At 70.3% G+C, this 57,671-nt stretch carries 43 protein-coding genes and 1 pseudogene (2 of these 44 cut by a window edge); 10 read left to right on the plus strand and 34 right to left on the minus strand.

Annotation, left to right across the window (positions count from 1 at the left end; all coding sequences use genetic code 11):
• The 3 genes from AB0F77_RS24075 to AB0F77_RS24085 all read right to left on the minus strand — a co-directional run.
• Nucleotides 1–1,482, minus strand: partial view of an ATP-binding cassette domain-containing protein gene (locus AB0F77_RS24075; protein ID WP_361952225.1) — the 5' portion only. 663 nt of this gene lie to the left of the window's left edge; only the first 1,482 of its 2,145 coding nucleotides appear in the window; the start codon lies at nucleotides 1,480–1,482; the stop codon falls past the left edge of the window.
• A gap of 146 nt (nucleotides 1,483–1,628) precedes the next feature.
• On the minus strand, nucleotides 1,629–2,387 hold the full coding sequence (locus AB0F77_RS24080) for an NUDIX hydrolase (RefSeq protein WP_361952228.1): 759 nt from the start codon (nucleotides 2,385–2,387) through the stop codon (nucleotides 1,629–1,631).
• A gap of 210 nt (nucleotides 2,388–2,597) precedes the next feature.
• Nucleotides 2,598–4,208, minus strand: coding sequence for a DUF4192 domain-containing protein (locus AB0F77_RS24085; RefSeq protein ID WP_361952231.1), 1,611 nt, complete (start codon nucleotides 4,206–4,208; stop codon nucleotides 2,598–2,600).
• Nucleotides 4,209–4,349: 141 nt separating this feature from the next.
• Between AB0F77_RS24085 and AB0F77_RS24090 the strand changes: the two genes are divergently transcribed.
• Together AB0F77_RS24090 and AB0F77_RS24095 are read left to right on the plus strand one after the other, a co-directional pair.
• Nucleotides 4,350–6,515 (plus strand): RecQ family ATP-dependent DNA helicase, encoded by a 2,166-nt coding sequence (locus AB0F77_RS24090; protein ID WP_361952234.1) that lies wholly within the window; start codon nucleotides 4,350–4,352, stop codon nucleotides 6,513–6,515.
• Between the two features lie 284 nt (nucleotides 6,516–6,799).
• Nucleotides 6,800–7,420, plus strand: coding sequence for a hypothetical protein (locus tag AB0F77_RS24095; RefSeq protein WP_361952237.1), 621 nt, complete (start codon nucleotides 6,800–6,802; stop codon nucleotides 7,418–7,420).
• A 273-nt stretch (nucleotides 7,421–7,693) separates the two neighbouring features.
• On the opposite strand, the gene AB0F77_RS24100 is transcribed toward AB0F77_RS24095, so the two are convergent.
• The 3 genes from AB0F77_RS24100 to AB0F77_RS24110 form a co-directional block, all read right to left on the minus strand.
• Nucleotides 7,694–8,326 carry a hypothetical protein gene (locus AB0F77_RS24100; protein WP_361952240.1) on the minus strand — a complete coding sequence of 211 codons (633 nt, stop codon included), beginning with the start codon at nucleotides 8,324–8,326 and terminating at the stop codon, nucleotides 7,694–7,696.
• Nucleotides 8,327–8,394: 68 nt separating this feature from the next.
• Nucleotides 8,395–9,096 carry a ribonuclease HII gene (locus tag AB0F77_RS24105; RefSeq protein WP_361952243.1) on the minus strand — a complete coding sequence of 234 codons (702 nt, stop codon included), beginning with the start codon at nucleotides 9,094–9,096 and terminating at the stop codon, nucleotides 8,395–8,397.
• Nucleotides 9,097–9,178: 82 nt separating this feature from the next.
• Nucleotides 9,179–9,802 (minus strand): TetR/AcrR family transcriptional regulator, encoded by a 624-nt coding sequence (locus AB0F77_RS24110; protein ID WP_361952246.1) that lies wholly within the window; start codon nucleotides 9,800–9,802, stop codon nucleotides 9,179–9,181.
• A gap of 186 nt (nucleotides 9,803–9,988) precedes the next feature.
• Between AB0F77_RS24110 and AB0F77_RS24115 the strand changes: the two genes are divergently transcribed.
• Nucleotides 9,989–11,536, plus strand: a complete 1,548-nt coding sequence (locus AB0F77_RS24115) for an MFS transporter (RefSeq protein ID WP_361952249.1) — start codon at nucleotides 9,989–9,991, stop codon at nucleotides 11,534–11,536.
• Nucleotides 11,537–11,868: 332 nt separating this feature from the next.
• On the opposite strand, the gene AB0F77_RS24120 is transcribed toward AB0F77_RS24115, so the two are convergent.
• From AB0F77_RS24120 to AB0F77_RS24130, 3 genes are all read right to left on the minus strand, one after another.
• Entirely contained in the window at nucleotides 11,869–12,774 is a 906-nt protein-coding gene (locus AB0F77_RS24120; protein ID WP_361952252.1) for an ADP-ribosylglycohydrolase family protein, read from the minus strand.
• A gap of 32 nt (nucleotides 12,775–12,806) precedes the next feature.
• Nucleotides 12,807–13,466, minus strand: coding sequence for a histidine phosphatase family protein (locus tag AB0F77_RS24125; protein ID WP_361952255.1), 660 nt, complete (start codon nucleotides 13,464–13,466; stop codon nucleotides 12,807–12,809).
• Nucleotides 13,467–13,605: 139 nt separating this feature from the next.
• A complete protein-coding gene (locus AB0F77_RS24130) occupies nucleotides 13,606–14,211 on the minus strand; it encodes a YdbC family protein (RefSeq protein ID WP_361952258.1) in 606 nt (201 codons plus the stop codon).
• 152 nt (nucleotides 14,212–14,363) lie between these two features.
• Here AB0F77_RS24130 and AB0F77_RS24135 point away from each other — a divergent pair, with 152 nt between their 5' ends.
• On the plus strand, nucleotides 14,364–14,897 hold the full coding sequence (locus AB0F77_RS24135) for a TerD family protein (RefSeq protein ID WP_361952424.1): 534 nt from the start codon (nucleotides 14,364–14,366) through the stop codon (nucleotides 14,895–14,897).
• Between the two features lie 117 nt (nucleotides 14,898–15,014).
• On the opposite strand, the gene AB0F77_RS24140 is transcribed toward AB0F77_RS24135, so the two are convergent.
• The 8 genes and pseudogenes from AB0F77_RS24140 to nrdR form a co-directional block, all read right to left on the minus strand.
• Nucleotides 15,015–15,695: a DUF6215 domain-containing protein gene (locus AB0F77_RS24140; RefSeq protein WP_361952261.1), complete on the minus strand. Its 681-nt coding sequence runs from the start codon at nucleotides 15,693–15,695 to the stop codon at nucleotides 15,015–15,017.
• 556 nt (nucleotides 15,696–16,251) lie between these two features.
• Nucleotides 16,252–18,069: a pentapeptide repeat-containing protein gene (locus AB0F77_RS24145; RefSeq protein WP_361952263.1), complete on the minus strand. Its 1,818-nt coding sequence runs from the start codon at nucleotides 18,067–18,069 to the stop codon at nucleotides 16,252–16,254.
• Nucleotides 18,070–20,964: 2,895 nt separating this feature from the next.
• Nucleotides 20,965–21,288 carry a helix-turn-helix transcriptional regulator gene (locus AB0F77_RS24150; protein WP_361952266.1) on the minus strand — a complete coding sequence of 108 codons (324 nt, stop codon included), beginning with the start codon at nucleotides 21,286–21,288 and terminating at the stop codon, nucleotides 20,965–20,967.
• A pseudogene (locus AB0F77_RS24155) lies at nucleotides 21,285–22,409 on the minus strand (tyrosine-type recombinase/integrase). Before AB0F77_RS24155 ends, AB0F77_RS24150 begins: the two are co-directional and overlap by 4 nt.
• A gap of 103 nt (nucleotides 22,410–22,512) precedes the next feature.
• Entirely contained in the window at nucleotides 22,513–22,650 is a 138-nt protein-coding gene (locus AB0F77_RS24160) for a hypothetical protein (RefSeq protein WP_329268144.1), read from the minus strand.
• A gap of 176 nt (nucleotides 22,651–22,826) precedes the next feature.
• On the minus strand, nucleotides 22,827–23,624 hold the full coding sequence (locus tag AB0F77_RS24165) for a DUF1883 domain-containing protein (protein WP_361952269.1): 798 nt from the start codon (nucleotides 23,622–23,624) through the stop codon (nucleotides 22,827–22,829).
• A 209-nt stretch (nucleotides 23,625–23,833) separates the two neighbouring features.
• Nucleotides 23,834–26,728 carry a vitamin B12-dependent ribonucleotide reductase gene (locus AB0F77_RS24170; protein WP_361952272.1) on the minus strand — a complete coding sequence of 965 codons (2,895 nt, stop codon included), beginning with the start codon at nucleotides 26,726–26,728 and terminating at the stop codon, nucleotides 23,834–23,836.
• Between the two features lie 162 nt (nucleotides 26,729–26,890).
• A complete protein-coding gene (gene nrdR / locus AB0F77_RS24175) occupies nucleotides 26,891–27,442 on the minus strand; it encodes a transcriptional regulator NrdR (protein WP_361952275.1) in 552 nt (183 codons plus the stop codon).
• Between the two features lie 585 nt (nucleotides 27,443–28,027).
• On the opposite strand from nrdR, the gene lexA reads away from it, so the two are divergent.
• On the plus strand, nucleotides 28,028–28,807 hold the full coding sequence (gene lexA / locus AB0F77_RS24180) for a transcriptional repressor LexA (RefSeq protein WP_361952278.1): 780 nt from the start codon (nucleotides 28,028–28,030) through the stop codon (nucleotides 28,805–28,807).
• A gap of 180 nt (nucleotides 28,808–28,987) precedes the next feature.
• Here lexA and AB0F77_RS24185 read toward each other — a convergent pair whose 3' ends face one another.
• The 4 genes from AB0F77_RS24185 to AB0F77_RS24200 all read right to left on the minus strand — a co-directional run bounded on the left by AB0F77_RS24185 (nucleotide 28,988) and on the right by AB0F77_RS24200 (nucleotide 35,700).
• Nucleotides 28,988–30,964, minus strand: a complete 1,977-nt coding sequence (locus AB0F77_RS24185; RefSeq protein WP_361952281.1) for an ATP-dependent DNA helicase — start codon at nucleotides 30,962–30,964, stop codon at nucleotides 28,988–28,990.
• A gap of 293 nt (nucleotides 30,965–31,257) precedes the next feature.
• Nucleotides 31,258–32,004, minus strand: coding sequence for a GNAT family N-acetyltransferase (locus tag AB0F77_RS24190; protein ID WP_361952284.1), 747 nt, complete (start codon nucleotides 32,002–32,004; stop codon nucleotides 31,258–31,260).
• A 69-nt stretch (nucleotides 32,005–32,073) separates the two neighbouring features.
• Nucleotides 32,074–33,846, minus strand: coding sequence for an IucA/IucC family protein (locus tag AB0F77_RS24195; RefSeq protein ID WP_361952427.1), 1,773 nt, complete (start codon nucleotides 33,844–33,846; stop codon nucleotides 32,074–32,076).
• 291 nt (nucleotides 33,847–34,137) lie between these two features.
• Nucleotides 34,138–35,700 carry an aminotransferase class III-fold pyridoxal phosphate-dependent enzyme gene (locus AB0F77_RS24200; protein WP_361952430.1) on the minus strand — a complete coding sequence of 521 codons (1,563 nt, stop codon included), beginning with the start codon at nucleotides 35,698–35,700 and terminating at the stop codon, nucleotides 34,138–34,140.
• Nucleotides 35,701–36,003: 303 nt separating this feature from the next.
• Here AB0F77_RS24200 and AB0F77_RS24205 point away from each other — a divergent pair, with 303 nt between their 5' ends.
• Nucleotides 36,004–37,242, plus strand: coding sequence for a hypothetical protein (locus AB0F77_RS24205; protein WP_361952287.1), 1,239 nt, complete (start codon nucleotides 36,004–36,006; stop codon nucleotides 37,240–37,242).
• 199 nt (nucleotides 37,243–37,441) lie between these two features.
• Here AB0F77_RS24205 and hflX read toward each other — a convergent pair whose 3' ends face one another.
• The 6 genes from hflX to miaA all read right to left on the minus strand — a co-directional run bounded on the left by hflX (nucleotide 37,442) and on the right by miaA (nucleotide 45,580).
• Entirely contained in the window at nucleotides 37,442–38,932 is a 1,491-nt protein-coding gene (gene hflX, locus AB0F77_RS24210; RefSeq protein ID WP_361952290.1) for a GTPase HflX, read from the minus strand.
• A 134-nt stretch (nucleotides 38,933–39,066) separates the two neighbouring features.
• Entirely contained in the window at nucleotides 39,067–40,590 is a 1,524-nt protein-coding gene (locus tag AB0F77_RS24215) for a M1 family metallopeptidase (RefSeq protein WP_361952293.1), read from the minus strand.
• Nucleotides 40,591–40,674: 84 nt separating this feature from the next.
• Complete coding sequence (locus AB0F77_RS24220) at nucleotides 40,675–42,813, minus strand: HD domain-containing protein (RefSeq protein ID WP_361952296.1); 2,139 nt, start codon at nucleotides 42,811–42,813, stop codon at nucleotides 40,675–40,677.
• A gap of 282 nt (nucleotides 42,814–43,095) precedes the next feature.
• Nucleotides 43,096–43,965 (minus strand): diaminopimelate epimerase, encoded by an 870-nt coding sequence (dapF, locus tag AB0F77_RS24225; protein WP_361952299.1) that lies wholly within the window; start codon nucleotides 43,963–43,965, stop codon nucleotides 43,096–43,098.
• 43 nt (nucleotides 43,966–44,008) lie between these two features.
• Nucleotides 44,009–44,533, minus strand: coding sequence for a hypothetical protein (locus tag AB0F77_RS24230; RefSeq protein WP_361952433.1), 525 nt, complete (start codon nucleotides 44,531–44,533; stop codon nucleotides 44,009–44,011).
• Between the two features lie 108 nt (nucleotides 44,534–44,641).
• Nucleotides 44,642–45,580 carry a tRNA (adenosine(37)-N6)-dimethylallyltransferase MiaA gene (miaA, locus tag AB0F77_RS24235; RefSeq protein WP_361952302.1) on the minus strand — a complete coding sequence of 313 codons (939 nt, stop codon included), beginning with the start codon at nucleotides 45,578–45,580 and terminating at the stop codon, nucleotides 44,642–44,644.
• Nucleotides 45,581–45,760: 180 nt separating this feature from the next.
• On the opposite strand from miaA, the gene AB0F77_RS24240 reads away from it, so the two are divergent.
• Nucleotides 45,761–46,261, plus strand: coding sequence for a hypothetical protein (locus AB0F77_RS24240; RefSeq protein WP_361952305.1), 501 nt, complete (start codon nucleotides 45,761–45,763; stop codon nucleotides 46,259–46,261).
• 25 nt (nucleotides 46,262–46,286) lie between these two features.
• Nucleotides 46,287–46,574 carry an antitoxin gene (locus AB0F77_RS24245; RefSeq protein WP_361952308.1) on the plus strand — a complete coding sequence of 96 codons (288 nt, stop codon included), beginning with the start codon at nucleotides 46,287–46,289 and terminating at the stop codon, nucleotides 46,572–46,574.
• A 156-nt stretch (nucleotides 46,575–46,730) separates the two neighbouring features.
• Here the strand turns inward: AB0F77_RS24245 and AB0F77_RS24250 are convergent, their stop codons facing one another.
• The 4 genes from AB0F77_RS24250 to AB0F77_RS24265 form a co-directional block, all read right to left on the minus strand.
• Nucleotides 46,731–47,441 (minus strand): class III extradiol dioxygenase subunit B-like domain-containing protein, encoded by a 711-nt coding sequence (locus AB0F77_RS24250; protein WP_361952311.1) that lies wholly within the window; start codon nucleotides 47,439–47,441, stop codon nucleotides 46,731–46,733.
• A gap of 191 nt (nucleotides 47,442–47,632) precedes the next feature.
• Complete coding sequence (miaB, locus tag AB0F77_RS24255) at nucleotides 47,633–49,162, minus strand: tRNA (N6-isopentenyl adenosine(37)-C2)-methylthiotransferase MiaB (RefSeq protein ID WP_361952314.1); 1,530 nt, start codon at nucleotides 49,160–49,162, stop codon at nucleotides 47,633–47,635.
• A 51-nt stretch (nucleotides 49,163–49,213) separates the two neighbouring features.
• Nucleotides 49,214–50,032, minus strand: coding sequence for a hypothetical protein (locus AB0F77_RS24260; RefSeq protein WP_361952317.1), 819 nt, complete (start codon nucleotides 50,030–50,032; stop codon nucleotides 49,214–49,216).
• Between the two features lie 137 nt (nucleotides 50,033–50,169).
• The gene (locus AB0F77_RS24265; RefSeq protein ID WP_361952320.1) at nucleotides 50,170–52,890 is read right to left on the minus strand and encodes a CHAT domain-containing protein; all 2,721 of its coding nucleotides are present in this window, start codon (nucleotides 52,888–52,890) and stop codon (nucleotides 50,170–50,172) included.
• Nucleotides 52,891–53,097: 207 nt separating this feature from the next.
• Here AB0F77_RS24265 and AB0F77_RS24270 point away from each other — a divergent pair, with 207 nt between their 5' ends.
• Complete coding sequence (locus AB0F77_RS24270) at nucleotides 53,098–54,351, plus strand: helix-turn-helix transcriptional regulator (RefSeq protein WP_361952323.1); 1,254 nt, start codon at nucleotides 53,098–53,100, stop codon at nucleotides 54,349–54,351.
• A 28-nt stretch (nucleotides 54,352–54,379) separates the two neighbouring features.
• Here AB0F77_RS24270 and AB0F77_RS24275 read toward each other — a convergent pair whose 3' ends face one another.
• Nucleotides 54,380–54,784 carry a MazG nucleotide pyrophosphohydrolase domain-containing protein gene (locus AB0F77_RS24275; protein WP_361952326.1) on the minus strand — a complete coding sequence of 135 codons (405 nt, stop codon included), beginning with the start codon at nucleotides 54,782–54,784 and terminating at the stop codon, nucleotides 54,380–54,382.
• 139 nt (nucleotides 54,785–54,923) lie between these two features.
• On the opposite strand from AB0F77_RS24275, the gene AB0F77_RS24280 reads away from it, so the two are divergent.
• Nucleotides 54,924–55,922 carry a TAXI family TRAP transporter solute-binding subunit gene (locus AB0F77_RS24280; RefSeq protein WP_361952329.1) on the plus strand — a complete coding sequence of 333 codons (999 nt, stop codon included), beginning with the start codon at nucleotides 54,924–54,926 and terminating at the stop codon, nucleotides 55,920–55,922.
• Nucleotides 55,923–55,964: 42 nt separating this feature from the next.
• Here AB0F77_RS24280 and AB0F77_RS24285 read toward each other — a convergent pair whose 3' ends face one another.
• Entirely contained in the window at nucleotides 55,965–57,365 is a 1,401-nt protein-coding gene (locus AB0F77_RS24285) for a HAMP domain-containing sensor histidine kinase (RefSeq protein WP_361952332.1), read from the minus strand.
• 9 nt (nucleotides 57,366–57,374) lie between these two features.
• Nucleotides 57,375–57,671, minus strand: partial view of a response regulator transcription factor gene (locus AB0F77_RS24290; RefSeq protein ID WP_361952436.1) — the 3' end only. The gene runs 390 nt beyond the window's last position; the window shows 297 of its 687 coding nt (coding positions 391–687); its start codon lies off the right edge, out of view — the gene reads right to left on this strand; it ends in the stop codon at nucleotides 57,375–57,377.

A 57,671-nucleotide genomic window follows, 5' to 3' on the forward strand; every position in this document is an offset into this window, starting at 1 on the left:
GGCGATGATCGCGGAAAGCACGATCGAGGCGCCGCAGATGAGGAACCCGGAGCCGATGCCGGTGGACCGGCGGATCTCGTAGCGGAGGGGGCGGAGAGGGCTGGGGGCGGGGCGGACGGAGATGGCGGGCGGGAGGGGGGAGGGGGCCCCGGAACCGAGAACGCTCCCCGCTCGCGCGTCGGCGGTGTGCCACAGGCGGACGACCCGCGCGCCGCGCGCCGGTGAGGAGGGTGTGGACGTGGTCGAGGCGGGCGCGGTGCCGTCCTCCGTCTCGGTGGCCCGGGCCGTGGTGGGTGAAGGCTCGGTCGCCGGTGCGGTGTTGGCGGCCTCGGGACCGTCACCGGCCGCCTGCGCACCGCCGGTCAGGACGGTGGAGCGCGATCGTGCCCCCTGGGCGGGGAACGTGCCGGTGAACTGCGACCCGTCCGTCCCCGACGCGCCGTCCACGAGTCGGTCGTGTGTGGACCGCGGGTGTTCCTCCGAGGACGGCTCCTGATCGGTCTGCGACTGGTCCTGTTCGGACACATCGGTGGTGACCGATCGGTGCTGCGTTACCTCCGACCGGTCGGAGGAGTGCGGCTCCCCCGTGGGCATGACTCCCGCGCCGGGCCCCATGTCACCGATCTCGTCGGCGAGTTGGTGGACGAGGATGCTGTGCCGGTAGGCGGTCTCGCCGATGTCGGCGGTGGAACTCCCGTACACCGAGAGCCGGTTGCCGTCCTCCCGCACCACTTCGATGGAGCGCCGCTCGGTACGCGCCTCCTTGGTCAGGACCGCGGCGAGGCGGGTGGCATAGGGGCTGCGCACGGCCACGCGCGGGCGCAGCCGGGTGCGGGCGAACTCCTTGACCTCCTGGTCGGCGACGAGCCTGCCCCGGTCCAGCGTGACGACCTGATCGGCGGCGCGTGCGGCCTCCTTGGGGTCGGCCGTGGCGAACAGCACGGTGCCGCCCTGGGCCGCGTGCGCGCGCATCATGCCGTGCAGCCAGCGGCCTTCACCACCGGACAGCCCTCGCGCGGGGTCATCGAGCACAAGCGTGTGCGGGTCGGGCAACAGGGCACAGGCAAGTCCCAGCCGACGGTCCATGCCGCGCGACAGCGTGCCGAGCCGTTCCTCACGGAGGCTCACGAGGCCGACCGCTTCGAGCACTTCGTCGGCGCGCCGCACCGGGACCCCGGCGGCGGCGCAGAGCATGCCGAGATGGCTGCGGACGGTGCGGGCCGGATGCCCGGGCACGTCGCCCAGGAGCACGCCGACCTCACGTGACGGATGGGACACACGGTGCAGGGGACGGCCTCTGAAGTAGGCGATGCCCCGGCCCTGTTGGAGTTCGAGCATCAGTCTCAGCGCCGTGGTCTTGCCCGCGCCGGATGCTCCCAGGAGCACGGTGACACAACCGGCGCGTGCCTCGAAGGAGACGTCGTCGAGGGCGGGCCGGTGCGACTTACGGGGGGTGCTGGTCAGTCCGAGGGCCTGGATCACCTGAAGCAAGATAGCGCTCGGCGTCCCTTTTTTCGGGTATCAGCCCGTCTGGTCCGCAAGAGTGCGCCTTGGTCGGACTTCTGTTCGCCGCTCGGGAGTTCAGAACGTCGCCCGCTCGCCCGGCCGGGACCTCCGCCGACCCGGCGTCACACCTCGGGACGCAGCATCGGCGGATTGAGCAGAGTGGCACCGCCGGCGCGGAAGAGCTGTGCCGGACGGCCGCCCTGCCGCGTGGTCGTCCCACCGGTCGGCACAAGGAATCCGGGCGTGCCGGTCACCTTGCGGTGGAAGTTGCGCGGGTCGAGCGCGACACCCCACACCGCTTCGTAGACACGGCGCAGCTCGCCCACGGTGAACTCGGCCGGGCAGAACGCGGTGGCCAGCGACGAGTACTCGATCTTGGAGCGCGCCCGCTCCACCCCGTCGGCCAGGATCTGCGCGTGGTCGAAGGCGAGCGGTGCCACCGGTTCACCGGCCCGCCCGTGACCACCCTGCTGGAGCAGTTCCTCGACCGGTGCCCAGCGGGCGTTGCTCGCGTCGCCGCCCGCCCGGGGTGCCGGCAGGTCGGGGGCGAGCGCGAGGTGCGCCACACTGACCACACGCATCCGAGGGTCGCGTTTGGGATCACCGTAGGTCGCGAGCTGTTCGAGGTGCGCGCCGTTGTCCTGGGCAAGGGCCGCGGGGTCGTGGGCACGCAGCCCGGTCTCCTCGGCGAGTTCACGTGCCGCCGCCTGCGCCAGGTCCTCGTCGGCCCGCACGAATCCCCCGGGCAGTGCCCAGCACCCCTGGAACGGGGGCTCGCCCCTGCGTACCGCCAGCGCGCAGAGCGCATGGCGACGCACGGTCAGCACGACCAGGTCAACGGTGACGGCGAACGGCGGAAATGCTGACGGGTCGTAGGGCATGCCGCGATCATAGTCGTCTGCCTGACGATAAACACTCCCTTCGATGGCTGATCCACTGACGTCCGGTATGCCCTCCGTGATCACCGCCCGTTCACGGTCCTTGTCGCGTCGTACGAGGTCACGTGCGTGGTCACCGCCCCTTGGGCACCTGTTCGATCATCTGCGATTCGAGCCGCCCGGCCGCTCGCCGAGGGGTGTCGCCGACGCCGGTCACACCTCCCCTTCCGCTGCGCCGCTTCCCGATTGCGTGCCTTCCGCGGCCGTGGTCTCACGCCGTGTGTCGCCCCGTCGTGTCGTCCGAGCGCGGGGGTCGCCCGGCTTGGGGGTGCTGGGCCGCGTACGGCCGGGGTCCGTGGCCCCCGCGCGGGAGGCGTCGGGACGTGATCGCCGGCCCTCCGCCCGAACGGAACGAGGGTGGGTGTCCGGGCCGTCGCCGGAACGTGTACGGCGGCGCCGCCGTGGGCCGGACTGGCTGGATCCGTCGAGGGGTGCCATGTCAGGCTCGCCCTCGCCCGCATCCGCCGCCACTTCCTCCTCCTGCTTCTCTTCCTCCTCCTGGGATTCGTCCCGCTCCTCGGCTTCGGTCCGCTCCTGGCTTTCGGTTCGCGCCCCGGCTCCGCCTTCCGTGCGCAGGCAGCGGCGGATGGCCTCCGGGTCCAGGCCCTCGTTGCACGCCTGGTGCAGCAGACGTGCGAACAGGTAGTCCTGGTCCGCGCCGAGCGCCATGGCGAGGGCTTCCCGGGCCTCCAGGTCGTCGCCGCTCGACCAGGCCACCCAGCCGGCGAGGGTGAGCGGAGCGGCAGCGTGTTCGCCGTACGGTCCCACGCAGCGGCGGGCGAGTGCTCGCCACAGGCGCAGTGCGGGTCCGGCGTCGTCGCCCTCCATCCAGGCCGCGGCCCGGTCGCGCGTCGTACGGTCCTGGAGACCGAGGATCAGGACGGCCGCTTCCTCGTGCGTGAGCAGTTCGTCGTCGCGCAGGTCGGCCGGGAGGGTGCCGGACACGGGCGGGGTCTCGGCGAACCGGCCGAGGACGTGTTCGGCCAGGTCGAGCGTCTCCCGGGCCACCTCGGCGCGGCTCACCTCGTCGAGGATGCGGGGCACGAGGCTCATGCCCATGGCGTCGAGGGCGATCTCCTGTTCCAGAGCCGCCGAGGTCTCCCAGGGGAGGAGCCGGGCACGCAGTTCGCGCAGGGTTCCGCGGACCTGGATTCCGGCGTAGGTCGCCGCGGCGGCGAGGACGGAGGTGCCGGGCAGGCCCATGGGCGATCCGTTGTCGGGGCAGCAGTCCTCGCTGGGGCAGCAGTAGGACCAGAAGCGGCCGTCGGAGATGCACAGGGCCTCGATGACAGGTACGTCGAGGCGGCCGCACTCCGTCCTGAGCAGTTGGGCGAGCGGCCGCAGGCGTGTCATCACGTCACGGCCGGACTCGCCCTTGGCCGGTTCCTGGCAGACGTACGCGACCATCTGCTCGGGCCGGACTCCCCTGCGTTCGCTCCCGGCGACCAGGCCCTGGGCCAGCTGGCGCGCGGCCGATTCCCAGTCGTCCTTGCCGGTGGGAATGCCCAGTCGGGCCCGGCCGCCGAACCGGCCTCGTCCGTCCCGGTCGTTGAGGGCCACCAGGACGATGCTGTCCTCGGGGCGGTATCCGAGCAGATACGGCAGGGCGTCCGCGAGTTCGGCGGGGGTGCGCAGGGTGACCTGGTTGTCGTGGGCGGTGCGCACGCCGGGCAGGTTCCCGCCCGCGACTCCGTCGTTCGAGATGCCGTCCTTCGCGATGCCGTCGTTTTCGGAGGGTCCGGTCGTTTCGCTATGATTCGTCATGCGCAGACGATCTCGCGGATCTCATGATTCCGCTTGGGCCTGTGGACAAGTCCGGGCAGGGACACGACATGCGGGTCCCCGCGAACCCCGCTTCGTCCACAGGCGGCCGCCGATGTCGCCGCCGTCCTGTTGTATGGACGCATGGAGCACACGAGCAACGCGGATCTCCGGGCGCAGGCCGACACCGTCCTGGCCCGTCTCGTCGGGGACACCACGGGCACGGCCCGGCTGCGCGAGGACCAGTGGCGCGCGATCGAGGCACTGGTCGCCGACGGCCGCAGAGCCCTGGTGGTGCAGCGGACGGGGTGGGGCAAGTCCGCCGTGTACTTCGTGGCGACCTCGCTGCTGCGGGCCCGGGGCAGCGGCCCAACCGTGATCGTCTCCCCGCTCCTCGCCCTCATGCGCAACCAGGTGGACGCCGCGGCGCGGGCCGGCATCCACGCCCGCACGATCAATTCGGCGAACACGGAGGAGTGGGACGCCGTCCAGGACGAGATCGCGTCGGGTGAGGTCGACGTCCTGCTCGTGAGTCCGGAGCGTCTCAACAACCCCGACTTCCGCGACCAGGTACTGCCCAAGCTGTCCGCCGCGACCGGGCTGCTCGTGGTGGACGAGGCGCACTGCATCTCCGACTGGGGCCACGACTTCCGGCCCGACTACCGGCGGCTGCGCACCATGCTCGCCGACCTCCCGCCCGGCGTGCCCGTCCTGGCCACCACCGCCACGGCCAACGCCCGCGTGACCGCCGACGTCGCGGAACAGCTCGGCACCGGGGGCGGGTCCGACGCCCTGGTGCTGCGCGGCCCCCTCGACCGGGAGAGCCTGACGCTCGGTGTGCTTCGCCTGCCGGACGCGGCGCACCGGATGGCCTGGCTGGCCGATCACCTCGACGACCTGCCGGGCTCGGGCATCATCTACACACTCACCGTGGCCACCGCCGAGGAGGTGACCGCCTTCCTCCGCCAGCGCGGCCACGCCGTCGCCTCGTACACGGGGAAGACGGAGAACACCGAGCGTCAGCAGGCGGAGGACGATCTCCTCGCCAACCGGGTCAAGGCGCTGGTGGCCACGTCCGCGCTCGGGATGGGCTTCGACAAGCCGGACCTGGGCTTCGTGGTCCACCTCGGCTCGCCGTCCTCCCCCATCGCCTACTACCAGCAGGTCGGCCGCGCGGGCCGCGGTGTCGAGCACGCCGAGGTGCTGCTGCTGCCGGGCAAGGAGGACGAGGCGATCTGGGAGTACTTCGCGTCGCTGGCCTTCCCGTCCGAGGAACTGGTGCGCCGCACGCTGGACGTCCTCGCCGGTGCGGACCGCCCCCTGTCGCTGCCGGCCCTTGAGCCCCTGGTCGAACTGCGCCGCTCCCGGCTGGAAACGATGCTGAAGGTCCTCGACGTGGACGGGGCGGTCAAGAGGGTCAAGGGCGGCTGGATCGCCACGGGCCGCCCGTGGACCTATGACGCCGAACGCTACGACTGGGTGGCGCGACAGCGGAAGGCCGAGCAGCAGGCCATGCGCGAGTACGCGTCCACCACGGGCTGCCGGATGGAATATCTGCAACGGCAGCTGGACGACGAGGGCGCCAAGCCCTGCGGCCGCTGCGACAACTGCGCGGGCGCCCGCTTCACCGCGGACACCTCGGGGGCCGCGCTGGACGCCGCGCGTGTCGATCTGGGGCGCGCGGGCGTGGAGGTGGAGCCGCGGCGCATGTGGCCGACAGGGCTGCCTGCCATCGGCATCGACCTCAAGGGACGCATCTCCCCCTCCGAACAAGCGGCCCCCGGGCGCGCGTTGGGGCGGCTGTCGGACATCGGCTGGGGCAACCGCCTGCGGCCGATGCTCGCACCACAGGCGCACGACGGGGCCGTGCCCGACGACGTGGCGAAGGCCGTGGTCGGTGTGCTGGCCGACTGGGCGAAGGGGCCGGGGGGCTGGGCGCCCGGCGCTCCCGACGGACAGCCCCGCCCGGTGGGTGTAGTGACCCTGCCCTCCCGGACCCGGCCGGACCTGATCCGGTCCCTCGGCGCGCGTATCGCGGAGATCGGCCGCCTGCCCCTGCTGGGCTCCCTGGAATACGCCGGGGACGAGGTACGGGTCCCCCGCAGCAACAGCGCCCAGCGGCTCAAGGCCCTCGACGGCGCCCTGGCCGTACCGCCGCCCCTCGCCGACGCCCTCGTCCAAGCACAGGGACCCGTACTGCTCGTGGACGACAGCACCGAGACCGGCTGGACGCTGGCGGTCGCGGCGAGGCTGCTCAGAAAAGCGGGCGCGCAGGGGGTGCTGCCGTTGGTGCTGGCGGTTCAGGGCTGAGCCTCCGGTTCGCCGGGGCCTTACCTCGTGCGTGACGTGTGAATGTGTGGTGCCGGAACACCCCAGCGGTCACCGGGCGCCCTCCGGAGCAGGGATATAAGCCGCGCACCACCAGATAGCAGGCGGTGACTTCAATTGCTCGTTGCCGCATCCAAGTTCGACAGGAAGAATTGAAGTCCGCTCCCCGCACGGCTCGTCCGTGATCCGGTTGGGCTTTGCTGCGGTGTGCGCTCCCCCGAATCCGACCCCGCCCGCAGTGTGGGCGCGTAGCCGAAGGGAGGAACGTGACCTTCGGATTCGCTCCGTCCTCGGCGGCATCGTTGTCCACGTCCGCGTCCACCGCTTCCGCCAGTCGCCTGCTCGAACCGGCGGAGTGGGCAGCCGCCGGAATACCGCTGCTGCGCAATCCGCGTGAGGTCGTCAGCGGGTTGCACACCCGGCACCGCCCGAGACCGTCGACCGCGGTCGTGGCCGTCCTCGACCCGGAGGAACGGCTGCTGGCGAGTGCCTCGTTCACGCGCCGCCAGACGTCGGCCGACGGCTGGCAGTCCCGCAACGCGCTCCTGGCGCATCTGCGCCGGGTCATCCCGCACGACCTGCGCCGCCGCACCCCGGTGCGTACCGCGGTGTTGCTCTACTGCCGTGAGGGGGACGCGCGTTGGACGGAGGAGGACGGTGCCTGGATGTGGGGGCTGCGTGACGCCTGTACCTTGCACGGGCTGCGCTGCGGGGCGTACATCACCCTGACCCGCGACGGCTGGCAGGTGCTCGGCGAGGGGCGCGGCGGCCGCCGTCCGCACTCGACCTCGACGCCGGAGCCCTTCGCCACCTCGGAGGTCCCGCCCCCTGTGCCCCTGACGGGCGGCGTCGCCTCCGAGGTGCTGCGCCGGGCGGCGGCTCGCTGAGACGGCCGGTTCGGCGTCGTGCCGACGGCCGTGTGCGTCATGTCCGTGTGCCGGCTGCCGTGATCGAGTGGGTCCTGACCACTGGAACATGGCAGCCCGCCGGCCGCACCGGAAACGGCGACTGCCGCAACCGCTCATCTCCCCGAGCCGCTCGTCCGCCACGCGGAAACGGTGAGCACCACTGGTCCGGGCATGCCAAAAGCACCGCTGTGCCGTGTGCGGCGACAGCGGCGCCCTCGTCACGCCCGGTGCCCCGGACGTGCCGGGCGCGGTTCAGACGCCCGTGCCCAGCACCGAGTTGATCTGCTGCGGGTCGCCGCAGACGATCAGCAGGGCACCGGCCCTGGCATGGGCCAGCGGAAGAACGGTGGCAGCAGCGGTGGCGGGACCACCGTTGACGGCGACCACGACCACGGGACGGGACGCGGCACGGGAGGCCACGGTGGCGTCCGTGTAGAAGACGTCGTCGCCGGCGTCGTGCTGCGCCCAGTAGGAGGCTTCGCCGAAGGACATCTCGTGCTCGGCCCACGGGTGTGTCGTACCGGTGGTGAGCACCAGTACGTCACCGGGGGCGCGGCCCGACTCCAGGAGCATGTCCACCGCCTCGTCGGCGGCGTCGAGGGCGCCCTCGGCCGAAGCGGGGATCAGCTGGATCTGGGGGGACGCCGCAGGAGCGGCGGGAGCGGCCGGACCCTGGGGGCCCGGCTTGGCGGCGGCCGTGTCACGCGGTGTGCGTTGCACCGGCGACGCGGGCCGGAGAGGCCCGGGACGACCGGGACGCGACGGAGCCGCGGGGCGGGGGCCGGGTACGGGACGGGGGGTCGGCGCGGTGCGGCCACTGGCCGGCGTGGCGCGGGGACCCTGGGCACTCTCGTGAATCTGAGGCTCCTCGGGAATGAGAGGCATGAGCTGATATTTATCAAACATTGGTGCGGCCGGCGGAGCCGGGGGGCACATCAGTGCGAACAGAACCGTCAGAAGTCGAAGCCGAGCTGGCCCTCGATCTCCGGAACGTTTCCATCCGCCCAGCTGCGGGCCTTCTTGAGGTGCCGCCACTGGGGCAGCGCATCAAGATACGCCCACGACAATCGGTGGTACGGGGTGGGGCCCTGCAACTCCAGCGCGGCCTTGTGCACGGGTGACGGATACCCGGCATTGTCCGCAAAACCGAAGTCTGCATGGTCGATACCCAGTTCGGCCATCATTTTGTCGCGCTGAACCTTGGCGATCACGGACGCCGCCGCCACGGCGACGCAGGAGCGGTCTCCCTTGATCACCGTACGGACCTGCCAGGGTGTTCCGAGGTAGTCGTGCTTCCCGTCGAGGATCACGGCTTCGGGACGGACGGGCAGCGCCTCCAGAGCGCGGCTCGCCGCGAGTCGGAGCGCCGCCGTCATCCCCAGGCCGTCGATCTCCTCGGGGGAGGCATGCCCGAGGGCGTAGGCCGTCACCCACGTCCGCAGGATTCCGGCGAGTTCGGTACGCCGCTTGATGGTGAGGAGTTTGGAGTCGGTGAGGCCCTCGGGCGGCCGGCGGAGGCCGGTGACCGCCGCGCAGACGGTGACGGGTCCGGCCCAGGCGCCGCGCCCCACCTCGTCGACACCGGCAATGACCTTCGCTCCGGTCGTGGCTCTGAGGGAGCGCTCGACAGTGTGAGTAGGTGGTTCGTACAGCATGGCGCCCTTAGCGTACGCCGCCCGGATCCCCGAGCGACACCCCGCCCATCGCTTCCGACCTCGGGATCTCCCGGCCCCGGAATCAGGCCGCGCCGAACCGCAGCAGCGGGACCATCAACTGGTCAATCATCTGCTCCAGGTCCTGGTCGTCCCATTCGCTGGCGCACACCTTGGAGCGGTACATCATCATCGCCGGAATCGCGTCGAAGACATAGCCGTTGGCGGCGTCGGGACGCACCTCACCCCGCTCTATTCCACGGGTGATGATGACGCGGAGCAGCTCGATCACCGGCTCGATGACACTGCCGAAGATCAGGTTATGGAAGCGCTCGACCTGGAACGGGTCGCATTCGTGAATGATGGAGCGGAGGGCGGATCCCGGGCGCGAGTACATGGCCTCCCGCGCCTGGCGGCACAATTCCAGGAGGTCGTCCCGCACGTTCCCGAGGTCGGGCACCTCTTCCATCTGCGGCAGCCCCGCCTGCAGGGCGTCGGCGACAAGCGCCTCCTTCGAGGGCCAGCGGCGATAGACGGCGGCCTTGCCGGTCTGTGCGCCGGCGGCGACACCCTCCATGGTCAGGGCGTTCCAGCCGACCGTACTGAGCTGATCCAGCGCGGCGTCCAGGATCGCGCGTTCGAGCACCGCGCCGCGCCGGCGGGGAGCGGCCGTCTGAGCGGGGGCGGCCGTCCAGCGCGAGGTAACCATCGAGTCTCTCCAGCGAGCAGTGGAATCGGGGATTCCGGTACAGGGCAATTCGGCAAGCGGAATCGGTGGGGAATCCGACACACAGCCAGGACTTAAGTGAACGCTTGCGTTCTCTGTCGGGGACTCACTACGGTGGGCGTGACAGTGAACGCGAGCGTTCACTAACGCCTTTGTGGGGGACCCATAGTGACAACCTCTCAGCTGATCAAAGACGACATACCAGGAGCGGCACGCCGACAGGGCCATCCCGGCATCGCGCTCGCCGTCATCGCGGCCTGCCAACTCATGGTGGTACTCGACGCGACGATTGTGAACATCGCGCTCCCGCACATTCAAGAAGCGCTCCGGTTCAGCACGACGGACCTCACCTGGGTGGTCAGCGCCTACACGCTCACCTTCGGCGGTCTGCTCCTGCTCGGCGCGCGGGCCGGTGACATCCTCGGCCGACGCCGGGTGTTCATGGCCGGCATCCTGCTGTTCTCGGTCGCCTCGCTGCTCGGCGGTCTCGCCCAGGAGCCCTGGCAACTGCTCGCCGCGCGCGCCCTCCAGGGGGTGGGCGGCGCCATCGCGTCGCCGACGTCGCTGGCGCTCATCACCACCACGTTCCCCGAAGGCCCTGAGCGCAACCGGGCGTTCGGCGTCTTCGCCGCGGTGTCCGCGGGCGGCGGCGCCGTCGGCCTGCTCGCCGGCGGCATGCTGACCGACTGGCTGGACTGGCGCTGGGTGCTCTTCGTCAACGTCCCGATCGGCCTGCTGATCGTCGTGCTGACACCGCTCTACATCGGCGAGTCCGAACGGCACCCGGGGCGCTTCGACATCGCCGGAGCGGTGACCTCCACGCTGGGCATGGCGGCCCTCGTCTACGGCTTCATCCGGGCCGCCGAGAAGGGCTGGAGCAACGGTCTGACCCTCGGTTCCTTCGGCGCCGCCGTGGTCCTGCTGGTGGCCTTCGTCTTCACGGAGATGCGGGCGAAGGAGCCGATCACCCCGCTGAAGATGTTCGCCGACCGCAACCGCTCCGGCACCTATGTGATCATGCTGAGCCTGGCCGCGGCGATGTTCGGCATGTTCTTCTACATCGTGCTGTTCGTGCAGAACGTGCTCGGCTACAGCGCGATCAAGGCCGGTCTCGCCTTCCTGCCGGTGACCTTCGCCATCGCCGTGGGCGCGGGCCTGTCGCAGCGCTTCCTGCCCACGCTCGGCCCCAAGCCCTTCATGCTGGCCGGTTCGGCGCTCGCCGCGATCGGACTCACCTGGCAGGCCTTCATCAATCCCGACAGCTCCTACGTCGGGGGCATCCTCGGCCCGATGCTCGTGTTCAGTTTCGGGATGGGCCTCAACTTCGTGACCGTGACCGTCACCGCGGTCTCCGGAGTGGCCCAGCACGAGGCGGGCGCGGCGTCCGGACTGCTCAACGCCACGCAGCAGGTGGGCGGTTCGCTCGGCCTGTCCATCCTGACGACCGTCTTCGGCACGGCCAGCAAGGACGAGGCGAAGAACCAGCTGCCCAAGTTCCTCGCGGGCGGCACGGCGGAGCAGAAGGCGGAGTTCGCCAAGACCCACCAGTTGCCGGGGCCCTGGGGGCACGAGGTGCTGGCGCACGGCATCTCGACCGCCTTCGTCCCGGCGGCCGCGATGGCCGTGCTCGCCCTGGCCACGGCCTGGCTGGTGATCAAGGTCCGCAAGAGCGACCTCGATGCCCTGTCCGGCGTGGCGGGCCCGGGGATCGGCTGAGCCGACAGGCTCCGCACCAGACCGCGGATGGCCGGATCGCACCCGGGGGACGGACGGCAAGGGTGCCGGTCCGGCCATCCGCGCCTCGACCACGATCATCAGGGTCGCGAGCACGAGCAGCGTCAGTGCCAGCGGCATCGCTCCACCCCCTGTCATCGGTCTGACCTCCGGTCCATGCGCACCCATGCGTCGCACGGCTGATGACAGGACAACGCGCCGCGGTCACGCACAGTTCCCGTCGGACACGGAGAGTTTCAGTCCGGCCGGAACATCGGCCTCCCGTGGCCGACTTCGTCGAGCGGAAGCCCTCCGGCACCACACTCCGCGGGCCGTCAGCCGGCCGTGTGCACCCACTCCGGCAGCGACTCCGTGCGGTCCGTCCACGCCGTCGGCGGCGCGCCCGCCCGTGCCGCCGCGAGTACGCCGCCCACGATGGCGCAGGTGGTGTCCACGTCCCCGCCGACCTCGGCGGTCGTCCAGAACGCCGTCTCGTAGTCGCCGAGGGCCCGTGCCGCCGACCAGAGGGCGAAGGGGACGGTGTCATGGGCGCTGGTGCGCCGTCCGCAGCCGAGCACGGCCGCGACGGTGCCCGCGTCGTCGTAGTCCAGCATGTCCCGCGCCCGTCGCAGTCCCGCGCCCACGGCGCTCCTGGGCACCAGCGCGACGACGCCGTCGATCAGTGCCTCGGGACTCGGCGGGCCGCCCGGGGCGGCGGCGAGCGCGGCGGCCGCGGCGACGGCCATGGCGCCGACCACCGCCTCGCGGTGCTGGTGCGTGGGGTACGCCGAGATCTCCGCCTGGTGCGTCGCCTGCTCCGGGTCGTCCGCGTACCAGGCCCCGAGCGGCGCGATCCGCATGGCGGCACCGTTGCCCCAGGACCCCTGCCCGTTGAAGAGGGCGGACGCCAGTTCGCGCCAGTCGCCGCCCTCCCGGACGAGGCGCAGCAGCCGGTTGACCGCCGGGCCGTAGCCGCGGTCGAAGTCGTGGCGCTCGGCGAAGGAGCGCGCGAGGGCGTCCTGGTCGATGCGCCGGTGGGCGGCGAGGACGGCGACCACCGAGCAGGCCATCTCCGTGTCGTCCGTCCACTGCCAGGAACCCGGCGGCAGTTCGCGGCGCTTCAGCAGCGGGCGGTTGGCCGGGACGAAGAACTGGGAGCCCAGCGCGTCTCCCACGGACAGTCCGCGCAGGCTGCTCAGCGCGCGGTCCAGGCGCCCGGAAAATGAGGATTCAGCGGTCATCGCCCTGCCACCTTAACCGGTGGCCCGGTGCGTCAACCGGTGATCCAGTTCGGCTCGGGGTCCCGCCAGCGATCGAAGGGCCGGTCGAGCGTGTACCTGCCGTCGTCGCCGAGGACGAGCATCCGCATCTCGGCGTTGTCCGGGTTGGAGAGCGACTCGAACTCCGCGACCGTCCAGTGGAACCAGCGCATGCAGAACAGCCGCATGGCCAGGCCGTGGGTGACCAGAAGCACGTTCGGGGGGTGGTCGGGCGCCTCGAAGCTGCGGAACAGGCTCTCCAGGAAGCCGCCGACCCGGTCGTACACGTCGGCGCCGGACTCGCCCTGCGGGAAGCGGAAGAAGAAGTGCCCGTACGCGTCCCTGTACGCCTTCTGGAGGCGTACGTCGTCGCGGTCCTGCCAGTTGCCCCAGTCCTGTTCGCGCAGCCGGGGCTCCTCGCGCACCCGTATCCGCTCGGGGTCGAGGTGGAAGGCGCGAAGGGTCTCGTGGGTGCGGCGGTACGGGGAGACGTACACGCTCACGGGCTCGCGCCCGAACACCTCCCGGACGCGTTTTCCGGTCTCCTCCGCCTGCTGCCACCCACGCGCGGTGAGGGCGAGGGCATGGTCGGGTTCCCGCTCGTACACGGAGTCATCAACATTGCCCGTTGACTCGCCGTGCCGGACAAGGACGATGCGCCGTGGTCGTGCCATGCCAAAACCCTAGATCGGGTGACGGTCGTACGCGGAGCCGTACGGGGTCCATACGGCGTAGATCACACGAATCCTGCACCTGAGACCACAATAGGGCGCACGATCGGCGGGTCCGGAGCCGAACTCGCGGATCCGGTCGTCACACCGTCCAGGTGGGTTCCAGGTCCACGATGTCGCCCGTGAGCCGTGCCACGTCGGCTTCGGTCTGGGCGCGCAGGGCAAGCCGTTCGATGCGTTCCGTGCGGTACTTGCCGTGCTCGGCGGCGGCCCGCCACATCGACAGGACGAGGAACTCGTGCTCGGGCGCCTCGCCGAACATGCCGCGGATCATGCCGGGCGAGCCGGCCATCGCGGGGTTCCAGACCTTCTCCTGCATCAGCGTGAAGTGCTCGACGCGCTCCTCGTGGATGCGGCAGTGGGCCACGCGGATCAGGTCGGAGTCGGTGAACCGGGGCTCGAATCCCGTCTTCACGTCGAAGCGGTACTCGAACAGCTTGACCTGGCTGTCCTTGAAGGTGCCCGACTGGGCCGCGGCGAGCCGGTCGTGCGAGCGGGCCATGAAGGAGTCGTAGAAGGCACGGCTCTCCCAGAAGGCGAAGACGTGGGCGACACCGGGACGCTGCCTGCTCCAGCCCCCGCCCTGTCCACGAAACCCCGGCTCCCCCAGAAGCCCCGCCCACTTTCGCTGCCCCCGCTCGAAGCCTCGGCGGTCCACCACGGTGCAGCGAATCCACTTGACCAGCACCGCGCCATCGTAAGGCCACCGGGCGTGGCGCCGGTCACGCTCCGGCGGAGATCGCGTGCGCATATGCCGCCGTGTACGTGGCACGATGGACAACGAGCCCCGACTGTCCAGGAGTTGGGACCATGGAGAGATCAGGGGGAAGGGGAGACCTGGTGACCGGCTTCAGCAAGGGGATCCGCAAGGCCGAGATCGGGTTGAAGTGGGACCCGAGTCCGACGGGACAGCCGCCGACCGATCTGGACCTGGTCGCCGCGACCTACGGGGCGGGTGATCCGTACGGGAGGCCCGCGTATCTGGTGCACTTCGACAGCCGTTCGCCCGACGGCACGATCTCCCTCAACCGGGACAGCAAGGACGGCAAGGGCTTCGGCTGGGACGAGGTCATGACCGTCGAACTCGGCCGACTCGACGTCCGCTACACGCGCGTGGTGGTGGGTGTCGTCATCCAGCAGCGGACCGAGGACCGGACGTTCGTCAACGTGCTGAATCCGGCCGTGCGGATATCGGAGGGGTACACCGTGCTCGCCGAGGACGACTTCGGTGCGGTCCTCGGGGCGACGGCGGCGACGGTCGCGGAGTTCGTGCGTGACGAGGAGGACGGCTGGGTGTTCCGGCCCTCCGTGCGCGGCTACGACGACGATCCGGCGACCTTCACGCGGGACATGGGCGGGCTGGGCCGCTCCTGACGTCCGTGCCGTGGGCGCGCGCCGACGGATGAGCACGTAGGACGGACGGCCGGTCCGTCCCGCGTGCTCGCGCCCGAGGCGCGCCGCCACGAGCCCCGGTGGCCGCGGGACTTGCGGTCACCCGGCGTCCCAGCCCGGGATCGTGGGCAGCACCTTTTCGGCCACCCGCAGCAGGACCGCGTCGTCGGGCGGCACATCGTCCTGGCGCCAGACGGCGATCTCGAAGGTGCCGCCGCCGTCCTTCGGGTCCCTGGCCACGACGAGGCCGCGGGCGATGCCGCCCGGACCGCTGTCGGCCTCGCGTCCGTGGAACCGGATGGCGATGGTGCGGTTCGAGTACAGGACCGCGGGGTGCCCCAGAATCGTTCTTTCCTCCGCCCTCGCGCCCAGGATGCCGGTCAGGCCGGCGACCGGGAGATCGTCGTCGGACGCGCTGAGCCTCACGGAGTAGGTCGTCAGCGTGACGGTCGCCTCGGGCGTGGTGATCCTGGTGCCGCCCGCGAGGTCGAACGAGCTCTCGTCGCCGTCGGCGGTCTCGGCGTACTCCTGCGGCGTGCCGAGCAGGGACGGCAGGTCGGGACGGTTCAGGGCGGCGCACAGCCGCGGTCCGGAGACACGCCGGGACGACGGACTGTCGTGCGGCGCCGGGCACACGGCCGGTTCCCGCTCGTCGCCGGTCCCGACGTATTCGTCATGGGCCCACAGCCCGCCCAGGACCCCGCCGACCACCAGTACCGCCGCGAGCACCTGGGCCCCGGTGTTGACGCTCTTCCCCGGCTCGTGCGCCACGTCCGTCATGTCCCCTCCCCCGTGCGCACCCGATGTGCGCCGGGGGAGCGTAACCGGTGATCACCGCGCCGCACACCGGGATTCGCCCCGCCCCCGAAACGCCGGAGGGTGGTGACACCGGAACCCCGGTGCCACCACCCCGACCAGCCGATTCACGCCCGAGGGGCGGAAGGGATACTGGCGGAGAGCACTTATTCCTGACGTGCGCTATTCGCCAGCTCCCTGCTCTTGGTGTGGAAGGGGCCTCAGCTTGAAGGCCGACGCCACAGACTCGACCAACCATGCAAGCCGACCGTCCCGGGCAGCGAGTCCTTCACACACTGCGTCACACCGGCTCCTCCATGTCTGTCCACTACGTGGGGTACACAGTTCGGTGCGTCATAGCACGCCCTCAGACCAGGATCGTCGGGACCCACCGATGCTGATGAATCAGATACCGCAAGATTGGTGTCAGTAGATGTGGCTGTGGCTGTGGCCCTGAGATCCACAGCCACTGGGAGCTGAACTGACCTGTGTGCTCGCTTCATCCCGAGCCGCCGCACTGGTCCTTGTGCGGTCCGGGACGTCAGCGTTTGACGCGGCTACGGACTGCCAGAACCGCGAGGCCGAGGAGAACCGGTTCGGTGAGGCGGGAGAGCATTTCGGTGTAGGTGCCGAAGGTGGTCAAGTCTTGGCCAGAAGAACGGAAGACCACCGAGTTGATCACCACCCGTACCGCCTTATCGAACCGTTCGGTGGTGACCCGTTCACTCAACGGGCCGGTGGGGTTGCGCGGGTCGGGTGTGTCGGTGGTGAGTTTTAGGTTCTGACCGGCACTCACCTGCTGACCGGTGGTCTGCAGTTTCGGGTCGTCGACGGGCAGACCCCACAGCACCATCGCCATGATCGTGGCGGCCATGGCCGTCACCAGCCACGCCAGGGCGCGCGTAGCGCGCAGTCCGTAGCCCGACAGTGCCCAGTAGGCGGTTAGGAGTACCCGTTCACCGAAGGGGCGGGTAGTGTCATGGCGACGCATCTCGCATTCGCCATAGTAGAAGTCGGCAGCGTCCGGTTCGTTCTTACCATCCTCGATGGACTTGCGCAGTTGCCGGTACAAGGCGGCCACCGCCGCTGGCTTCAGCTCGGGCGCGTCCTGTGGCGGGAACATCCAGCCAGGGGCGACGGCCGAGCTGGAGTGGCGGGCGGTGCGCACCCGCCAGTAATGCTCTTCGGTAAGCGTGTTGCGTCGACTCCACCGCCAGGGGAAGCGCCGGCTCCAGCCGGTGGGAGTGGTAGCGAAGGTGCACCAGCCGTCCACCCTCATCTGGTCCAGATGCACAGCGCCCGCCAGGCGGCACCGCTTTAGGTCGATGTCGTGCAGCGCCAGGTAGGCGGCATCCACCCCGCCCACCGATGCCAGGCGCACACCGGGCTTCTCTCCAGACAGCTGCGCCTCCGATAGCGGGGCACCCGATGCAGGGCGAACAAAAGGGTCGGGGCGAGCAGCGACCAGCATCGGATATTCCAAGACCGCATCCCTCAGGTCCAGTTCGGCGTAGCGCAGGTGCAGAGTGGCGGTTGACACCCACCGTGTGCGCGCACAACTCACATGCCGGGCACCGATCTCCACCGTCACCGGCCGCTGGAACACCGCACCGTCCAACACCACCCGCTTTCCGCACATCAGCGGCCCCAAGTGTGGCGCCACTTCAAACCGTGCCCCGCTGAAGTTGAGGTCACCGGAGAACGTGGCCTCGGCGAACCCCGCCATACCTTCGAAGGCCGCCACCTTGAACTCGGTGCCGCCTTCAAACCTCGCCCCGCCAAAGTCGGCCTCACTGCAGAAGGTCACCTCGTTGAACCCAACGCCGGCTTCAAAGGTTGCTCCGCCAAATTCGGCGTCACGGATGAAGGTGGCCGTGCCAAACTGGGCGGGCCCAGAGAACGTCGAACGGTCGAACTCAGCGGTCCCAGAGAACGTCGCCGAACGGAAACGCGCAGTCCCAGAGAACGTGGCCGAACTGAACCTTGCTGGCCCAGAGAACGTTGCCCCGCCGAACAGCGCAGCTCCTGAGAACGTCGCCCCCTTGAATTGGGCGGTCCCTGAGAACGCCGTCAGGCTGAAGCGGGCCTCGCTGGAGAAGACCGCATCACGGAATCCAGCACCGCTGGAGAACGTCGCCTGGTTGAACCGAGTCTCGCCGGAGAACGTCGCCTGGCCGAAGCGGGCAGGCCCGGAGAACGTCGCCCCCTCGAAGTGAGCGGATCCCGAGAACGTCGCCTCACCAAACCGGGCAACACCAGCGAACGTCGCCCCCTCGAACCGGGCCTCACCGGAGAAAAATGCGCTGTAGAACCGTGCGTCGCCCGAAAAGGTCGCCTGCTCGAACCGGGCGTCGCCCACGTGAGGGCTGTTGGTGGTGGGGTCGGCTGCCAGTGCGTCAAGTAGCCGGCTCAGCAGTTCAGGGGTGAAAGAGGTACCGCGGTGGTCTACGTCGGCTCCAGGCGACAGAGCCGCGAAGTAGGCAATGCGATCAGTCTCGGACAAATGGGCCAAGCACGCGGGAAATCCACTGACCTGGATGCCTCGGCAGCCGACCGGGTCGGTGCCGTGGCCGCAGTGCCGCCAGTGCTGCGGAGGTGAGGGCCGGGCAGGGCTTGCTGACGTCATGCATTAAGGACGATCTGCATGCCCAAGCGGTTGCCCAGCCTCCCGTTCGAAGGTGCCGTTCCTCACCGAGATAGAGCTCACCGTCACACGGCAGGGGGCTCGTTCGGCGACAGTCGATGGGTTTGGAGCGCGTGGTCAAAGCCGTCTGACCTCCGCGCAGTCGAACCCAGGTGTCTCGCTCACACGCGAACAGGGGACGCGAAACGCAGTCCCGCATCAGACCCAACCACAAGCCATCAAGAAGCCCGTGAGCAGAAGTGCCGAAATCCCAGATCACCACCTTTGACCAGCATTTTCACAATCTTGACGGCGCCCGGGCGCTAATGCAGAGCGCCTACTGCTGACGCTTCGTTGTCTTCTGCAGATCCTCTGCACGATCGGCCAGGTACCCGGCCCAGTCACGCTTAGCGAAGCGAACCCACCGAACAGCCGTGTTGATATGCATGCCGAAGAGTTCTGCAATCACGGGTGCCGGCAGGTCAGCCGCAAGGGACATTCGAGCAGCGTTGCGAGCACCCGGAGGCGTGATTCCAAATTTCTTCAACCTCCGAGCCAGGGTTCCAGCGGCAAGGTGCATGCCAGCCCGCCTTCCCGGGAACAACCAACGCGACGACCCTACGGTTGCTCCAATCACCGACAAATTCCGGGGAGAGTCAGCGAGTTCCATCACTAGGCATGCGGGCTGCGGAGGTAAAAGCAATGGCTTCTTACCGAGAGAAACGTAAGTCTCCCCATCCGCCCGAATTAGATCGTCGAAAGTCAAGCAAACAATCCGAGCGAGAGTGGCCCCGAAGGCAAGAACCAGTGCTCCGGCCACACGAACGTCCAATGGAATTCCACTGTCACTTACGCATCGGCGAATCTGCTGGATGTGATCGTACTCATCAAGGACGACTTCAGGATTCCCCTGCGGGCGACATGGCACGAATACCGGATCGATCAAATTCCGACTCACAGCCCAACCAATAAAATATCGAACCTGATATCGCATAGTCGAACCTTCTGCGAGCCAGCGGTCGACGTCTCCCTGAGTGATCTCCTCAAAGAGACTACCTCGCCGATCCAGCCAATCCAAAAACTGAAAGGCAATGCTAATCCGTCGCCGAGTCGATTGAGCCGCACCATAACTGAGTTGGTGACGCTGAACCTTACGTCGAGCTCGGAGGATGATATGCCATTGGATGAACGGGCGTAACAAGCGCACGTGATGAGCAGGCTTGCCCACTAGCAGGTTCTTTGACCAAGTCTCAAGGCGTCCGAAGTGTTCCACCCGCTCAGGCAGTACGTGAGAATGGACTAGTGCACTTCGAGCATAATCCGCGGCAGGCCCCAGCGGCATCTCATCCAAGAGTTCATGGCTTACTTTCCTATCCTCTCGGGCGACTTGGACAAGTAACTGCGCAGCACGTCCCTTGGCTAGCCATTGAAGTGTGCGATATGGACGCGGAACGCTTCCTAGCACCTCGATCAGCGGCTGAATTTCCGGCTTGATCAAGCCGTCTTGATCGGAGAATAGGTCACGCAACCTCACTTTAAGGACGCAACGATCACAATTCCCGTCCTCATACGGGAATCCCGCTTCTCCGCAGGTGCAGCAAAGGTAGTCTACCCAACTGCCGCCACAGGGGCCGCACACACGCCTTCCAAATGAATTAGTGGAAATTAGTGCGCGCCGCTTGCCGCATCCCTCGCAATCCCCTGGTTCAGACAGAGTTCGGTTATAGCAAGTATCACAGACTGGTCCGCCAGGCCATCTCGCGTGGATCTGACGGTCTCGACCGCACCACGAGCAGATTCGAGTGGGTCGCTTATAGCACCGCTCACAGACGTATTCGCCTGTAACACGACTGCGCCGGCACTGCCGAAGCAGTCCACAGGTAGCGCAAGTATTTTCCGGTCCGTAATAGCAATAGGCGCATAGATCAACCCTGCCCGAAGATCCTTTGATTTTCGTAGGGCGATTCTTGCCACACTGACCACACGCTCTTTGCGGGGCCCGGTAACAACGCTTGCATACTGCCTGCCCCTCAACACGTGAGTGAGCTGGCGCTCGGTCACCGCATACGCTGCACAAGTGGACCGGCTTGGGAGCACAGTTAGAGCAAAGTACCGCGCCATCAGGGGATCGGTACCTAGGAGCTCGAAGGCGGCTACACGAGGAGCATTCGACCGTAATTTTTGGGTCGGTGCTGTAGCAGCGATAGCAGACCGGCTCCCCTTCCCAGCGAGCGGCGATGCGTTCCAGACGACCACATCGTGCGCAGAGCAGCCGCTTTAAGCGATTGTTGCAAGGAGTACAGACACGTCCTCCCGTCCCTTTTCTTGAAAGATCTACACCCACCGCACCACACTGAGAACAACCGGCCCGCACGACGCCTTCAATCCCAGCGTTGACGAGAACCTCAACCAGCCTGATCAGAACTAAGGGACAGTCTGATGCCCCGGAGCCGAGCGCGTCTGGTACTTCGAGGAAGTGCTCATCTAGCTGTCGCAGCGAGATGCCCTGATCCGCTTTAGCCTTCCGAAGAATCTCCGCCGCTCCCTCTTCACTGAGGCTAGGCAGCGTTGACGAAATATGCTGTAGCACTCGCTGCCAACGCTTCTCGGACAGCTGACGATCGCGGCTACTCATCGTTGGTCAGGGCGACGGATAGTGGTACGCCGCAACTGCGGAACCGGATTGGCGTCAGCCCCAGAAACCTTTCGTACCTCCGAATGAACAACCTCAACGCCAATGAGGTCGTTGGGAGTGCATGCAAGGATGTCACAGAGAGCAGCCAACGTATCCATAGACAATCGCTGCGGTGGTTGAGTCACTAGGCGAAATACCTGCTCGCGAGAGAGGTGGATTCCCCTCTCTGCAAGCAAGGGAACCAAGTCCGTGGTTTGAAACATCTCGCGAGCTGCCATAAGTTGGCGCAGGTTCCATCGGATCCCCATCTTCTTGATCACGACGAGGTCCCCCACAGGTCGGAGTACCTGGATTTCAGGGATCTCTGAACTAGCCGATTCCGATATTCGTCAGATACGCCTGAGTAGATGGCTGTAGTGGAAGCATATTCATGACCCACCTGATCCTGCACGAATCGCTCCGGATAATCGAATTCGATGAGATGCGTGATATAGCTATGCCGAAGGCAGTGGAGATTTAGCTCTTCAGGCAGCCCTGCCATGGTTCGAGCCGTTTCGAATGCCTCGTCCAGTCGGCGCATGGAGATACGGCTTAGACGCTCGGTAATCCACAGGGCGGGGTGCTTACCTGGCGACGCAAGCGGCCGAATCTCTTCAATGTAGTGATCCAGCAATTCAACCACCCAGTCGAACTCGGGAACCGTGAACACGGTTCGCCGCTTCGGCGGACCACCCTTTGAGGATTTACCGTAGCGAATAAAAATCGCCCCGAAACGCCCATACGATGGAGCCTTGGGATTCCTCCTCAGATCATGTAGATCTAGGCGCACAGCCTCCTGCCGACGCAGCCCGTATGCGTATACCGTTTTGAGTAATACGGCATCCCTCATGGCTGCCAAAGCGCCCTTGCGGCGACGGGCTCTGATGTCCTCGACCCGTCCATCCGCTGCGTCGAATAGGGCTTACACCTCGTCATAAGTGAGGGGGCGCCGTTCCGAACCACCTTCATATTCACTAGAGTGGCCGACGGTGTTCCACTCGTGCAGAATCTGCACTGGCGCTTGACCAAAGGAATCGAAGCACTTTACCGGCCAGCCATAACGAGCATCCGTGACGTAACCGCAGAACATTCGCAGCGCGTTCTGATAGCTCCGCCCAGTTGACACCGCGAAGGTTGGTCGCCTATCCCGAAGAAAATTCATGAATGCGTCAACTTCGGCAGGCTGCCATTGCCATGGGTACTCATTGGTGAAGTCGGCAAATCGCCTGATAAGGGCGAGGCGCGGTTTGATCGTTCCATCCCAGTCCAAAAACCTAGCCCGCTGCTGCCGGGCCCACCCCTCCAGCATCGCCTCGAAGACGGCTGTCTCGGGGTCCAGATGCACGACCCCGTCAGCAAGCATCAGGTGCGCAGCACCTGGCAGGCCCACCCCACTGCTCATGTTGCGTCTAACGCATCATCGTTGAGTTGGTTACGCTGGGCCTGCCATGGGTGCCCTTGAGGATTGGGGTGCCCAGGGCGCAGGCCCTGGGCACCTTCAGGTGTTACTTTTTCTTGGACGGCGTCTGCGACAGCGCGCTTGCCGCCGCAGACTTCTCGGCCTTGGTCGACTTCGGGTTGGCCAGGACCTTGGCTGCGGCCGACGCGGCCTTCTTACCTGTCTGACGTGGGTTCTTGGACATGATCACAGTTCCTTTCGTGCCACTTTGCGTTGCAGCTCAGAACGTGATGTCATGCATGCCTGGATGCGGTACAGGACGTCTCGTTCTGGCTGCGGTGATCGTCTGACCCCTCCGAAGGGTCAGCCGATCACCATCCGGCGGGCTCTCCGCCGGAATTCTCAGGTATGAGATTCGAGTTACCCAGCATCACGCTGAGCACCGCCCTCTCGGCTCTCTCGAATCACATCAGCAATCTCGCTGGCGATCTCCTCGACCGTGAACTGAGCGGTGCTTCTCGCCAACTTGTCGGCCAGGGACGGGCTTTGCGCCATAACCTCATCCTTGGTGACGTTGTGCCAGATGGGCAGCAGGTTCTGTTGCCCCGTCACGTACCTCGTCACCAAGCCGTCGAGTTCATACTGCGGCCACCCCTTCTCGAAGAAGTGGCGCGAGAGAATTACGATGCCGAACTGGCTGTTAGCCAACCCGTGGTCGATCTTGCGGCGTAGGCTGTCGCCGATCCTCAGTTCGAGAACGTCGAGCCACACAGAGATGCCGGCTTCTTGCAGATACTGCGCCAGCGGTCGGGCCACGGCTTCTTTGTCTTCACTGGCATGGGAAATGAAGACATCTCGTACGGGCTCACCACGGCCTGCGGAGTAAGGCGGCGGCTCATGCCTGATATCGGCCAGGGAACCAGCGTTGCTCGGGCGGAGCACGGGCAGCGGGGGCGGTTCGACGGAGGCCGAAGACCTCACCTTGCCCTTGAGGCCCAGCAAATCAACGGTCACGTACCAGTGACCGCTACTCGGAATCGCAAGACGTACCGGAGAGGTCCTTGCCAGCCCACCGATACACCTGTGGCCTCGCCCGCTTTTGTACTTCTGATAGTTGCTGGAGTCCATCAGACGCACATTGGCTGCGCTTCCGGACAGATTGATGACTGCGGTCGCACCCTTGGACTGACGACCGAGATCGTGGACTACATAGTCCATGAATTTTCCTCTGTATCACCTTCACCGGGGACCTGGTGGGCGGTTGCGCTGGATGCAACATTATTGCGTGCGCTTCAGCGGCGGGTGTATCCCCAGGCCAGCCGCTACGCGGGAGGGGCGTCAGCAGGAGGCTGACGCCCCTCTCATCAGGGATTACTTGTCAGGTGAGCGTTTGCCGAGTGTTGCACTCGATGCAATTCCGCCCAGTTTCAGCTGCAGCCGCTCGTCGAGCCGCAGCCCTCGCAGATGTAGCAGGAGCCGGCCCGCTGCATCTTCGTGCCGCAGGAGAAGCACAGCGGGGCGTCGGCCTGGATGCCCAGCTGCATCTCCACCAGTTCGGCGCTGGTGTGCGCCTGCCGCGGGGCGGGCGCGGCCGCCTCGATGTCGGCCTTCGGCGTGGCGACGGCCTTCAGCTCCTGGGCGCGCGGCGCCGACTGGGCCAGGCCCTCGACGTCGACCTCGTCCTCGGTGGGCTCGTACGACCCCGTCTCCAGGTGGCGCTGGCGCTCCTCGGCGGAGTGGATGCCGAGCGCGGAACGCGTCTCGAAGGGCAGGAAGTCCAGCGCCAGGCGGCGGAAGATGTAGTCGACGATCGACTGCGCCATCCGCACGTCCGGGTCGTCGGTCATACCGGCCGGCTCGAAGCGCATGTTGGTGAACTTCGAGACGTACGTCTCCAGCGGCACGCCGTACTGGAGGCCGACCGAGACGGCGATGGAGAAGGCGTCCATCATGCCGGCGAGGGTGGAGCCCTGCTTGGACATCTTCAGGAAGACCTCGCCGAGACCGTCGTCCGGGTAGGAGTTGGCGGTCATGTACCCCTCGGCACCGCCGACCGTGAAGGACGTGGTGATGCCGGGACGACCCTTCGGGAGGCGCTTGCGGACCGGGCGGTACTCGACGACCTTCTCGACCGTCTCACGGATGGTGGCCTCGGCCTTCTCCGTGATCTCGGTCTTCTCCTTCTCCTTGGTCTTGGCGGAGAGGGGCTGGCCGACCTTGCAGTTGTCGCGGTAGATCGCGAGCGCCTTGACGCCCAGCTTCCACGCCTCGAAGTAGATCTCTTCGACCTCTTCGACGGTCGCCGTCTCCGGCATGTTGACCGTCTTGGAGATGGCGCCGGAGATCCACGGCTGGATGGCCGCCATCATGCGGACGTGGCCCATCGGGGAGATGGCGCGCTCGCCCATGGCGCAGTCGAAGACCTCGTAGTGCGCGTGCTTGAGGCCGGGCGCGTCGATCACATTGCCGTGCTCGCCGATGTGGGCGACGATCGCCTCGATCTGCTCCTCCTGGTAGCCCAGGCGGCGCAGGGCCTGCGGCACGGTGCCGTTGACGATCTGCATCGAACCGCCGCCGACCAGCTTCTTGAACTTGACCAGTGCCAGGTCCGGCTCGACACCGGTGGTGTCGCAGGACATCGCGAGACCGATGGTGCCGGTCGGCGCGAGGACGGACGCCTGGGAGTTGCGGAAGCCGTTCTTCTCGCCGAGGCGCAGCACGTCCTGCCAGGCCTCGGTGGCGGCGGCCCACACCGGGGTGTCCAGGTCGTCCATGCGGACGGCCGTGGTGTTGGCGTCGGCGTGCTGCTTCATCACGCGCAGGTGCGGCTGCTCGTTGCGGGCGTAGCCGTCGTACGGGCCGACGACCGCGGCGAGTTCGGCGGAGCGCTTGTACGCCGTGCCGGTCGTCAGGGAGGTGATGGCACCGGCGAGGGCGCGGCCGCCGTTGGAGTCGTACGCGTGACCGGTCGCCATCAGCAGGGCGCCGAGGTTGGCGTAGCCGATGCCGAGCTGGCGGTACGCGCGCGTGTTGTCACCGATCTTCTGGGTCGGGAAGTCCGCGAAGCAGATCGAGATGTCCATCGCGGTGATGACCATCTCGACGACCTTGGCGAAGCGCTCGACCTCGAAGGACTGGTGGCCCTTGCCGTCGTCCTTGAGGAACTTCATCAGGTTCAGCGAGGCGAGGTTGCAGGACGTGTTGTCCAGGTGCATGTACTCGCTGCACGGGTTCGAGCCGTTGATGCGGCCGGACTCCGGGCACGTGTGCCAGTGGTTGATGACGTCGTCGTACTGGATGCCGGGGTCGGCGCAGGCCCAGGCGGCCTCGGCCATCCTGCGGAACAGCGACTTGGCCTGGACCTCCTCGATGACCTCGCCGGTCATCCGCGCGCGGAGGCCGAACGTGCCGCCCTGCTCGACGGCCTTCATGAACTCGTCGTTCACGCGGACCGAGTTGTTGGCGTTCTGGTACTGGACGGAGGTGATGTCGTCCCCGCCCAGGTCCATGTCGAAGCCCGCGTCGCGCAGGGCGCGGATCTTCTCCTCCTCCTTGACCTTGGTCTCGATGAAGTCCTCGATGTCGGGGTGGTCGACGTCGAGGATGACCATCTTCGCGGCACGGCGGGTGGCACCGCCGGACTTGATGGTTCCGGCCGAGGCGTCGGCACCGCGCATGAAGGAGACCGGGCCGGAGGCGTTGCCGCCGGAGGAGAGCAGTTCCTTGGAGGAGCGGATGCGGGAGAGGTTCAGGCCGGCGCCGGAGCCGCCCTTGAAGATCATGCCCTCTTCCTTGTACCAGTCGAGGATCGACTCCATGGAGTCGTCGACGGACAGGATGAAGCAGGCCGAGACCTGCTGGGGCTGCGGGGTGCCCACGTTGAACCACACGGGGCTGTTGAAGCTGAAGATCTGGTGCAGGAGGGCGTACGCCAGCTCGTGCTCGAAGATCTCGGCGTCGGCGGGCGAGGCAAAATACTTGTAGTCCTCACCGGCCTTCCGGTACGTCTTCACGATGCGGTCGATCAGCTGCCGGAGGCTGGTCTCGCGCTGCGGGGTGCCCACGGCACCGCGGAAGTACTTGCTGGTGACGATGTTGACCGCGTTCACCGACCAGAAGTCGGGGAACTCGACGCCGCGCTGCTCGAAGTTGATCGAGCCGTCGCGCCAGTTCGTCATGACGACGTCACGGCTCTCCCAGGCCACCTCGTCGTACGGGTGCACGCCGGGAGTGGTGTGGATGCGCTCGACACGCAGCCCCTTGGCCGCCTTGGTGCCCCTGGCGCGGGAACTCCGTGCCGGACCACTCGCCGTCTCTGTCATGCCGCCTCCCTGTACGGGCTAAAACGCCCTGAAGTGCCCCGTTGTTCCGAGACACGTTGTTCTGTCTGGTGTTGCGGGCGCCCTCACGCTGCCGCCCGCAACAGGTCCTGATCGCCGCCGCTCGGCCGGAACCGGGTCCTCCGACCGGTTCTTGCCCCCTGATCAGTCGGCGGCGTGGGCGGGCACGGGGACCTGCTCGGTCCCACCGCGTCCGCCGTCGTCCTCCTGGCTCCCCGCTCCCGCGTCCTCGTCGTCGCCGGCGGGGTCCCGCGTCGCTTCCCTCAGTTCGGCGATGGCCGCCTCGAAGTCCTCGAGCGAGTCGAACGCCCGGTACACGGAGGCGAATCGCAGATAGGCGACGAGGTCGAGTTCCTGCAACGGGCCGAGTATGGCCAGTCCCACGTCGTGGGTGGTCAGCTCGGCGCTCCCGGTGGCCCGCACCGCCTCCTCGACCCGCTGGCCGAGTTGCGCGAGCGCGTCCTCGGTGACAGGCCGCCCCTGGCACGCCTTGCGCACACCATTGATGACCTTGGTACGGCTGAAGGGCTCGGTGACTCCGGACCGCTTCACCACCATGAGCGAACACGTCTCCACGGTCGTGAAACGACGGGAGCAGTCGGGGCACTGGCGGCGCCTGCGGATGGACGTGCCGTCGTCGGTCGTACGGCTGTCGACCACACGGCTGTCGGGGTGCCTGCAGAAGGGGCAGTGCATGTCTCCAACCCTCCTCACAGCAGACTCAACAGCACCAGGAGACCTCTTGGGCCCCTCGGAGCAGCCCCAAGCATAGGCGATGGTCGGGACACCGGAGACCGGGGGGACCACAACTTGTGGGCTGCTACCGCAATCCAACCACTACATGTGGGGATTGGCTCATACATCAAGGCCACACGCGTGTCGCGCGCGCGGATCGCCACGGCGGGGCGGCCCGTCACCCGCGCGCGGGACCCCGGCGCCACCTGGCCGGAAGCCGCACCCGCACGGCCGTATCGCCGTGGCGCATACGGAGATAGCGTGAGCGCGTCACGGAGGACGCGTGCGACTCCGACAGGGAAGGGGACCGGCTCCCGACCTGCGGAAGCCCGGATGGCAGACTGAGGGCACAACCCGTGAGGTCGCCTCCCGGCGGTGAAGAGTACAACCAGGAACCCTTCCGCCCGCCAGGTGCAGCGTCAGCCATACACCCAGACACATCATCGCGTCTGGTGAAACGCAGTTTTTCACTCGAACGTGTGTTTGGCGCAACCTTTCGAAAGCAACTACCGTTGTCCAGCAGGGAGACCATCGAGAGGGGCCGACGTGACCACCACCGCAGACAGCGCCACCATCACTGCCCAGGACCGCTCCCAGGGCCGACTCGAGCCGGTGCATGCGATGAACGAAGCCGCGAATCCCGAGGCGCACAAGCGCTCCCTACCTGGCCGACCTCCAGGGATCAGGGCCGACAGCTCGGGACTGACCGACCGGCAGCGCCGAGTGATCGAGGTCATCCGGGACTCCGTGCAGCGGCGTGGCTACCCGCCGTCGATGCGGGAGATCGGTCAGGCGGTCGGCCTGTCGAGCACGTCCTCGGTGGCGCACCAGCTGATGGCCCTGGAGCGCAAGGGGTTCCTGCGTCGCGACCCGCACCGCCCGCGCGCGTACGAGGTGCGCGGCTCGGACCAGGCGGTCTCGGTGCAGCCCACGGACACCGCAGGCAAGCCCGCCGCGTCGTACGTCCCGCTGGTCGGCCGTATCGCCGCCGGTGGCCCGATCCTCGCCGAGGAGTCGGTGGAGGACGTCTTCCCGCTCCCCCGCCAGCTCGTCGGTGACGGTGAGCTCTTCGTCCTGAAGGTCGTCGGCGACTCCATGATCGAGGCCGCGATCTGCGACGGCGACTGGGTGACCGTCCGCCGTCAGCCCGTCGCCGAGAACGGTGACATCGTGGCCGCGATGCTGGACGGCGAGGCCACGGTCAAGCGGTTCAAGCGCGAGGACGGCCATGTCTGGCTGCTCCCGCACAACTCCGCCTACGAGCCGATCCCGGGGGACGACGCGACCATCCTGGGCAAGGTCGTCGCGGTGCTGCGCCGCGTGTGACGGCTGCGGCGGGCGGGCCTCCCGCCCCGCCCGCCCCCTGACCGGGCCCCGGGACCTCTGCGCCGGTTCCGGGGCCCCGTGCTGTACGGCCGACCCCGTGCCGCACGCTCGCGGCACCAGCGGGATTCCCTCATGAGCATCGGCCCGTCCCGGCGAGGGACGGGCCGATCTCGGGTCACTTCACTTCGCCTCGGCCTGCTGCGCCACGGCGTCGATGGCGGCCAGCGACCTGCGGACCTGATTACGGTCCGTCGTGTACCAGAAGTCGGGCAGTGACGCCTTGAGATAACTGCCGTACCTCGCGGTCGCCAACCGCTGGTCGAGTACGGCGACCACCCCGCGGTCCCCCGAGGCCCGCACGAGACGGCCGGCGCCCTGGGCCATGAGCAGCGCAGCGTGGGTGGCGGCGACAGCCATGAAGCCATTGCCGCCGGCGTCCTCGACCGCCTTCTGCCGGGCGCTCATCAACGGGTCGTCGGGGCGCGGGAACGGGATCTTGTCCATGACGACGAGCTGGCAGCTCGGACCGGGGACGTCGACGCCCTGCCAGAGCGACAGCGTCCCGAAGAGACAGGTCTTCGGATCCGCCGCGAAGTTCTTGATCAGCTCGCCCAGGGTCTCCTCGCCCTGGAGCAGGATCGGGAACTCGGGAATCCGGGAGCGCAACTCCTCCGCGGCGAGCTGGGCGCCCCGCATGGAGGAGAACAGCCCGAGCGTGCGACCGCCGGCCGACTGGATCAGCTCGGTCAGTTCGTCCAGCATGTCGGTGCGGTCCCCGTCGCGCGCGGGGCGCGACAGATGCTTGGCGACATAGAGGATGCCCTGCTTGGGGTAGTCGAAGGGCGAGCCGACGTCGACGCCCTTCCACTGCGGCACGTCCTCCCCCTCCGTGCCCTCCGGAGCGAGGCCAAGGGACGCGCCGACGCCGTTGAAGTCACCGCCGAGCTTCAGGGTCGCCGAGGTAAGGACGACGGAGCGGTCCGCGAAGAGCTTCTCGCGGAGCAGGCCCGAGACGGACATGGGGGCGACACGCAGGGAGGCACCGAAGCGGTCGTGCCGCTCGTACCAGACGACGTCCCACTCCGAGCCTCCCACCACGCGCTCCGCGACGTCGTGGACGGACTCCACGGAGGCCAGGGCCTGCTTGCGGACCGCGTCCTCGTCCTGGACCGACTTGTCGCGGGTCGCGCCGATCGCGGAGATCACCGTGCGGGCCGCGTCCCGCAGCGCCATCAGGGCGTAGGAGAGGTCCTCCGGGATCTCCTCCAGACGGCCCGGGAGGGCCAGTTCCATCAGCCGCTCGAAGCCCTCGGCGGCGGTCTGGAGCTGGTCGGCGGCCTTCTCGTTGACCAGCTTCGCCGCGCGGCGCACCGCGCGGTTGACCTGACCGGGAGTGAGTTCGCCGGTCGCGACGCCGGTGACCCGGGAGACCAGTTCGTGCGCCTCGTCGACGATCAGCACCTCGTGCTGCGGGAGCACCGGGGCGCCCTCGATCGCGTCGATGGCGAGCAGCGCGTGGTTGGTGACGACGACCTCGGCGAGCTTGGCCCGCTCCCGGGCCATCTCGGCGAAGCACTCCGCGCCGTACGCGCACTTCGAGGCGCCGAGGCATTCCCGGGAGGACACCGACACCTGCGCCCAGGCACGGTCGGAGACGCCGGGGGTGAGGTCGTCGCGGTCGCCGCTCTCGGTCTCGTCCGACCAGTCGCGCAGCCGCAGCAGGTCCTGGCCCAGTTTGCTGGTGAGTGCCGCGGCCTCGAACTGGTCGAAGAGGCCCTCCTCCTCGTCCTGCGGCACACCCTCGTGCAGCCGGTGCAGGCACAGGTAGTTCGACCGGCCCTTGAGCATCGCGAACTCCGGGCGGCGACGCAGCAGCGGGTGCAGGGCCTCGACCGTGCGCGGAAGGTCGCGCTCCACGAGCTGGCGTTGCAGGGCGAGGGTGGCGGTCGCCACGACGACACGCTCCCCGTGCGCGAGCGCGGGCACGAGATAACCGAGTGACTTTCCGGTGCCGGTGCCGGCCTGGATCAGCAGATGGGATCCGTCGTCGATCGCTCCGGCGACCGATTCGGCCATGGTCACCTGGCCGGGGCGCTCCGTGCCGCCGACGGCTGTGACAGCGGCGTGCAGGAGTTCAGGGAGTGAGGGCTTCGTCATAGCCCGACCACCCTACGGCCCGGCACTGACAAAGAGGTGATCAACGCCGGGACCGGCGAAGAGACCGACGGCCGGACCGGGGGAGAGACCGGTGGAGGAACCGGTCGGTGGACGGGTGAGGTGACCGGTGGGTGGACCGGCAAGGGCACCGGTCGTCGGACCGGTGAGGTGACCGGTGGCACGGACACGGGTGGGGCTCCTGGCGTCTGAGAAATCCGGGATGTCGTGGAGAAAAGCGGGAACTGCGTCGACCCGGTCTTCGTTCCCCCATGTGACAGCGCAATCACTCAGCGCTACATCAGGTGTCGGAGGGTGCGGTCCCGGACCATGAGGGCGGCTCGCTTGCCGGGCAGGTCGACCTCGGCGGCGAACCGGAACCCGGCGGAGAGGAACGCACAGAGGGAGGGGGTGTTGCGAAGGTCGGGTTCGGCGACGACCCGGGCACAGGCGGGACGCCGGTCCAGGACCAGGTCGGCCACGGCTCTCAGGAGCGTGGAGCCGAGTCCGCGGCCCCGGTCCGCCACTCCCCCGACGAGGAGGTGGACGCCGGTGTCGTGGGGGCGTGCCGGGTAGTGGCGGGCCAGTGGATCCAGGTCCGCCCGGTAGATCTCCCAGTAACTCATCGGGGTGCCGTCCAGCACGCCGACGCACGGGACGCTGCGGCCGTCGCCCGTGAGTTGGGTGCGGAGATGTTCCTCGGTGCGCGAGGGAGGGCCGGACAGTTCCCAGAAGGCCGCCACGGCCGGGTCGTTCATCCAGCGGGTGATGAGCGGCAGGTCGCGGTCCGGACGGGCCGGGACGAGTTGGAGGACGCCGACCGGGGTGACCACGGGACCCCAGGCCCCAACGTGGTCGAGCAGGTCGTCGGCCACCGCGACCGTGGCGTCGGACCTCTCCCCGGCGGCGAGCGCGAGGAGTTCGTCGGGGAGTCGCAGGTCGAGCGTGTCCTGACCGTCCCCGCTCGGGCCAGGGCGTCTCGGGTGCGCGGAGGCCGGGACGAATACGGGGCCGGCGTCGGCGCTCGCGTCGGTGGGAGGCACGGCGCGCTCCTCTCAGGAGCCGAGGTGGGTCGTCTTCCTCGGGAGTGGACGAAGTCGTCGGTGTGCGGTTCAGAGGTGTCGGAGGTGAAGGGGGTTGGCGATGGTGACGTAGACGGACTGGGTGTCGACCGGTCCGACCAGTTCGTCGAGTCCGTGCAGCCGCGTCAGGAGGTTGGCCTTGCAGCGCAGCACGGGCGAGTCGAGCAGACGGCCGGGGAGGCTGGTACGCAGGCGGGCGGGGCCCGAGGCGACGTCGGTGAGGAAGCGGCGGAACGCGGCGAGCAGCAGCGTCTCGTCGGCGAGGCGCTGGGAGCCGAACGCGCCGATCAGGCCGAGGACGTTGTTGACGGCGAGGTAGTAGGCGAAGCGCTCGTCGGCGACCTCGTCGGTGACGAAGGTGTCGCTTCGCTCGCCGATGCCGGGCAGGCGGGCGTCGAGTTCGGCGCGGCGGGACTCGCGGAAGTAGTAGCCCTGGTTGTCGCGGTACCGGCCGCCCGTGGGCCAGCCGTCGGGGTCCAGCAGGACCAGGGTGTTCTGTTGGTGGGCTTCGAGGGCGATGCCGGCCTCGGCGTCCAGCCACAGCACCGGACGCACGACCTGTTCCAGGTAGCGCAGGAACCACTCCGTGGCGACGGCGCCCAGGGAGCGGCCGGTCCGCTCGGCGAGCCGGGTGACGAGCAGGGCGAGCCGGGAACGGCAGGGCGGGGTTTCGAGGGTGGTGGGGCCCGGTTCGGCGATGGGCCGGGGCGAGACCAGACCGGCGACGCAGGAGGCGTCGTCGGACGGGAGGAAGGGGTTGTGCCGGATGACGACGTCAAGTCCCGTGACGGGCAGGCCGTCCGGGCCGTCGACCGCGAGCCAGGCGGGGTCGCGGACGATGTCGAAGCCGGGGTGCGCCGCCTGCCAGTCCATGGCCAGGCCGCTGCGGAGCAGACGGTGGACCTCGACACCTCGGTGGAGTTCCTTGCGGAGGTTCTCGCGGCGGGAGTTGGTGATCCGCAGGCCGAGCGACAGTTTGAGCATGGCGGGCGCACCGGACCGGTGGACGGTCCGCACGGAGGAGGTGGGGTGCCAGGGAAGACCGTGAGGTCCGAGGTCCCTCAGCAGTCCGGCGTCGAACAGGGCCGCGATCTCGTCGCGGTGCCGAACCTCTCGGGCCTGCCAGGGGTGCAGGGGCAGGGCCGCGTAACCCTCGGGCAGCGGCAGACCGGGGCCGGCGAGCTGGGCGACCAGGTGCTCCGCGGGAACGGGACGGCCGCGGTCCGTCCAGGCGGAGTCGGTGGCCAGCAGGGAGGGAGCGACAGCGATCCAGTGCAGGGGGAAGGAGGCACGCGACTCGGGTGAGTACAGGCGGGTTTCGGTGTCGGAGAGACCGTCGCGGCTCTTGGGGGCCGGGTGGAGCGGGTGGCCGAGGAGGAGCGCCTGTTCGGCGTCGAGGAAGAGATCGGGGCCGCCGGCGGGCCGGTCTCGCCGGTCGCTGATGAAGGTGACGGTACGGCGGACGGAGTCGGCCACGCGGGCGACGAGGTCACCTGCGTCGGCCCGGGTGTCGGCGTCGCGCCTGTCGCCGGGGGTCTCCCTCGTGAGCAGTGCGGCCAGGGTGACCGCGTCGACCGGTGAGGCGTCCTCGGGTGCGTCCGCCAGGCGTGGGAGGCCGAAGCGGTGCCAGCCCGTCGGGGACCAGAAGTGGACCGGCACGGTGAGGGACGTTCCGGAGGCGGGGAGCGGGATACGGAGGGTGCCGGAATCCGGCGCGGGGAGGTTCGTCTCCCGTACCCAGCAGCGGAGCAGGTTCTCCACGGCCGCGGCCTCGGCGGCGTAGTGGGGGTCGGGGCGGTCCAGGAGGTCGGAGTCCTCATGGACGTCGGCCGGAGCGGGCGGCGGTGCGGACTGCGGAGTCGGGGATTGTTGCCCGGGGACGGAGTCCACCGTCAACACGACGGGGGCGTGCGGGACTTGGGAGATGCCGGAGATGGAGGTGGAGGTGGTGTTCAAGGGACCGTTCCTCGGAGGCGTGCGGAGTGTGCGGGAGCCTGGGCGGGGGCTCACCGGTGGCGGACGGCTGAGGGAGACTGCGGGGCGGACGGCCAGGTGGCCGGGGCATGACTCGGGCCGCGATACGAGCGGGCCGCCCTACCCAGGAGCACCCCTGCGACCACCACCGCCATCACCGCTCCCCACCCCGGCTCCGGACCAGCCGACGCCCGCCGCAGTACCCCCGCTGCCGCCCCCCTCGCCCTCAGCCCCACCCCCGGTCCCAACTCCCCGCCGGAGCCCACGCCGCCCGTACACGTCCCCGCCGGCCACCGCTGTCACCGCGTCCGTGAAGCGGTCCAGGATCGCTGTTGTCTGGTCGTCGGTGATGGTGAGGGGAGGGAGGAGTCGGACGACGCTCGTGTGGCGGCCTCCGAGGTCGACGATCAGGCCCCGGCGCAGGCACTCGCGTTGGACGGCGGCGGCGAGGGCGGGAGCGGCGGGGAGCGGGGTGCCGGTGGGTTCAGGTTCGTGGCCGGGTCCCGGGACGAGGGGAGCGGGGGCGTGGTGTCCGGGTCGGGCCGGGGTGGGGGTGCCCTCCGGGTCCACGAGTTCCACGCCGATCATCAGGCCGCGGCCCCGCACGTCGCCCACACACGCGAAGTCCCGCTTGAGTTGGCGCAGTTGGGTGAGCATCCGGGCGCCGAGGTGGGCGGCGCGGCCGGCGAGGTCGTTCTCGCGGACGTGGGCGAGGGTGGCCGTGCCGGCGGCCATGGCGAGCTGGTTGCCGCGGAAGGTACCCGCGTGGGTGCCGGGTGCCCATGTGTCGAGGTCGTCGCGGTGCACCACGACGGCCAGGGGAAGGCTGCCGCCGACGGCCTGTGAGAGGACCATCACGTCGGGGGTGACAGCGCTATGGTCCACGGCCCAGAAGGCGCCGGTGCGGCCGACGCCGGTCCGGGTCTCGTCGGCGATCAGGGGAATCGAGCGTTCGGAGGTGATGGCGCGCATCCGGCGCAGCCAGTCGTCGGGGGCGGGGATCACTCCGCCCTCGCTCTGGACGGCTTCCAGGATCATCCCCGCGGGCAGGGGAATTCCGGACCGGGGGTCGTCGAGCAGGGACTCGGTCCAGCGGGCGGAGAGTTCGGCGCCGAGGGGACCGCCTACGCCGAAGGGGCAGCGGTGGTCCTGGGGATACGGGAGGCGGGTGATCCGGAGGTCGTGGGTGGCGCCGGACGCGGCGAGGGCGTCGGTGGTCGCTCCGTGGTGGGCGCCGGTGAAGGCGAGGATGCCGGGGCGGCCGGTCGCGGCGCGGACGAGGTCGAGCGCGGTGTGGACGGCGTCCGTGCCGACCGGGTCGCAGAACCGGACGCGGGCGCGGTCGGCGAGGCCGGGCGGCAGGGTGCGGAACAGTTCGGTGACGAAGGCGTCCTTGACGGGGGTCGCCAGGTCGAGGACGGAGAGGGGGGCACCCGAGTCGAGAACCTTGCGGATGGCTTCCAGGACGACGGGGTGGTTGTGGCCGAGGGCGAGCGCGTCGGCGCCGGAGAGGCAGTCGAGGTAACGGCGGCCATCGGCGGCCTCGATGGTCAGGCCGCGGGCCCGGACCGGCACGACGGGCAGGGCGCGGGCGTAGGTGCGCGGCCGGGACTCACGGGCGAACTGGCGGGTGAGGACTTCGTCGTGGGTGTCGTGCGCTCCCCCGCACGTCTCCCCGGTCATCGGCTCGGTCACGGCCACGGCTTACCGTCCTTGCGCTGTGCGGAGGCGAGTTGGTCCCGGGGACCGGGCGCGGGCGGCAGTCCCCCACGGCTACAACCGCCGGCCTCCCACCGGGTTACGGGTTGTCCCAAGATCCTTGCCGTGACGGAACTGTTGCCGTTCGGTCGGAAGTCCCCCACAGCGAGCGCATAGTGTGAGATGCCGTTCCCGGACGCCCGCGGGACCGATGTGAACTGCACCGGAGTGCGGTCCACTTGGCGGGCGCGGCGCCCAGTTCCTTTACAGCAGGGGGAGTCAAACAGCATGCGATCCATACGTCCGTCCTTCACGGTTCGGCGAGGGAGGAGCGCGTCCCGCGGAACGTCCCCCGTGCTGGCGGCCGTCGCCCTCGCCTCGGTGCTGGCGCTGACCGCCACCGGATGCGGCAGTTCCGACAGTGACGACAACGCGGGCGGGCAGGCGTCCGCCTCCGCCGCCGCCGGTGTCACCGGCGACGGAAAGATCAAGATCCCGGACGACCTCAGGGACCGGCTCAAAGAGCACGGGATCGACATCGACAAGTGGAAGAACGGCGCCTGGAAGAACTGGGACCGGGACGACTGGCTGCGCGAGGCCAACGACTTCGTCAACCCGATCATCGCGGGCCTGTGGGACCCGGACCGGATGCGCGACGCCAACGACCCGGACCGGGGTGTCGACGACAACGACCTCTCCGGTGACCAGGGGGTGACCGACCCGACGCCGGCCCCGGTCGAGGCGCAGGCGGTGCGTCCGCCGTACCACTCCAGCGCGCCGACGGCGGGCAAGGTGTTCTTCGACTCCCCCGAGGGCACGATGGTCTGCTCGGCGACGGTGGTCGAGGACCCGGCGCACCCGGGCAAGTCCAACCTGGTGTGGACGGCGGGGCACTGTGTGCACGCGGGCAAGAAGGGCGGCTGGTACCGCAACATCGCGTTCGTGCCGTCGTACAACGACGCGGGCATGAGCGAGGCGCAGCTTCAGGGCGCCAGCCGGGAGCAGGTCGCTCCGTACGGGGTGTGGTGGGGCGACTGGGCGCGGACCTCCCAGCAGTGGATCGAGCAGGGCGGCGAGACGGGCGGTGACGGGGCGCCGTACGACTACGCGGTGATCCATGTGACGCCGGAGCAGGGCAGCGGTGGCAAGTCGCTGGAGGAGACGGTCGGTTCGGCGCTCCCGGTGGACTTCGACGCCCCGGCGGTGCCGAAGGTGGAGAGCCTGACGGCGAAGGGCTACCCGGCGGCGAAGCCGTTCGACGGGCAGGGGCTTTACCAGTGCCAGGACAAGCCGGGGCGGCTGTCGATCACCAAGTCCGACCCGACGATGTACCGGATCGGGTGCACGATGACGGGCGGCTCGTCCGGTGGCGGCTGGGTCATGAACGGCCCGGACGGCAAGCCGGCGCTGGTGTCCAACACCTCGATCGGTCCGGTGAGTTCGGGCTGGCTGGCGGGTCCCCGGCTGGGTGACGTCGCCAAGGCCGTGTACGACTCGGTCAGCAAGAAGTTCGCCGGGCAGCGGTAGGCGACGTCCGGCCCGGAGGCGGCGGCGAGGTCACGGGCGGGATGCCCGCTCGGGACCGCCTCAGGCCCCGGCCGGACACGGTGCCGGACATGGTGAAGGCCCGTCCCGCGGTGAGCGGGGCGGGCCTTCGGTGTTCAGCGCACCGGGTGGACCGGGACGGCCTTCACGTCGGCCGCGTCGGATCGATCCGGTGGGCCGGTCAGAGGGCCGGTGCCGGGACGTACGGCGCGAGGTCCGCCGCCAGTTCCTCGTGCACCCGCACCTTGAGCAGGGTGCCCTCCGCGGTGTGCTCCTCGGAGATCACCTCGCCCTCGGTGTGGGCGCGGGCGACGAGCTTGCCGTGGGTATACGGCACCAGCGCCTCGATCTCGACCGAGGGACGCGGCAGCTCGTTGTCGATGAGCGCGAGCAGTTCGTCGATGCCCTGGCCGGTTCGGGCCGAGACCGCGATGGAGCGCTTCTCGACCCGCAGCAGCCGCTGGAGCACCAGCGGGTCGGCCGCGTCGGCCTTGTTGATCACGACGATCTCGGGCACGCCGGTCGCGCCGACGTCCCTGATCACCTCGCGCACGGCGGCCAGCTGCTCCTCCGGGACGGGGTGCGAGCCGTCCACGACGTGGAGGATCAGGTCGGAGTCGCCGACCTCCTCCATCGTGGAGCGGAACGCCTCGACCAGGTGGTGCGGCAGGTGCCGGACGAAACCGACGGTGTCGGCGAGGGTGTAGAGCCGGCCGCTCGGGGTCTCCGCGCGGCGGACGGTCGGGTCCAGGGTCGCGAACAGGGCGTTCTCGACCAGGACACCGGCGCCCGTGAGCCGGTTGAGCAGGGAGGACTTGCCGGCATTGGTGTAGCCCGCGATGGCGACGGAGGGCACCTTGTTGCGGCGGCGCTCCTGACGCTTGATCTCGCGGCCGGTCTTCATGTCCGCGATCTCCCGGCGCATCTTCGCCATCTTCTCGCGGATGCGGCGCCGGTCCGTCTCGATCTTGGTCTCACCGGGACCACGTGTCGCGAGGCCACCGCGACCGCCACCCATCTGCCGGGACAGCGACTGACCCCAGCCGCGGAGCCTCGGCAGCATGTACTGCATCTGCGCGAGCGCGACCTGCGCCTTGCCCTCGCGGGACTTGGCGTGCTGGGCGAAGATGTCCAGGATCAGGGCCGTGCGGTCGATGACCTTGACCTTGACGACGTCCTCCAGCTGGATGAGCTGGCCGGGGCTCAGCTCACCGTCGCAGATGACGGTGTCCGCGCCCGATTCGAGGACGATGTCCCGCAGCTCCAGGGCCTTGCCGGAGCCGATGTAGGTGGCGGCGTCGGGCTTGTCGCGGCGCTGGATGACACCGTCCAGCACGAGGGCGCCCGCGGTCTCCGCGAGGGCGGCCAGCTCGGCGAGGGAGTTGTCGGCGTCCTGCACGGTCCCGGAGGTCCACACCCCGACGAGCACGACGCGCTCCAGGCGGAGCTGGCGGTACTCGACCTCGGTGACGTCCTCGAGTTCGGTGGAGAGGCCGGCGACGCGGCGCAGGGCCGCGCGCTCGGAGCGGTCGAACTGCTCGCCGTCCCGGTCTCCGTCGATCTCCTGGCTCCAGGCGACGTCCTCTTCCATCAGGGCATCGGCCCGAAGACCTTCGGGGTAGGCGTGCGCGGAGCGCTTGGTGTCCTGGGAAGGGGAAGAAGAGGAGGTCATTGGGTCCTTACGTCGATGGGAAGTCCACTTCGGCGGTCATCGGGTTCAACGCACGGGGGCTCCGGGAGATTCCCGCGGTCCGTGCCGCGCCGACCCGACGATGGTCGCACGGCACGGCCCGTCTCGTCACCGTGTTATCGCGGGCCCTTGCCGCGGGTCGCCCCGGCTCCCGTCTTCGTCGGGGGCGCCGGCTTCCAGTCGGGGTGTCCGGGCATCGGCGGGGTCTTCTCGCCGTAGAGCCACGCCTTGAAGAAGCCGCTCAGGTCGCGGCCCGCGATGTTCGAGGCAAGGTGTTCGAAGTCGGCCGTGGTGGCGTTGCCGTCCCGGTGGGTCCGCACCCAGACCCGCTCCAGGCGTTCGAAGGCTGCCTTGCCGATCTCCTGGCGCAGGGCGTAGAGCACCAGGGCGGCGCCGTCGTAGACGTTGGCGCGGAAGATGCCGATCTTCTGTCCGGCGGTGGGCGGCTTGGGCGCCGCGGGCGGGCCGCCGGACGCGCGCCAGCCGTCGGAGGCGCCGTAGGCGGCCTTCATGCGGTCGGCCATGGGCCGGTCCGCCTTCTCCTCCGAGTACAGGGCCTCGTACCAGGTGGCGTGCCCCTCGTTGAGCCACAGGTCGGACCACGCGCGGGGGCTGACGCTGTCGCCGAACCACTGGTGGGACAGCTCGTGCACCATGATCGATTCGAGGTACCACGCGGGATAGCCGGGCTCGGTGAACAGTTCCTTCTCGAACAGGGAGAGGGTCTGCGTCTCCAGTTCGAAGCCGGTGGTGGCCTGGGCCATGAGCAGGCCGTAGGTCTCGAAGGGGTAGGGCCCGACCTTGCTCTCCATCCAGGCGATCTGGCCGGGTGTCCTGGCCAGCCAGGGTTCGAGGGTCTTGCGGTCGGCGGTGGGCACGACGTCGCGCACGGGCAGTCCGTGCGGGCCGGTGCGGCGCAGCACGGTGGAGCGGCCGATGGACACCTGGGCGAGCTCGGTGGCCATGGGGTGCTGGGTGCGGTAGGTCCAGGTGGTCGAGCCGCCGACGCGGTCCACGCCGGTGGGCAGCCCGTTGGCGACGGCGGTGTAGTCGTCTGGGGCGGTGACCCGGATGGTGAACATCGCCTTGTCGGACGGGTGGTCGTTGCAGGGAAACACCAGGTGGGCGGCGTCGGCCTGGTTGGCCATGGCGAGTCCGTCGGTGGTGCGCACCCAGCCGCCGTCACGGCCCTGGGGCGGCCTCGGGTCGCTGGTGTGCCGGACGGTGATCCGCGTCCAGCTGCCCAGGGGCAGGGCCCGCCGCGGGGTGACGACCAGGTCGTCGCCGGCGCCGGTGAAGCCGGCGGGCCTGCCGTCGACCTCGACGGACTCGACGGTGCCGTGGGCGAAGTCGAGGTTGAGGCGCTCCAGCCGCTCGGTGGTCCAGGCGTCGATGGTGGTGACGGCCTTGAGCGGCTTGTCGTTGCTGCCGGAATAGGTCAGGGAGAGGTCGTACGAGGCAACGTCGTAGCCGGGGTTGCCCAGGTGCGGGAAGAGGCGGTCGCCGACGCCCAGCGGTTCGGCGGGGGCGCTCGCGGCGAGCAGGCAGACGGAGACGGCCGAGGCGAGAAGGGCCGCCGCGCGGGTCCTGCGGGTCCTGGTGACGGGCCGGGGCGGCCGGGTGCGGGGGGTGTGCGGCATGGACCACCGCTACCAGCGCGCGGGGCCGTCACGGCGGCGGCGCGCGCCCGGCCCACCCGAACGGGTTGGTCCCGGGCGCGTCCGTCAGGAGGCGTGCGATCTGCGCTGGGCCCGGCCCACGTCGTACACGCCGGCGACGTTGCGCATCGCGCGCATGAGGGCCGGGAGGTGGGCGGCGTCGGGGAGTTCCAGGGTGTAGGTGTGGCGGACGCGCTGCTGGGTGGGCGGTTCGACGGTCGCGGAGACGATCTCGGCACCCTGGAGGGCGATCGCCTCGGTGAGGTCGGCCAGCAGATGGGGGCGGCCGAACGATTCGGCTACCAGCGTGACCCGGCACACGGTGGTGTCTCCCCAGCGCACGCCGGTCTCCGGCCGTCCCGTGCCCTTCATGCGGGCCACCGCGGCGCAGTCCACGCGGTGCACGGTGACGATGCCGCCCCGGACGGCGAATCCGGTGATCTCGTCGGGCGGTACGGGAGTGCAGCAGCCGGCGAGGCGGGCGGTGGCGCCGGGGCGGTCCACGAGGACTTCGGCGGGCCGGGGGCGCGGGGCGGTGCCCGCGCGTGTGGTGCCGTCCGCGGCGCCGACGCGGCCGGTCACGCGCCGTCCCGCGTCGAGCCGGCCGTTCCCGGGGCCGTCGTCGTCGGGATGGGTCGCCAGCCAGCGCTGGATGGCGATGCGGGCGGCCGGGGTGTGGGCGTGCTCCAGCCATTCCCTGGAGGGCTCGGAGGCGGGGTCCTGGCCCATGAGGAGCTGGACGGTGTCGCCGTCCTGGAGGACCGTGCTGAGCGTGGCCAGCCGGCCGTTGACGCGGGCGCCGATACAGGCGTGCGCGTCCTCGCCGTACTGGGCGTAGGCGGCGTCGACGCAGGTGGCGCCGTCGGGCAGGCCCAGGGTGCCGCCGTCGGGGCGGAAGACGGTGATCTCGCGGTCCTGGGCGAGGTCCTCGCGCAGGGTCGACCAGAAGGTGTCGGGGTCGGGCGCGGCCCGCTGCCAGTCGAGGAGCCGGGAGAGCCAGCCGGGGCGGGTGGGGTCGGCGCGTTCGCCGTCGTCGTGCTCCTCCGAGGGAGGGGCGTAGGGGTTGCCGAGGGCGACGACGCCGGCCTCGGCGACGCGGTGCATCTGGTGGGTGCGGATGAGGACTTCGACGACCTGCCCGTCCACGCGCGCGACGGCGGTGTGCAGCGACTGGTACAGGTTGAACTTGGGGACGGCGATGAAGTCCTTGAACTCGGAGACGACGGGCGTCATGCAGGTGTGCAGTTCGCCCAGGACGCCGTAGCAGTCCGCGTCCTCGTTCACCAGCACCAGGAGGCGGCCGAAGTCGGAGCCGCGCAACTGGCCGCGTTTGCGGGCGACGCGGTGGACGGAGACGAAGTGCCGGGGGCGGATGAGGACGTCGGCCGGGATGCCGGCGTCGCGCAGGACCGCGCGGACCTCGTCGGCGACCTCGGCGAGGGGGTCGTCCCCGGCCGCGTTCTCGGCGATCAGCCCGCGCGTGTGGGCGTACTCCTCGGGATGGAGGATCGCGAAGACGAGGTCCTCCAGTTCGGTCTTGAGTGCCTGGACGCCCAGCCGTTCGGCGAGCGGGATGAGGACGTCGCGGGTGACCTTGGCGATGCGGGCCTGTTTCTCGGGGCGCATCACGCCGAGGGTGCGCATGTTGTGCAGCCGGTCGGCGAGTTTGATCGACATCACGCGGACGTCGTTGCCGGTGGCGACGAGCATCTTGCGGAAGGTCTCGGGCTCGGCCGCAGCGCCGTAGTCGACCTTCTCCAGCTTGGTCACGCCGTCGACGAGGTAGCGGACCTCCTCGCCGAACTCCTCCCCGACCTGATCGAGGGTCACATCGGTGTCCTCGACGGTGTCGTGGAGCAGGGACGCGGTCAAGGTGGTGGTCTCGGCGCCGAGTTCGGCGAGGATCAGGGTGACGGCGAGGGGGTGCGTGATGTACGGCTCGCCGCTCTTGCGCATCTGGCCGCGGTGCGAGGACTCGGCCAGCACATAGGCCCTGCGCAGGGGTTCGAGGCCGACGTCCGGGTAGTGGGCGCGGTGGGCCTCGACGACGTGGCTGATGGCGTCGGGCAGTCTGTCGCGGGCGGCGGGGCCCAGCAGCGCCACCCGGCCGAGTCTGCGCAGGTCGATGCGGGCGCGGGCCTTTCTGCGGGGCGCGGCAGGGGTGACAGCGCCTGGGCTCGCGGGGTTCGTGGCCTCCGCACTCATGGGCACCTCCGGCTCGTGGACCGGCGGACGGGGCCACAGGACATACGCGGCTCAGGGTGGCGACGTTCCCCCGTCCGTGCCGGTGCTTGATGCTATCGAGCCCACCACGTGCGACTGACCGCCTCTCGCCGAGCGTGAAACGGATCACCCATTCGAGCGACGATTTCGAGGTTTACGCTTTTGCGCCACCCGTTCGGCGGTCGGCCATGGTTTTGCCTCGCACCGGACGGCGCGGACCTCGGATCCGGGTGTCCGGTGCCGTCGTGACCGTGCTTCAGGTGGTCAACGGGCCGCGTTTTCCAGCCACTCGGCGTCGATCTCGCCTTCGGCGACGATCACGGCCGGACCCGTCATCTCGATCTCGCCGTCGGCCCGTTCGGTGATGACGAGGCGTCCGCCGAGCACGTCGACGGTGTAGGTCGCCGGGGTGCCGGTGGCCGCGGGGTCGAGGCCGTCGCGGCGGGCGGCGGCCACGGCGACGGCGCACGCGCCCGTGCCGCAGGAGCGGGTCTCGCCGGAGCCGCGCTCGTGGACGCGCATGGCCACGTGCCGGGGGCCGCGGTCCACGACGAACTCGACGTTGACGCCGTCGGGGTACGCGCCCGCGGGGGTGACGGGCGGGGCGGTGTACAGGTCGCCTGCGTGCGCGAGGTCGTCGACGAAGGCGACCGCGTGCGGGTTGCCCATGTTCACGTTGCGCGCGGGCCAGTCGCGCTCACCGACGGTGACCGTGACGTCGCCCTCGGGGAGGCGGGCGCCGCCCATGCCGACCGTGATGTCGCCGTCCTTGGCGATGTGGACGCTCTTCACACCCGCGCGGGTGGCGACCGCGAGGTCTCCCGCCGTGACGTGTCCGGCGTGCTGGAGGTAGCGGGCGAACACGCGGACTCCGTTGCCGCACATCTCGGCGATCGAGCCGTCGCCGTTGCGGTAGTCCATGAACCACTCGGCCCGGGCCGCCATGTCCCTGGCCTCGGGGTGCGCGGCGGAGCGCACGACGTGCAGCACGCCGTCACCGCCGAGGCCCGCGCGGCGGTCGCACAGGGCGGCGACGGCGGCCGGGGACAGGTCCAGGGCGTTCTCGGGGTCGGGAACGATCACGAAGTCGTTCTCGGTGCCGTGACCCTTGAGGAAGGCGATCCGCGTGCTCATTCCTCGATCGTACGGCGTCGGTACGACAGCGCCGGGTGGCGGCTCAGCGCAGGCGGGCGACGCGCCACACCGCGAGGACGGCCACCACGGCCACGACCAGGACGTACGCGAGCACCACCCGCCAGTCCGGGCGTCGGCCGGAGCCGCGCGCGGGCAGGCCGGGGAAGGTGTAGCCCACGCGGCGGGCGGCCATCATGCCCCAGCCGGCGGCACAGGAGCAGATCAGCAGGCCCAGCATGGCGATCACCGCGCCGCTGTCGCCGAAGTCGAAGGCCAGCGGGAAGGCGAACATCAGGGAGCCGACGGCGGCCAGGCCGACGATGGGCGCGAGCTGCCACAGGCGCAGTCGGCGCTGCGGGCGCAGTTCGACCTCGACCTCGGGGCCGCTCGCGAACATCTCCTCGGGCTCCGGGCCGTCGGCGGTGACGCCGCCCGTCGTGTCGTCGGGTCCGTCGGGGCTCAGAGGGTCCTCGTCCCGCTCCGGCTCGCCCCGCCCGGCGGTGACATGCCCGGCGGTGACGTGCTCGGTGCCTTGTGCGGTGTCGGTGTCGCGAGGGCCGGCCTCCATCGCCACGCGCCCTCCCAACTCGGACTCCACTTGGTCGATCGAAGCTCGATGATGGCATGGCGCCACAGGCCCCGATGACCGGCGGCGCATCCCGATGCCATGACGTGATCAGGCTGTGACCGGTCGTTCGATCAACGCCAGTGCGAGCTGCGGAAGTTCCGCGCGGTCCTCCGCGGCCCCACTCAGCCACTGCACCCGGGGGTCGCGCCTGAACCAGGAATCCTGGCGGCGCGCGAAGCGCTTGGTGGCACGGACGGTCTCGGCGCGGGCCTCCTCCAGGGTGCACTCACCGGCCAGGGCGGCGAGCACCTGCTGGTAGCCGAGCGCGCGCGACGCCGTGCGCCCCTCGCGCAGGCCCCGCGCCTCCAGCGCGCGCACCTCGTCGACGAGCCCCGCCTCCCACATGCGGTCGACGCGGCGGGCGATGCGCTCGTCGAGTTCCGGACGGGCGACGTCGACGCCGATCTGGACGGTGTCGTAGACGGAGTCGTGACCCGGGAGGTTGGCCGTGAAGGGCTGGCCGGTGATCTCGATCACCTCCAGCGCGCGCACGATACGGCGGCCGTTGCTCGGCAGGATGGCGCGGCCCGCCTCGGGGTCGGCGGCGGCGAGACGGGCGTGCAGCGCGCCGGAGCCGCGCAGTGCGAGCTCCTGCTCCAGCCGCGCGCGGACCTCGGGGTCGGTACCGGGGAACTCCAGGTTGTCGACGGCGCCGCGCACGTAGAGGCCGGAGCCGCCGACCAGGATCGGCCAGCGGTCGCGGGCGAGCAGGTCGTCGATCCGCGCGCGGGCGAGCCGCTGGTACTCGGCGACGGAGGCGGTGACCGTCACGTCCCAGATGTCGAGGAGGTGGTGCGGGACGCCGGCACGCTCCGTGTCCGTCAGCTTGGCGGTGCCGATGTCCATCCCGCGGTACAGCTGCATGGAGTCGGCGTTGACGACCTCGCCCCCGAGTCGCTGGGCCAGGAAAACGCCCAGATCGGACTTTCCGGCCGCGGTGGGGCCGACAACGGCGATGACGCGGGGGGCGGGGGGTGCACTGCTCACCGCACCAGTCTCGCAAACCTCACGGCCACGCCTCGAACGGGTTACGTGACGGCGTCCGGCCGGGGTCGTTGCCCGTTGCGAGGTGACCGCCGGGCGGTCCGGGGCCGCGCTCCGGACCGCCCGCACGGGTTCGACGGGCGACGCGTGACGTCGGCCGCACGAGTAACGTATGGAGTTGAAATGGGCGTTTTTGCATGGCTTCTCGGGAGGTCGAAGGCGACGGAGGAGGCGTCCGAGGTTCCAGAGGCGTCCGCCGCGGCCGGGACGGGGGACGCGGACGGGCCGGCGGAGGCGGAGCCGACCGGAACCGCGGCGCAAGCAGAGGCCGGAACGGCAGCCGGAACCGCGGCTGCGGCCGAGGCCGGGACCGACGGCGACGGGTGCGGGCCGACCGGGACGGGTGCCGCTCCGGAGGACGTTCCGGCCGACGCCCCGGGCACGGTCGCGGAGGACGCCTCGGACCACGTCCAGGGCGACAGCTCGGACGTCGTTCCGGGCGCGGTCTCGGAGGACGCCCCGGACGCCGCCTCTGACGAGGTCTCGGACGGAGTCCCGGACGAGGTGTCGGGCGAGGGCGGCGGAGGCGTCGGCGTGGTCGTCGCGGAGAACACCGGGATTCCCCGGCAGCAGTCGGCCGGTGAGGTCGCGGACAGCTCGGCCGGCGAGGACGCCCACAGGTGACTGTCCCGCGAGAGAAGGTGGACCCATGGGTCTCTTGGACAACATGAAGGCCAGGCTCGCCCCGGCCAAGGAGAAGGTGTCGGACCTCGCGCAGCAGCACGGGGGCAAGATCACGCACGGGATCGACAAGGCGGCGCACGTCGTCGACGAGAAGACCAAGGGCAAGTACAGCGGCCGGATCCACACGGGCACGGACAAGGCCCGGCACGCCATGGACCGGCTGGCGCACAAGTCCGGCGACCGGGCGGCCGACGGTACGCCGCCGACGGGCCCGGAGAACCCGGAGAAGGAGACACCACCGCCGGCTTCCTGAACGGTGACGGTGGGGTGATCGGCGGACGGCCGCGAAGCACTGCGCTCGCGGCCGTCCGCCGTTCCCGAGGCCGGCCCGCGCGCCTGGGTCTGTCCGGCACTTCGCGTCGGATCAGTCGGCGGCGGCTGGTGTCCGGCGGGAATTGTCGGACCGGCCCTAGGACCAGCTCGCGACGGCGTACCCCACGCCGTACGGCGCGTCCTCGTACAGCAGGGAGCCCGCGAGGGTCGTGTTCTCGGCCGCGCCGGCGAGGACCTGCCAGGGTGCGCGGCCGGATGCCTTCAGTTCGGCGGCGAGGACGGGGTCCAGTTCCTTGAGGGCGGCGACGTCGGCGGAGCCGAGCGCGCGGGTGACCTCAGCGTCGAAGGGCGCCGACCGCTCGTCCAGGTAGCCGGGGGCCTTGAGGGTGCGGCAGGCGCTGGCGTCGCCCATCACCAGGAGCGCCGTCCGCCCGGCCCCGGCGGCGATGTCCCGTCCCAGGTCGACGCACCGCTCGGGCGGCAGCTCCCCCACGCCGAGCCCTTCGACCGGGGCGTCCGCCCAGCCGGTGCGGTCCAGCAGCCATGCGGCGACGGCGAGGGAGGCGGGCAGCAGACGGCCGGGGCCGTCGGGGTGCGTTCCGCCCTGCCCCAGCCGTACGTCGAGGTCCACGCCGAAGCCCCGGAAGGAGCCCGGGGTGCCCTCGGGGTAGGTGCCGCTCTCCACGGCGGGCCCGACGACCACCAGCCGGTCGGGGCGGGCCGCGGCGAGCACGCCGAGCGCGTCCGTGCACGCCGCGCGCGCGGCGTCCAGCTCGGCCGCGGCCCCCGCGGCGACCTCGGGCACGAGCAGCGGCGGACAGGGACAGACCGCGACGGCGACAAGCATGATCGCCAGCGTAACCCCGCGGGGCCTTCGCCGGTCACTCCCGCCCTGGACTCATCTCGCTCCCGCTCCGGAGTCGTCTCGCCCCTACCCCGGGACGGTCGGGCACGCCCCACGGCGGGCACCGGCCGCCCGGCGGAACCGCCTGCCCGCGCGGAGGCCGTCACCGACCCCGCGCGACCTCCGGTAAGTGGTCAGTCGCAGGCGCAGGCGCTCGTCGTGGCCAGGGGCAGGGGGGCCGGGGCGCCGATGGTGGGGAGGCCGAGCATGACGCCGGCCGGCTTGGCGGCCTCGGCGGTGTTGCGCTTCTCCCAGGCGTCGCCCGCGCGGGTACGGCGCACCTCCAGGACCTGGCCCTCAGCGAGGAGGTGGTGCGGGGCGGCGTACGTGATCGCCACCGTGACGGTGTCGCCGGGGCGCACCTCCTGGTCCGGCTTGGTGAAGTGGACCAGGCGGTTGTCGGGGGCGCGGCCGGACAGCCGGTGGGTGGCTCCGTCCTTGCGGCCCTCGCCCTCGGCGACCATCAGCTCCAGCGTGCGGCCGACCTGCTTCTTGTTCTCCTCCCAGGAGATCTCCTCCTGGAGGGCCACAAGTCGCTCGTACCGCGCCTGGACGACCTCCTTGGGGATCTGGTCCTCCATGGTCGCGGCGGGTGTCCCAGGCCGCTTGGAGTACTGGAAGGTGAACGCCTGCGCGAAGCGCGCCTCACGCACCGCGTGCAGCGTCTGCTCGAAGTCCTCCTCGGTCTCCCCGGGGAAGCCGACGATGACGTCCGTGGTGATCGCGGCGTGCGGAATGGCGGCCCGCACCTTCTCGATGATCCCGAGGTAGCGCTCCTGCCGGTACGAGCGGCGCATCGCCTTGAGGACCGTGTCGGAACCGGACTGGAGCGGCATGTGCAGCTGCGGCATCACGTTCGGCGTCTCGGCCATCGCCGCGATCACGTCGTCCGTGAAGTCGCGCGGGTGCGGGGAGGTGAACCGCACGCGCTCCAGGCCCTCGACGCTGCCGCAGGCCCGCAGCAGCTTGCTGAACGCCTCGCGGTCGCCGATGTCCGAGCCGTACGCGTTGACGTTCTGCCCGAGCAGCGTGATCTCGGAGACGCCCTCGGCGACCAGCGCCTCGACCTCGGCGAGGATGTCGCCGGGCCGGCGGTCCTTCTCCTTGCCGCGCAGCGCGGGGACGATGCAGAAGGTGCAGGTGTTGTTGCAGCCGACGGAGATCGACACCCACGCGGCGTACGCACTCTCGCGCCGCGTCGGCAGGGTGGACGGGAACGCCTCCAGGGACTCGGCGATCTCGACCTGCGCCTCCTCCTGCACCCGCGCGCGCTCCAGCAGCACCGGCAGCTTGCCGATGTTGTGCGTGCCGAAGACGACGTCCACCCAGGGCGCCTTCTTCACGATGGTGTCGCGGTCCTTCTGCGCGAGGCAGCCGCCGACCGCGATCTGCATGCCGGGCCGGCCGGCCTTCTTCGGGGCGAGCCGGCCGAGGTTGCCGTACAGCCGGTTGTCGGCGTTCTCGCGGACCGCGCAGGTGTTGAAGACGACGACGTCCGCGTCACCGTCCGAGCCCTCGGGGGCGCGCACGTAGCCGGCTTCTTCGAGCAGCCCGGACAATCGCTCGGAGTCGTGAACGTTCATCTGGCACCCATAGGTGCGGATCTCGTAGCTCTTGGGTGCGGGAACGTCCACTGCGAGGCTCCGGTCACTGCTGCTGGTCATTCCTCAAGGGTAGGCGCTCCCACCGACAGGCCCTCCCGGGCTCCCGGGGGATCAGACGGCGCGGGCCCCCGGCAGGCGGACCTCGAAGGTGTGCGGTGCGCTGTGTCCCTCGCGCGGGCGCAGTCCGCCGAAGAGCCGGCGGGCGACCGTGAACGTGGTCCGCGCGGTCAGGGCGAGGCGGTCCGTGCCGCGCGGCACCTGGACGACCGCCGCCGAGAGCCGTGAGCCGTCGCGCACCCCGCCGCCCGGGGGCCCGGAGTAGCGCCAGGAGAAGGTGCCGGTGCCCAGGCCGTACGCGGTGATCACCGGTTCGAGGCGGGTGAACACCAGGCGCCGTTCGCGTACGCCGAGTCCCGCGCCGATCTCCATGAACTGCAGTTGGGGGCTGAGGGTGTAGGCGCGGGTCGTCTCGACGGGCACCGTGACCTCCAGGGGCACCAGGCTGTGGGCGGTGACGCCGGTGTCCGTCGCCTCAAAGGTGATCTGGGCGTGCAGGAAGGTGCGTCCGGTGGGCGGCCACGCGAAGGTGTGCGGCAGGACCACGAGATGGAGATCCCACTCCGAGGGGTCGGGCAGCGGGCCCGCGCCGAGCCCGCCGTCCCCACCGAATGCGCCGAGGCCGCTTTCCCCGGCGGACCCGCCGTCCGGTCCGGTTCCGTCCGCGGGCGGGGTCAGGCGGGCGACGCGGGGCGCGCCGTACGAGACCCTGCCCTCGACGAGGACGCGGTCGGGGGCGCCGTCGGCCAGGGCGCGTTCCTCCAGGACGAGATCCCGGGTCACCACGGGTTCAAAGCCCTCGTCGTCGCGGAACTCGGGAAACCCACCCGTGGCCCGGGCCTCTCCGCCGTCCTGGAACTCGGGGAACTCCACGCACCGCCTCCTCGTTCACTCCATACAGCCCGTCATCGACCCGTCACTCTCCACACTCGCACCCGCCCCCTCCCCCACGCCCCCATATCCCCACATCCCGTCCCGCACATCTCTCGCCCCGCTCCCCACACCCCGCATCACCGCCAGTCGCCCGCCAGTTGGAACGCCGCCCACAGCTGCGGCTGGTCGGGATACATCGCCGCGATCCCGGCCTGCGCCCGCCGCAGCGCCTCCGCCTTGCCGGTTCCACCGCCCAGCCAGTGCTCGTGGAACTCGTACACGAGGGCCAGGCTGAGCTCCTCCGGCACGGTCCACTGCCCCGCCAGCAAGGAGGTCGCGCCGGACAGCAGCACGGCGCGGGCGAGTCCCTGCACGCCGTCCCCGGTGAGCCGGCCGGCGGAGCTCTGGCACGCCATGAGCACCACGAGGTCCGCCCGGCAGGTCAGCCGGGTCAGGTGGGCGGGCCGGACCAGTCCGTCGTGGCCGGCCGCCGGGTCGGGCGCGAGGGCGATGTAGGAGCGGTCCGGGTACTCGTCGTCGGCGCGGGCGTGCGTGCACAGCAGCAGCACGTCCGCCTCCGCGGCCTCGGCGCGCAGGGCCGCGAGGGTCGCGCGCGGGCCGACGTACTCGGTGCGGAAGTCCGGCGGGTACTGACCGGTCACCTCGGGCAGGTGGGCGCGCAGCGCGGGCAGGGGGGTGAGGGTGCCGGGCATCGGGTGTGGGTCGACGAAGCAGGCGAGGCGGGGAGGTGCGGTGCCCGGCCGTCGCGGCCACCGCGGCTGCGGTGGGCGCCGCAGGGTGCCGATGGACGGGGCGTAGGTCAGGGCGCGGCGTTCGAACAGGTAGCGGCCGGTACCGGGTTCGCGCAGGGCGGCGAACGGGAGCCGGAAGAGCGTGCGGTGGGGCACGACCGTCAGGGGCGGCGGGTCCTCGCCCGGGTGCTCGGCGAGCCAGGCCGCGGGCAGCGGGTCGACGAGCAGGGTGTGCAGACAGGTGAGGACCTCCGCCAGGCGTTCCGGTGGCGGGGCGGGGTGTTCGAGCAGGGCGCGGGTCTCGGTGATCAGCGGCTCCAGGGTCCGGGCGCCCGCGGGCAGACGGACGCTGTCCAGTTCGCCGTCGGGGGTGACGAGCCAGGCGCGGGAGGCGTCCTCGCCGACCGAGTACTCCAGGACGGCCGCGCCGTGCTCGCGGACCGTGGTGAGCAACTCCCGTACGTCCAGGGCCTCGACGGTGCCCGCGGGATCACCCCCGTCGGCGGACCGGCCGGCCCGCATGTCGAGGAAGGCCCGGCCCCGGCCGCGCTCGGCGGCGACGAGGGCCGTGCGGTCCATGCCCAGTTCGGCGAGGGAGTCGGTGAGCGAGACGAAGAAGTCCTGGGCGTGGGTGAGCAGGTCGACCCGGGCCAGGTCGGTGTCGAGGCGTTCGCGCCAGTCCTCCAGGACGTCGCTCAGCGCGGTCATCACCAGGTGCGACTGCTCACGTCCGACAAGGGCGAGGTGTTCGCTGCGGGCCAGTTCACGGCGGGTGTCGACCGCCGCGCGCAGGGTCTCCAGGACGAGGGCCAGGTCCTCGCCGAAGCGGTGGCAGTGCAGCAGCCGGGTGAGGATGTTCACCTCGTCCACGAGCAGCGACTCGACGGTGAACGGGGCGGTGGCGAGGGCGCGTTCGGCACGGCAGCCCGTCAGCGCCCGGCGCAGCGCGGGCACCGCCCGCCGGTGTTCACCGCTGAGGGTGAGGTCGAAGCCGCGGTCACGCAGCTCCCGCCAGCCTGCCCCGGCGCCCGGCACTGCGGCGGACGTCCCCGACGGGTCGGGCAGAGACGATGCATCGGACGGATCGGACGGGCCGGCCAGGCCGGACGGTTCCGACAGGCCGGCCGGACTGACCGGGTCGGCCAGGGTGCGGGCCTGCCAGCAGCGCTCGAAGTCCCCGGGGCCGGGCGCGTCGTGAACGGCCTGCGCCCCCTCCAGCCGCGCGCTGTAGGTGATCCGCTCGCCGAACAGCACGGCCGCGGCGTGGATGCCGCCCTCGACCCGGCCGTCCGTCCAGGACAGCCGCAGGTCGGCGGCGGTGGCCGGGACGGGCAGCCGGGCGCCCCAGCTGACGCCGAGGGTGCCGTCGGGCGCGCTGATCGCGCAGCGCAGTCCGTCGTCGTCGAGCGTCATGGTCAGACCGCCGTTGTCGTCGCGCGACAGCCCGTAGGCGGACGCGAGCCAGAGCAGTGAGCCCGGGGAGACGCCGTCGTCGGTGGCGAGCAGGACCTCCAGCGGCCAGGGTGCCCCGGCGGCGGGCGGCAGGACGGTCAACTCGCCCTCCATCGGCCCGAATCGCACGTCCGCGGCGCGTCCCGTGAGCGTGACCCGGTACACGGACGGCAGCGGCGGCCGTCCCGTGCGCCCGCCGTGACCGGTGGGACGTCCGGCCGCCGGTACGAGGGGCTGGCGTACGGCCACGTCCGCCGAGCCGCCGGCCGCGGTGACGGTGTAGCGGGCGTCGAGTTCCCAGGGCCCCCGGCCGTCGTGCCCGCCGCGGATCAGCCCGGTGATGCGCGCGGTCGGTCCGTCGGGGTGCCGGTGGGAGGCGTGGATCCGGATGCCGTCCGGGTCGGGCCGGTGGCGGCCGGGCAGCGGGAAGAGGTCGTCGCGGGCCAGGCCCGGCGCGGGCACGACCAGCAGCCGTCCGTCGGGGTGCAGCCACCAGCGGGTGCCGTCGAGCATCCGGGCGAGCCCGGCGGTGCGCCGGTAGCCGGCCAGCACCCGCAGGTCGGCGGGGCCGCCGGCCGCGAGGTCGAGCACGGCGGGCTCGGGAAGGGTGGCCGGGTGCGCGCCGCCGGCCCCGGTGGGCGTGGTTCGGTCCATCGACTGCCTCGTTCCTGCGTCCGCGGCCCCCGGCCGCGGATCCCCCGCCGCGGACAGGGGCCGCCCTCTCCCCCGTGGCGCCGGCCGGTGTCGCGCGAATCCGTCCCCGATGGTGGCGTACGCCCGGCCGGGCCGTGTCCACCACGCTACGGACGTATTCGCGGCATTCCCATCCCAGATGTCTGGGAGTCCTCGTAGCCTGCTGCCGTGAGCTCCCTGCCCCGCCCCGACCGGCGTCCCGGTCGCTCCGGCCCGCGCTCGTCCCCCGACCCCGACTCCCTTGCCCACGCGTTGGGTCGACGCCTCGACGGACCCGGCGCCACCGGTGCGCTCGATGTGCTGAAGTCGGCCGGCACGGCCCTCACGGAGAGCGTGCCCGCGGACGTCTGGTGTGCCGTCATGCTCGATCCGGCGACCTTCCTGGACACCGGCGGACAGCACGAGCACGGGTTCCCGCAGCGGGTGATGCCCCGGCTGTTCGAGATCGAGCACACGGAGCAGGCGGGCGTCGACAACATCCGTGCGCTGGCCCGCCGTTCGGGGCCCGCGAGCCTGCTCAGCCGGTCGACCGGCGGGAAGCTGGACGAGAACGTCTACTACCGCGACATCCTGCGTCCCGAGGGCCTGTCGGACGAGTTACGCGTGCTGCTGCGCGACGGCTCCCGGACCTGGGGCCTGCTGGTCCTGTGCCGGGCCGAGGACTCACGGCCGTTCAGCGCCGCCGAGGTGGACGCGGCGGCGGCGATCAGCTCCCCGGCGGCGGTGGCGCTGCGCCGGTCGTTCCTGCTGGCGGGCATCGACCGCGGTGACGTACCGGACGCGCCCGGTCTGGTCGTGCTCGACGAGGACCTGCGGATCCGGCTGTGCACGTCCACGGCGGACCACTGGCTCGGGCTGATCCAGGAGGCGCATCCGGCGCCGGGGCGGTCGTACCCGCTGTGTCTGGAGGCCATCGTCAGCAAGGCGCGGGCGCACGGACCGGGGGCGCAGGTGACGTCGCGGGCACTGAGCCGGTCCGGGCACTGGATCACGCTGACGGCGTGGCGGGAGGAACCGGGCGGGGCGAACGGCACCGGCGGCGCGGGCGGGGTGGCCGGAACTGCGGGGGCGGGCCCGCGCGGCTCCTCCGGGGAGACCCTCACCTACGTCTCCCTGAGCCTGAGCGGGCCCGGCGAGCTGGCGGCGATCGTGCTCGACGCGTACGGCCTGACGCCGCGTGAGCGCGAGGTGGCGCAGCAGATCCTGCTGGGCCGGTCGACCGCGGAGGTCGCGGGGACGCTGCACATCACCGAGTACACGGTGCAGGACCATCTGCGGAAGGTGTTCGACAAGGCGGGTGTGCGCAGCCGCCGCGAGCTGACCGCGGAGCTGTTCCTGCGTCACTACCGCCCCTACCTCGACAGCCCTCCCCTCACCACGGACGGCCGCATGCGCAGCGAGGAGCCGGACGGGAGGGTCTGACGCGCCCACGGGCGGGTGCGGCGCGGTGTCAGACGTCCGCCGGGGTCCAGCCCTGGCCGCGCAGCACGGCCGCGACGTCCGGCGGCGTGTAGTGGTCGCCCTTGAGCACCTTGCCGTCGGCCCTGCGGGCGACCTGGCCGTCGGGGCCGAGCTTGCTCATGTTGGCGCGGTGGATCTCGGCGAGCACCGCGTCGAGGTCGATGCCGTGGACCAGCGCCGTGCCGTACGCGACGTAGACGACGTCGGCGAGTTCGTGCGCCAGCCGGTCGAGCGGGCCGCTGACCGCGACCTCGGCGACCTCCGCGGCCTCCTCGGCGAGGAGTTCCCCGCGGTGCGCGGCCAGTTCGGGCGACACCTCGGCGGGCGTGGTGCGGGTGTCGAGGCCGAAGGCCTGGTGGAACTGGCGGACGAGGTCGGCGGGCGAGGAGGTCATGCCGTGACTCTAGTGGCCTGACTCCAGCGGCCGCCCCTGACCGCCGACGCCTCCCCGTGACCGTCCGTCACCGTCCCGACCGCGGCCACGGCCTGGTCAGGACCGCGTGCGGGCTGGCAGGATCGCGGGAGTGTCCCCGATGTCCCCGGCGTTTCCCCGGATCGGCAGGCGGCGCGCGCTCCAGGGCGCGGCCGTCGGTGTCGTTGTGCTCGGGCTGCTGCTGTGGTGGCTGCTGCCGCTGGGCGAGACGCCGCCGGGCGGCACGATCACGTTCAGCACCGGGACACCGCGCGGGGTCTACCAGGAGTACGGCGAGCGGCTGCGCACCGAGCTGGACAAGGACATGCCGGGGCTCACGGTCAAGCTCCAGAACAGCGCCGGGTCGCAGGAGAACGTGCGGCGCGTGGCGACCGGGGAGGCCGACTTCACCATCGCGGCGGCCGACGCGGTGGAGACGTACGGGCTGTCGAAGGGTGCGGGAGCGGGCGACCTGCGCGGGGTGGCCCGGCTGTACGACGACTACGTGCAGCTGATCGTGCCGAACGACTCGGACATCAGGTCGGTCGCGGACCTGAGGCACAAGCGGGTGGCGACGGGGCTGCCCAACTCCGGGGTGCGGCTGATAGCGAACCGGGTGCTGAGGGCGTCCGGTATCGACCCGGTGAAGGACATCACGCCGATGTCGGACGGCATCGACACCGGTCCGGGGCGGCTGGCGGGCGGTGGGATCGACGCGTTCTTCTGGTCGGGCGGGCTGCCCACGAACGGGCTGGGCGAGCTTGCCCGGACGTTCGACTTCCGGTTCGTTCCGATCGAGGCCGGCCTCGTGGCCCGGCTGCACCGCCAGAGTGCCGCCGCGCGCTACTACCGGGCCACCAACATGCCGGAGTCGGCCTACCCGTCGGTGCAGCACGGGTCCTCGGTGCCCACGATCGCGGTGTCCAACGTGCTGATGACCCGCAAGGACATGGACCCCCGGCTGACCGAGTGGGTGACCCGCACGGTGCTCAAGAGCCGGGACGGCATCGGCGCGCACGTGCACTCCGCGCAACTCGTCGACGTAAGGACCGCGATCTACACCGATCCCCTGACGCTGCACGAGGGCGCGCGCCGCTACTACCGCTCCGTCAAACCCTGACCGGTCGCCCCGTCAACCGCCGTTCCGTCAAACGCCGTTCCGTCAGCCGCCGCTCCTCGGCACCCGCACCGTCACCCTGAGCCCCTTCGGCTCGTGGTGCTCGTACGTGAGGGAGGCGCCGCCCGCCGCGAGCAGGGCCCGGGTGATGGACAGGCCGAGCCCCGAGCCCTTGACGTTCTGATGGCGGCCGCTGCGCCAGAACCGGTCACCCACGCGGGCGAGTTCCTCGTCGGTGAGACCGGGTCCGGTGTCGGTGACCACGACGGTCGAGGTGTCCCCGTTGGAGGAGACGGTCACCTCGACGCTGCCGCCCTCGGGGCTGAACTTGATCGCGTTGTCGATCACCGCGTCCAGGGCGCTGGACAGGGCGATGGGATCGGCCCACCCGGTGGTGGGCGGGCAGTCCCCGCCCAGCCGGACGCCCTTGGCCTCGGCGGCGGGCGCCCAGGCGGCCAGCCGCTCCGCGGTGAGCTGGCCGACGTCGGTCAGCCGCAGGTCCGCCTCGGCGTGCTCGGCCAGCGCCAGGTCGAGCAGGTCGTCCAGGACCTGCGCGAGGCGCTTGCCCTCGGTGCGGACCGAGGCGATCTCCTCGTTGCCCTCCGGCAGTTCGAGGGCGAGCAGTTCGATGCGCAGCAGCAGCGCGGCGAGGGGGTTGCGCAACTGGTGCGAGGCGTCGGCGACGAAGGCGCGCTGCTGCTCCAGGACGTCCTCGACGTTGTCCGCCATCTCGTTGAACGACCGGGCGAGCCTGCGGAGTTCCGGCGGGCCGCCGGCCGCCGCGACCCGGGACTTCAGTCGTCCGGTGGCGATGTCGTGGGTGGTGGCGTCGAGGACGCGCACGGGGCGCAGCACCCAGCCGGTCAGCCGGAGCGCGGCGCCCACGGCGAGCAGCATCGCGGCGCTCTCGCCCGCGCCGATCAGCAGCCAGCCGCGCAGGATCCGGGAACGCATCGCCCCGGTGGGCGAGTCGGTGACGACGACGGCCACGACGTCGCCGTCCCGGATGACCGGCGACGCCACGACGAGCCGCCCGCGCTGCCAGGGCCACACCTGCTCGGGATCGTGGCTGCGCCGGCTGAGCAGCGCCTCGTCGAACGCGTCCCGGACCACTCCGGTCCCGGGCAGGGTCCAGCCGCGGGGCGCGTTGGCCATGGCCTCGTCATTGCGGTAGAAGACGCCGACGCGGATGCCGTACACCCCGTAGTAGCTGACGAGTTCGCGGCGCAGGGTCTCGCGGCGGTCGTCGAGCACGGCGCCGGTCGAGGTGCTCGGCCCGTCGGTGACGGACTGGGCGAGCACCGCGAAGCGGGCCGTGTCGTCGATGCGGTCGACGACCACGTTCTGCTGCTGGGCGGCGGCCACGCTGGCCGCGAGGGGCACGCCGAGTGCGAGCAGGACGGCCGCCATCAGGACGATGAGCAGCGGAAGGAGACGTGTGCGCACCCGTCCCCGCTACCCGGCCGGTGCGACGAGCCGGTAGCCGACGCCGCGGACGGTCTCGATCAGCGCGGGCAGCCCCAGCTTGGCGCGCAGGGAGGCGACGTGCACCTCCAGGGTGCGGCCGGTGCCCTCCCAACTGGTGCGCCAGACCTCGCTGATGATCTGCTCCCGCCGGAAGACCACGCCGGGGCGCTGGGCGAGCAGCGCGAGCAGGTCGAACTCCTTGCGGGTCAGCTGGACGACGGAACCGTCCACGCTGACCTGCCGGGTGGGCAGTTCGATGTGGACGGGGCCGAGCCGCAGCGCCCC

The sequence above is a fragment of the Streptomyces sp. NPDC026672 genome (assembly GCF_040638185.1).
Classification (GTDB): Bacteria; Actinomycetota; Actinomycetes; order Streptomycetales; family Streptomycetaceae; genus Streptomyces.

Bases quoted from the DNA above. Each gene is read 5' to 3' on its own strand.
- AB0F77_RS24080 (WP_361952228.1), bottom strand. From the start codon at position 2,387: ATGCCCTACGACCCGTCAGCATTTCCGCCGTTCGCCGTCACCGTTGAC.
- AB0F77_RS24085 (WP_361952231.1), bottom strand. From the start codon at position 4,208: ATGACGAATCATAGCGAAACGACCGGACCCTCCGAAAACGACGGCATC.
- AB0F77_RS24090 (WP_361952234.1), top strand. From the start codon at position 4,350: ATGGAGCACACGAGCAACGCGGATCTCCGGGCGCAGGCCGACACCGTC.
- AB0F77_RS24100 (WP_361952240.1), bottom strand. From the start codon at position 8,326: ATGCCTCTCATTCCCGAGGAGCCTCAGATTCACGAGAGTGCCCAGGGT.
- AB0F77_RS24105 (WP_361952243.1), bottom strand. From the start codon at position 9,096: ATGCTGTACGAACCACCTACTCACACTGTCGAGCGCTCCCTCAGAGCC.
- AB0F77_RS24110 (WP_361952246.1), bottom strand. From the start codon at position 9,802: ATGGTTACCTCGCGCTGGACGGCCGCCCCCGCTCAGACGGCCGCTCCC.
- AB0F77_RS24120 (WP_361952252.1), bottom strand. From the start codon at position 12,774: ATGACCGCTGAATCCTCATTTTCCGGGCGCCTGGACCGCGCGCTGAGC.
- AB0F77_RS24125 (WP_361952255.1), bottom strand. From the start codon at position 13,466: ATGGCACGACCACGGCGCATCGTCCTTGTCCGGCACGGCGAGTCAACG.
- AB0F77_RS24140 (WP_361952261.1), bottom strand. From the start codon at position 15,695: ATGACGGACGTGGCGCACGAGCCGGGGAAGAGCGTCAACACCGGGGCC.
- AB0F77_RS24160 (WP_329268144.1), bottom strand. From the start codon at position 22,650: ATGTCCAAGAACCCACGTCAGACAGGTAAGAAGGCCGCGTCGGCCGCA.
- AB0F77_RS24165 (WP_361952269.1), bottom strand. From the start codon at position 23,624: ATGGACTATGTAGTCCACGATCTCGGTCGTCAGTCCAAGGGTGCGACC.
- AB0F77_RS24170 (WP_361952272.1), bottom strand. From the start codon at position 26,728: ATGACAGAGACGGCGAGTGGTCCGGCACGGAGTTCCCGCGCCAGGGGC.
- nrdR (WP_361952275.1), bottom strand. From the start codon at position 27,442: ATGCACTGCCCCTTCTGCAGGCACCCCGACAGCCGTGTGGTCGACAGC.
- AB0F77_RS24185 (WP_361952281.1), bottom strand. From the start codon at position 30,964: ATGACGAAGCCCTCACTCCCTGAACTCCTGCACGCCGCTGTCACAGCC.
- AB0F77_RS24200 (WP_361952430.1), bottom strand. From the start codon at position 35,700: ATGACCGGGGAGACGTGCGGGGGAGCGCACGACACCCACGACGAAGTC.
- AB0F77_RS24205 (WP_361952287.1), top strand. From the start codon at position 36,004: ATGCGATCCATACGTCCGTCCTTCACGGTTCGGCGAGGGAGGAGCGCG.
- hflX (WP_361952290.1), bottom strand. From the start codon at position 38,932: ATGACCTCCTCTTCTTCCCCTTCCCAGGACACCAAGCGCTCCGCGCAC.
- AB0F77_RS24215 (WP_361952293.1), bottom strand. From the start codon at position 40,590: ATGCCGCACACCCCCCGCACCCGGCCGCCCCGGCCCGTCACCAGGACC.
- AB0F77_RS24220 (WP_361952296.1), bottom strand. From the start codon at position 42,813: ATGAGTGCGGAGGCCACGAACCCCGCGAGCCCAGGCGCTGTCACCCCT.
- dapF (WP_361952299.1), bottom strand. From the start codon at position 43,965: ATGAGCACGCGGATCGCCTTCCTCAAGGGTCACGGCACCGAGAACGAC.
- AB0F77_RS24230 (WP_361952433.1), bottom strand. From the start codon at position 44,533: ATGGAGGCCGGCCCTCGCGACACCGACACCGCACAAGGCACCGAGCAC.
- AB0F77_RS24240 (WP_361952305.1), top strand. From the start codon at position 45,761: ATGGGCGTTTTTGCATGGCTTCTCGGGAGGTCGAAGGCGACGGAGGAG.
- AB0F77_RS24245 (WP_361952308.1), top strand. From the start codon at position 46,287: ATGGGTCTCTTGGACAACATGAAGGCCAGGCTCGCCCCGGCCAAGGAG.
- AB0F77_RS24250 (WP_361952311.1), bottom strand. From the start codon at position 47,441: ATGCTTGTCGCCGTCGCGGTCTGTCCCTGTCCGCCGCTGCTCGTGCCC.
- miaB (WP_361952314.1), bottom strand. From the start codon at position 49,162: ATGACCAGCAGCAGTGACCGGAGCCTCGCAGTGGACGTTCCCGCACCC.
- AB0F77_RS24265 (WP_361952320.1), bottom strand. From the start codon at position 52,890: ATGGACCGAACCACGCCCACCGGGGCCGGCGGCGCGCACCCGGCCACC.
- AB0F77_RS24275 (WP_361952326.1), bottom strand. From the start codon at position 54,784: ATGACCTCCTCGCCCGCCGACCTCGTCCGCCAGTTCCACCAGGCCTTC.
- AB0F77_RS24280 (WP_361952329.1), top strand. From the start codon at position 54,924: ATGTCCCCGGCGTTTCCCCGGATCGGCAGGCGGCGCGCGCTCCAGGGC.